The organism is Shimia aestuarii, from assembly GCF_022814865.1.
Lineage (GTDB): Bacteria > Pseudomonadota > Alphaproteobacteria > Rhodobacterales > Rhodobacteraceae > Shimia > Shimia aestuarii_A.
Genome location: NZ_JAKVRD010000002.1, coordinates 1 through 57164 on the forward strand (window position 1 = coordinate 1; position 57164 = coordinate 57164).

Genomic DNA, 57164 nt, shown 5'->3' on the forward strand with positions numbered 1-57164 from the left:
TCGGCCACCAGGCGATCTTCGTCTGGACGACCAATCGGCACTCTGCGCTGCGTGGAGCGGTGCTGTCTCAGAACGCGGCAAGCGCGGCGCTCTGAGATATTCAGCTCAGCACGAACACGATCAATACAGGCGCGACGACGAGCGGGGCTTAGAAGTTTCCCTTGGTAGCCTCAGCCAAGATCAACTTGTCCAGCGTCAGATCAGATACGGCCTTCCTCAGCCGTTCGTTCTCTTTCTGGAGGCGTTTCAGTTCTTTCAGTTGCTCAGTGCCCATTCCGCCGTACTTTTTCTTCCAGCGGTAGTAGGTCTGTTCAGTCACACCGATCTGACGGATCGCGTCCAGACGCGGCATTCCTTGCCCCGTCAGAACCTCAACCTGCCTTAACTTCGTGACAATCTCTTCCGGCTTCGGTCGCTTGTTGGCCATGTGTTTCCTCCGTTTTCCTAAACATAGCGGAGGACCACTTCAGTGGGGGAGGATCACAATCGTACACCCACTTGCTGACCTTGACGGCAAACTCTGGCGAAAGCCATTGCGCTAAGTGAACAGCAACTTGGGGGTGAACCCATGTTCCCTGAATTCGCGGGTCACCGCCCTTCACTGACTTGACTAGTTCCGATGTCGGAATTCCGACATCGGCTTCCAGTGCGTTCAGGAACGCTTGCGTTTGACCGTTCTCGTTATAGTGACCCCATCGCTTTCCAGCGATACGGCACATTGCTGTTGCATTGATGTAGCCATCCGTCGCGCGTTGCTGCACTGGGGAGCCTTGCACTTCATGCTCGATTAGTTTCATTGCATACTGCATCGATTAGCCCTCCTAGGGCCAAATTGACGCTGCGATGCGGCTTGACTACCCTTGATTCTAAGGGATAGACAGAGCTTGTGAGTGGAGGCCGCGTTGCAGCGCGGATTTCAATTGATAGCCGGGAAGCGATCACCACAAAGGCTTCCCGGCCACTCACATGCCACAAAATATTGTATTCAAGCATACAGGTCGAGTCATTTTGTTCGGCCCGATTAGTCGATTATCTATATGCGCGTCCAACATTACGCAGCCCGCTGCCAATACCCTTTCCAGTTACGGCTAACCCGTGCGCCCATGGCATTGCTAACCAGACGGTGAGCGAGTTCGCCATTGTCCGAGCGCAATCTCTTCATCAGTAGCGGCCATAACGGTCTCCAACTCATCGTCGGTCATTTCTGTAAGCGGTTTGTTGGCAATCTTCGTGGCGTAGACACGACGTAGGAACTCTGCCTCGGTTTCGTCGTCGCGGATCTCTAGCAGTCCAGCGTTGATGCCCGGGATTCTCGCAAACTCGATGCGCGGCTCACCATCTGGCTTGCCATCCTTCGCTCCGAACACGCGATGAAGAACAATGGGCAAATCCATATCGTTCGGTTGGCTCCGCTCAAGTTTTGCAACGCGGTTCTTAAGATGCATGTTGTAGCTCCAGAATTGATTTGCACATAGAGCCGACTGGCCCGGACCGTCCGGCAAATTCAGTAATCAGTTCAACCAATCGGTCATTGATCCGACCGTCTAGGAAAAGCGCCAGCACCAGCATAGGCGACGGGTTCACTAGCAAATCATCCAAAGAGGTGCCCCGCACTCGTTCGGCCATACCTGATAAAAGGACATGCAGTTCCTTCTTGGCATCGCCTTGAGATGTTGAGACTTCCAGTGCTTTCTTCTCCAATGTTTCTAAACGGTTCTTCAGTTTCATTTCTGCTCCTCCAGTGCGGCAATCCGCTGTTCCAGTTCTGAGGTTTCAAGAGTGCGTCTGTATTGCTCTACAAGTGCCATGACGGCCGCGCCTTCCATTGGTGTTATCTCGCCATCGGAAACCGCCTGTAGGACCGCCTGAGAGGCCTCTACAGCGTCGTTGGCGCTTTTCATGGGTGGTAGATCAAACTGGACGGGTGAGTCCTTTCTTGGCGGTGCTATTCGCTCCATGCAAAGGCGCAATGCTGCGGTGTCTCCCTCAAGGGCCAGATCAACGGCTTTCTGGGTCAAAGCACCCGTCTGGCTACCAAGAAGATCCTCCACCGCCCTCGTGACCTTGTGGCGGGTGCCTTTGGGTTTGCCGGGATTGCCGGGAGCGAACTTACCCCGTTCGTCGGTGTACGAATTGCCAACGCTTTTTCGTGTCATAACTGCTTACCTTTCTTCACTAGCTGCCGTACTCGCACCGCCAACGAGATACGGAATGAAGTATGGGATGGAGCGTGCCTCAGCCTTGGGCGAAACCCCTGTCTGCAGAAGCGCTCGGAATAGGTCGGGATCGGTTACGGCATCCGCCAACATTTGAGACGCCTTGTCAGTCGCAAGGTGGTTCAGAAGATCCTTGGCGCGGTTGCTGGCCATTGCAGCGGTTTGGATCGAGCCGCCAGAACCTCCCCCAAGCTCGGCACCTTTGTTTGCGGCTCCGATGCGCACAACCATTTCAATCAGGCGATTTGCCTTGCCTGCTGACAGACTCGGGCCGATGTCTGCGGCGTTCGTTGTCTGCGCTTTGGTCAGCTCTTTGGCGATCAGGTGAAGTCGGGAGATTTCCGCCTCACTAAATACCTGCTTCAAGGCTGTCTTCATTCGCCCATCGGATAGCGCCCTATTCAGAGCGTTCGCGTCCAGTGTCGTATTGGCTCCGCTTGTGCGAAGAGATGTGCCAATCAAATGATCTGAAAGAGCAGCTTTAACGCCGTCCAAAGCCTGCCCAGAGGAGTCGCGGCGGGCCGCGTTGGCAATGGTTCGTGCCGCTTTTGCCGGGTTCTTTGCGTCGAGGATCGACTTAACCGCTTTGTCTGTTGGGGCATCAATAAACCTCGCAACTGCGCTACGCCGTGCATCCTCGAGAGCGGCAATCCGGCGGCTGATCCGGCCTGCAATCTGTTCAGCAGTTTCATGTTGCCTGACGGCGGCTTCGATTTCACCCTTCAACTCGGGATAACGGGTCAAAAGTTCCCGGTTCTTCGCCATGAAAGAACGCGCGCCTTTAAGGGATACTTCCCCTGACCCGCTCGAAACCGCACTTCGATTGAACAAGTCAGCAATGTAATCCTGAATGCGCTTGGAAGCCAAATCGCCCGCCGCCTCTTCAATCTGTCGAGACGCGACCGCAGCTTCAACGCCGCCGCGCCCGACCGTTCGCTTGAGCGCTAATTCGGGATCAATGGCCATATCTCCATCAACCGTTCGCTTGAGAATTCGGCCAACAGCGCCCTGATCGAATGTTTCATGTAGCGCGGAAGAAAAGGCGCGGGCTGCATTGATTTTGCGACCTACCTCCGTTGTCGCTGCCTTTGCGCCCAAGTCCTCTAGAACCGCATCCGCGACCTCATTGGCGATCCGGGCCATATTCTTGTTCTGATCTGTGCCCGCCATTGCCGAGCGCGCAACGCGGCGCAGCTCAGAATAGAGGCCATGCATTTCTCTGACCGTCGCCCCATCCCCGTAGACATCGGCGTTGTCCAACAGATCACGAACTGCGCGAGGAATGTCATTGCGCTGAGCATAGGGTGTCTTGTCAACGAGACTTTGGGCCTTGGCCTTTGCGGCAATGGTGCCAATCGGTTCCTCAGAAGGAATCGCATCCCAGAATGCTTTCTCTCGCTTGAGTGCGTCGTCCAGTTTGGTGCGGATACGATTATAAACCGTCAAGCTGTTCTGGCTTTCATCCTGTTGACCAGAGAGGCCCCTCAGACGCTTCTCAGAGCTAGCGACGATGTCGTCGGCTTGCTGCCGCAATTGCGCGGTGAAAGCGCGCCTGCGACCTTCAAACCAAGCCTGCGCCTTCTGGACATCGCCTCCCATGCTGGAGAGTTCCCCCTTGGCAGTCTTTGCGCTCTGCAATGCACGGCCAGCTAGTTCTTCCCGAAGTTTCGGGTCTTGCGAAGCTGCCAGCTTTTCGAGTGCCAGCATGTTCGGATCATCGGTTTGTTGCGCCGGAGTGAGGCCAAGGGGGTTATCCTTGTTGATCCGGGTTGCCAGTTCGTCGGCTCGGTCCCGGCCTCCTGCGAGGTCTTGGACGCGCTTTGCCGCAACAGCCTTGGCACCCTTCTTCGTGTAGGGAGCGGCCTCGGCTGCTATCCGGCGGCTGACTGCGGCAATGGGGCTTGCCTTTACCACCCCCTTTGCGGCCATACCTGCGGCGGGAATGGACATCGGTGCGGCAATGGCTGCTGTGTCCTGCACCCACTCCGGGGCACCCGCTTCCTCCGCCAGAGCTTCGGCACTTCGGCTCATCCCACCCGCCATGACATCGGCAGAGCTTCCCATAAGGGTTGCAAGCGAGCGGTAGGCATCATCAGCAAACTGCCCCAATGCACCGCCGCCCTTGCTCAAGACCTGCAAACCCTTGGTGACGGGGATCAATGCCGCTGCTGCCTCACCCGAGCCACGCATGAAGTTCTCTGCAAGCCCCTCGGGGGTGTCCTCGGCAACCTCGATGCCCCCGGCCTCCATCAGCGATGTGATGCCCGCCTTTGCAGATCCCGTGCCCTCTGGAAATGGGTTGAGTGCATGTGGCTCGTCAAATGGGTTTAGAAGGTCGACCAATCCACCAACGCCGTTCGCAATGCCTGCGTTCATCTGAGATGTCAGGCGATGCTCCGGTGCATTTTCAAGTACAAGAGAGCCTGCGATTTCTTCGACAGTGCGCTCTTGCTCCTCGGGCGAAAGGCTCAGGAAGTCATCCGATACCTTAACCTTGTGCCCTTCGATGTTCAGGGTTGTCATTGCTCGATACTCCATTTGATGCCGGTCGCGGTCTGTTTCCTGCTTTGATCTCCACCAAGCTTGGCAAGCGCCCGGTCGGTGCGACCGAGTGCGGCCTGCAGCCCTTCAATTTGAGCTTCCAGTTCCACCCGTGCATTTGGAGACATCTTGCGACGGGAGCGGCGCTCTAGATCCGCCAATTCCTCCGAGAAGCTTGCGCTGAGGGCTTCAAGCTTGCGCTTGGCGGTGTCGACGCCTTGCAATGTCCCTGCTGATGGGGCGAGTTCATCGATGCGCTTCAATAGCCAGGACGGCGGCTGGCGTTTGTAGCCGTTCGCGATGTCAGACAGAAGTTGCTCGTGCAGAACTGCAAACTCGCTTTGTGCAGTGGCCTCGACATCAAACGGGACATCCAAGCCTGCGGAGTCGGCCACGGCGTTTACACCGCGCTTAATTAAACCCTCTACACCAAAGGCACCGGCGATATCCGGATTCGGCGCGCCTACGTCCTGGAACTGGCTCACCTCAGGTGAAGGCGCAGGTGAAGGATTCGGTTCTTCAATCCCAGCTACACCCTGCCACTGTCCGCCTGTGGTCACATCCAGCAAAGACGTCTCCCCGGTAATTGGGTCGCGATGAACCTTGATAAGGCCATCCGCCATCTTCGTCGCGGTGGGGCGATCCACTTGGAACTCCTGCATGAAGCGCGTGATCTTCGCTTCCGCTGCCGATTGTTTTGGTCCGTCTTGGCGCTTCAAGACTTCAGCAACGCTGAGGAAACGGTTCGCAATGGCGTCTCTATTCTCAAACTGGCCGACAAGATCACTTGCACCACGGCTCGAAACAAGAGCGTCCCATTGCTCCGGGGTTTGGGCTGCAAGACCCATCGCCACGGCTTGCTCAATGCGCTTTGCTTCTTGCACCCTCTTGGCAGCAGACATTTGTGCTGCGTGAGCTTCAACCTGTCTCTGCTCGGCTCGCGAAAGACGGGCCATGTTTTCGGCAGCATGATCCATGGTCTGACGGTTGGCTTGCGCGGTCTGCGCCGCCATCGGATCAAATTGCGCCAAAGCGTTGAGGGAATTCTGATCACCAGAGGCAATCCCCGCACCATGCTCACGGTAGATGTTTGAGAGCGCGTTCTGACGCCCCAAGGTAAAGCCCTTTTGCATCTGGCCCATGATATCGGGTTGATGCCCCATCATCGGAATTTGCGAGTTCATTTTCATTGGAGTTTCTCCGTTGCTCGATGTGTTGGAGTTTTCATTGACTGTGGTTCTTCGGCGCTTGTGGTGGGCAAGACGCCATTCAGAAGTCTGAGGAGTTCAGGCGGTAGCGGTTGAGGGTTGGCGATGATCTCTGCGAACTCTTCTTCCGAGCAGGTGCCGTAGCCCTGCGCTTCCAGCCACGCTATGACCTCAGGATTAGGCTTGCTCATTTCTGCCTCCCTGTATGGTAATTAAGGATGTCATGAATTTGAGGACGGTGAGGTTCTGGAAATGAACCAAAACGTCATGGTTTTGATGATTGCGCGTCCTCATTTTGATGACGCCCTTTCTTGAAACGTCATGATTTCGATGACGCCCCCGTCATGATTTTGATGAAGGGATTTTGTTTTTCCGTTGATGCCCTTCGGGTTGTTTGCACGGGCCTTCAGGACGGGAAAGTCCTTCCCTTCTCCCCACTCTTTGTAGAGTTTGCGGCCATCTCTCTTAGGGCCATGCGGCAACGCGATTTCAGTCAGTTCATAGGCCGGTGACTTAGCTGCGCCAGAACACCCTAGGCGCGCCATCTCAGTCATTACGATGAAGCCTTTGGCCTGAAGGTCGTGGAATGCTCTGGCGACTGTATCAAGGCCGACCCCCATGCGGTCAGCGGCCTGACGAACACTCAATCGGATCTTCCCGTTGTTGTTGTGATCCGGCCCGTGCCATTCGAGACGCAGCCACGGATAGAGCGCCTGCGCCGTGGGGGAGAGCGCCCGCCAAGCGGGCTCCTCCATCATGTTGCGTATGAGCTTGGTCCAGTGCTCTTTGCGGGTCTCCTTGCCGGGTTTAGGCATCACGTGGACCCCCATTCGAGGAGATCACGTCATGCGCTGCTGAAATGGCTCGGAGCAGGTCAGCGACTAGATCAGCCTTTACGGCGATGCCCTGACGACCGGGGCGCATCTCGTCATCTTCTGCGCGATACCAGACGCGAACATTGAGCAATTGGTGCCCCCGGAATTCATCCAAGGATACGCGAATCTCCTCGTTCGAGTTCTTCGGAATGGTGGCGATGTCAGTCATGCGGCAACCTCGCCAAAGTAGAGGCCCGCGATCAGGCTGGCTTGCCGATGGGTCAGCCCGTAGCGGTGGCGGAGATAGGTGATCTGGAGAGTGGTAGTCATGCCGCCACCCCCACAGTGTCCAGCAAGCGCACTTTCGAGTTCAGGAAGTAAACGCCGTAGTCTCCGGCTCCCGTGGCCTTGTCTCCGGGGTAGAAGCGGGTTTCCACCTCCAGACCGATTTCGCGCTTTAAGATGTGAACAACATCCGAGATTCGGACCGGCGATGCGCAATATACCGGACCATTGAGGAGAAGTTCGGTGATCTGTCGCTTTCGGTCCTTCAGTGTAAACACACTGGGTTTCTCGCTACCGTTTTGGATCTCAAAGCGGCGCTCGCTTCGTGCTTGCGGTAGGTCTGCAACGCACATGATGCGCTGTGTGTTTTTCGGTGGCTTTTGCTCGTTTGCCATTTCTTGTCTCCATGTTGCGGAGACGGGCGCGGTGCGCTATTCTCAGGGTGTCCACCAAAGAATTTGCCCCTGCCCGGTCTCCGACTGAGTGGGGGTTTTCTTTAGGCGGCTTCGGGATGTGCGCCAGCGAGGGCTTCGTCTACCTGACTTTCGATCCAATAGAGGCGTCCACCCAACTTGATTGGCTGAGGAAGGCGGCCTTCTTCGACATCGCGATACACCGTAGTGCGACCGCGACCGCCGAGTTTCTGGCGAAGCTCTGAGAAGCTGAGGTATTTCATGGCTTGAACCCTTTCGGTTGTTCCGATGGGTTCATTGGAGTCCCTTTTGGGGTTCCGTTCATGGCTGATATTAATCGGGAATTTCCGTCCCGCTAAATGTACGCCAAAGCGTTGATAGGGTTGGCGGAGTAGCTGTCCATTAGACCATTCACAATGTCGGTTACCTGGCGCTTCTTTCTGTTACTCCAAACCTCTTTTATTGCTCGTGGAGTAGTTTCGTGAACGCCATGTCTCGCGAACTCTTGAGAGATAATGCCTGCCGCACTTTTCGGAGTGGGTGATTTGATACTAGGCTGATTGTTCTGTGTGGCTAGAACGCCGCATTCTTCAACTAGCTGCTCAACGAGGCAGATAATGAAATGATCTCGTTCCCAGTTTCTCGAACGTTTTTTCCCCGGTTTCTTTCTCTGCGTGGCGTTTGCTTTTCCCTGAACACATAACGCGGCAAACATAGCAAGATGGGTTGGTAGGAAGACTTCCGCCAGAAGCCTGCTAGCGACGATTTCTCGTGCAAGCGAATTTGCTGCTTCGTTCTGCATTGCGCTGAGTGCTATGGTCTCATCGCTGCCCAATGGAATTGAATCCAACTCTTGGTTTGGTTTTCGGCCCAGCGCAATTTCCATCCAAACCACAAGGAGTACCATTCGGCATCAACGCCGAGGGGGCGTCTAGAAAAAAACCATTCGACTTCCCTTTTGACGATTTCTTGCGCCCGCTCAAAATCACTCAATTCGCCAACCTCACTACTTCGCCCGTTCCGCCTGTCACATGATCGGACCAACGTTGCATTAAAACGCGCCGCTGTTCGAGGAAATCCGTGCGGCGGTAGGTGCGCTCAACCTTTGACCCCGTGACGTGTGCCATCGCTGTTTCAGCAACCTCCTGAGAGGTGTCTGTCGCCTCTGCAACCCAAGTTCGGAAGCTTGTCCTGAACCCGTGCGGGCGTTCATCCATGCCCCGGCGCTCCATGAGACGTGACATGGTGGCATCCGAGATTACACCCTTGCGCACGCTTGGAAACAGGAAGCCATCGCGGGCGAACGGCTTTGCCTGCTCGATGATGCCCAGCGCCTCGGCTGACAACGGAACCCTGAATTCAGCGGCCTGATCGACACGTGATTTCATATTCTCGGCGGGGATTGTCCAAACGTCTCCCTCAATTTGGTCGAGGCGGAGGAAGCGAATCGGCTTTGATCGCACAGCCGTCAGGATCAAAAGGCGCAAAGCCAAATGGGTGATCGTGCCATCAGAAAGGCTGTCATAGAAGGCGGGAACCTCTTGCCAAGGCAGAGCGGGAACATGCTGCGCTTGGTGTCTCGACTTGCCCAGAAGGGCCTTGGCTTTTTCTGTCGCCTGAATATCAACGTCCAACCCCATAGCGGCAGCATGTCTAAGAACGATACCCAAGCGGTTCATGGCCTTTCGCGCCGTATCAGCCTTGGTGTGCCAGATGGGGGCTAGGGTGTTCTTGATGTCCTGCTGATCCAGCTCTTCGACGGGGACTATTCCAAGCTTTGGCAGAACGTGCAGCTTCAATGGCGTAAACCACCTGCCAGCAGAACCACCTCCCTTTAGTTCAGCTTTGCGCGCTTCGAATGCTTCCTCTGCGATCACCGCTAGCGTGTGATTCTCTTTGGCTGCATTGCGGCGCTGACGTTCCCGCTCTTTGATGGGGTCTTTGCCCTGCCGAGCAAGCGCCTGCCATTTCCTGGCTTCTTCACGTGCAGATTTGAGAGAAACACCGAAATTGCCTGCCGGATCGTATCCACCCAAACCCATCTCTCGCCTACGGCCATGCACTGACACTCGGAGAATCCATTGCGCGCCGCCATCTTCACGCTTGTGAAACCACAGACCGCCGCCATCCGCATACTTGCCGGGTGCGGCACTCTTGATCTTGGCTTGCGTTAGTTTGTGAAGCGCACGCAATTTCTATCCCCCTTAATATCCACCCTCTACATATGGTATAGGGTAATACTATTTGAAACAGAATGAAACGCGAACAGTGCAATTTTTCAGGAAGTTATAGAATTCACGAGACACACTGAAACCCCATGATATAGGCATTCAATGCCCTTCAGCGGCACCATTTTCCGAGACACTTCGGAAGCACCTTCTTTCATATGACGTTTTGATCGTGATGTGCCCCAGACGCGGGGCGCTATTTAATTCCTGCGCGCATGAAGCTTTGGACGAATTGGCGCTGGAACAGGAGGAAGGCGATCAACAGTGGCGCGGAGGTCATTAGGGTGGCGGCGTTGATGACAGACCATTCGATGCCAGAGTCTGAGGTTGAGAAGATGCTCAACCCGACAGTGACGGGCCGGGTTTCCTCAGAGTTCGTGACGATCAGCGGCCAGAGGAAATTATTCCAGTGGTGGCTTACCGAGACGAGACCGTAGGCGAGGTAGATCGGCTTGGCGAGGGGCACGTAGACACGCCAGAGGATCGAGAGCGCCCCGGCTCCTTCGATGCGCGCGGCATCGTCAAGTTCGCGGGGCACGGTCATGAAGCTTTGGCGGATCAGGAAGACACCAAAGCCTGAGGCGATATAAGGCAAGGCGATGGCGGAGATCGTATCAACGAGGCCGAGGGACCGGATCATCCTGTAGTTCTCGACGATCAGGATATCGGGCATCACCAGCAATTGCAGCAGGACCAGCGTAAAGAGGATGTTGCGGCCCGGAAAGCGATAGCGGGCAAAGGCGTAGGCCGCGAGGGTGCAGAGGATGAACTGACCTATGAGGATCGTCGTGACGAGGATGAAAGTATTGAGGAAGTAGCGCGCGAAGGGCGCGGCATCCCAAGCTTTCACAAAGTTCTCAAGGCTCAGGGGCGCGGTCAGAACGAAGCGCGCCTCGTAGGCGGCGGGGTGGATCGCGGTCCAGATCGCATAGATCAGGGGAAGCACCCAAAGCAGAGCAAGTAGGATGGCGGCGGCATTGCTTAGCCACCGATCGAGGGAGGTCATTTGTAGTGCACCTTTCGATCGAAGAAAAAGAATTGCCCAATGGCGAGGAGGCAGAGCAGGGCGAGCATGACCACGGTCAGCGTCGCGCCGTAGGCGGTATCCCAGAAACGGAACGAGGTTTCGTAGATGTAGAACAGGAGGAGGGATGAGGCGTTATCCGGTCCGCCGCCTGTCAGGATGAAGATGTGATCGACGAGGCGGAAGGAGTTGATGACCGCGTTGACCGAAACAAAGAGCGTTGTCGGCATCAAGAGCGGGAAAGTGATGCGGCGGAAGATGGTCCAGCCATTTGCGCCCTCGATCCGGGCAGCTTCGGTGAGTTGCGGCGGGATGGTTTGTAGTGCGGCGAGGTAGAAGATCATGAAGAAGCCCGCCTCTTTCCAGATTGTCACAACCATGATCGCGGCAAGGGCGGTGTCCGGTTCGCCAAGGAGATTGGTCTGACCATAGCCGAAGAGGCCGATGACCTGATCTATGAGCCCAAAGCCGGGCGTGTAGAAGAAGAGCCAGATATTGGCGACCGCGATGAGCGGAAGGACGGTCGGCGTGAAATACGCCATGCGGACGAATCCTCGGCCCATGAATCGACGATTGACGAAGAGCGCCATGGCAATGGCGAGGGCGATTGAGGTTGGGATGGTGCCGAGCGCGAACCAGAGGTTGTTGGTCAGAACCTTCCAGAAGATCGGGTCATTCAGGAGGCGTTCGTAATTGTCGAGGCCGACGAACATGGCTGGGCGACGACCCCGTGGGGTCGAGAAGAAGCTGTTCCAGATCGTGGTTATGGCAGGCAAGTGCGTGAAAAGCACAAGAAACGCCATTGCTGGCAGGACGAGAAGCCAGCCATGTATCCAGTCGCGTCGCGTCATCGAGGCCTCCGGGAGGGGTGGCGGGCCCGCGAACAGGCCCGCCCATGGGGTTATTGGCCCACGCGGTAGGGTTTCAGGATGGCGTCGGCCTGCGCCTGGGCTTCCTGAAGGGCGGTGGCGGGGTCTTTCTGACCGGTGATCGCAGCGGCAAGAGCATCGTTGAAGATGCGGGTGATGCGCTGGTTCTGGTAGGTCGACAGTTCAGCCACAGCGAACTCGAGCTGGTCACGGGCGACGAGGACCGGCGGGAAGTCCTTGGCATAGGCCTTCATGGTGTCGGTGTCCCAAGTCGCCGGACGCGGAGCGACATAGCCGGTTGCCATGGTCCATTTGGCGGATTGTTCCGGCTCGGTAATCCATTTGATGAAGTCGACCGATGCGGAAAGCTGTTCGTCCGACGTGCCTTTGAAGAGGTAGAAGTTGCCGCCGCCGGTCGGGGCGCCACGGCGCTTGTTGGCGGGCAGCATGGCGACGCCGAAATCGAACGGAGCGTTCTTGCGCACGTTGGTAAGGTTGCCAGTGGTGGTCCACATCATCGCGGTTTGACCTTCGAAGAAGGCTTTGGGTGTTGCGCCCCATTCAACGATGCCGGGCTCCATGACGCCGTGCTCTTCGCTCAGGGAGACGAGATACTCGAGCGCCTCAACGACTTTGGGGTCGTCGAAGTTGGTCTGGTTGCCGTCCGAATTGGCAAGGATCACGTCATTCTGTGTCGTGAGACCTTGGAAGAGCCAGTAAGGGAAACCGGAGGTCGGGATGCGCACGCCCCATTGCAAGACGTTGCCGTTCGCGTCGCGCTTGGTCAGGGCTTTGCCCATCTCGACCATCTCGGTCCAGTTGGCGGGGGGCGTGTTCGGATCGAGGCCTGCCGCGGCGAAGGCTTCTTTGTTCCAGTAGAGAACCGGAGTCGAACGCTGGAACGGGATACCGTAGGTCTTGCCGCCCGTCTGACTGTTTTCCATGAAGGCAGGATAGAAGCTATCGAGCCAGGCTTGGTCTTCTTCGGTCTTGATGAAGTCGTCAAAGGGCAGGATCAGGTCTTCGTCGATCAGCGTGAACATATCGACCGACAGAGCCACGGAAAGCTGCGGGGCGTTGCCGCCGCGCGAGGCGGTGATCACTTTGGTGATGGTGTCCTGATAAGAGCCTGCATAGACGGCGTCGATGTTCACGCCGGGGTTCAGTTCCATGTATTCCTTGGTCAGGCTTTCGATGGTTTCGGCGGCACCGCCGCCTACGGCGACAGGGAAGTAGAATTGCAGGTCGGTGGCTTTGGCGGGGAGAGTCCCGGCAATGGCCATGGCCGCAGTCATTGCGGCGCCTTGGAAGAACTTCGCAAACATGATTAGTGATCCTCGGTCTGAAGGGAAGGCGCCGGGGCGCCGGTTGACCCGGCCGGAAGCCCGACGCGGGAGAGCGAAGACGCCACATCAGGCAGCGCCACGCGCTTGCCTGTCGAGGCGTCAAACAGGTGCAGATCCTGTGCGGCAAAGGCGAGAGGGATCTTGCTACCGACTGTGGGTGGATGCTGGCCGGGGACGCGCAGGATCAGCGGTGCAAGGCCAAGCCGCCCATGGACGAGCGCATCGGCACCGAGATATTCGATCCCCGTGACAGCGAGATGCAGGGGGCTATCTTCGGCGATGTGCAGCGCTTCGGGGCGTAGACCAGCGGTCAGTTCTCGACCCGCACTGCGTTCAAGCGCAACGCCCGCCTCGCGGAGTTCTTCGGCAGGGAAGAGGTTCATCGGCGGTGTGCCGATAAAGCGCGCGGCAAAGGTTGTAGCGGGCTTTTCATAAAGATCATGCGGGGTCGCGACCTGTTCGACACGGCCCTCGTTCATCAGCACGACCTGATCGGCCATCGTGATTGCCTCGACCTGATCGTGGGTCACGTAGAGCATGGTGAACCCAAGTTCTTTCTGTAGGGCGCGCAGTTCGGTGCGCATGGTTTGGCGAAGCTTGGCGTCGAGATTGGAAAGCGGTTCGTCCATGAGGCAGACAGAGCGTTCCGCAATCACAGCGCGGCCAAGGGCGACGCGCTGTTGTTGGCCACCTGACAGCTGGGCAGGTTTGCGGCTCAGGTAGTCTTCGAGGCCAAGAAGCGCGGTCACGCGGGCCAGCCGATCTTGTCGTTCCTTGCGGGGGACGCGGCGGGTCTTGAGGCCGAAGATGATATTCTCGGCCACGTCCAGATGCGGAAAAAGCGCGTAGGATTGGAACACCATCGAGAGATCGCGCTGGTCGGCGGGGGCGATGGTGACGTCTTTGCCACCGATGAGAACCTGTCCGCTGCTCGCGGTCTCAAGCCCGGCGACGATACGCAGCAGGGTCGATTTCCCACAGCCGGACGGCCCGAGAAGGGCGGTGAAACTCCCGGCGGGGATGGTGATGTTGATGTCCGAGAGCGCCGTCGTCTTGTCCCAGTGCTTGGAGACCTTGGCGAGATGGATATCGCGTCCGGTTTCTGTTCCATGATGTGTCATTGCGTGGCCTCCGCGATCAGCACGTCGCGCCCCTTGGCGGTTAGGGCGTCAAGGATCGGGGCGGGCGGAGGCGCGTCGCAGATGACCGTATCCACGTCCGCGATATGGCCGCCGCGCACGTGGGCGGGGCGCCCAAATTTGCTCTGGTCGAGAAGGAGAACGGAGCGGCGGGCATTGCGTTTGATGGCAAGGCGGCTGGCGACTTCGCTCTCTGTGAAATCGAGGAGCGTTCCGTCCTCGGCAACGCCGGCGACGCCGAACAGGCCAAAATCAACCTGATACCGGTCGAAGAAAGATTCGGCCTCGGGGCCAAGGATATCGTGATCGCCAGGCCGCACTTGGCCGCTTGGGACCGAGACAGACCAGCCTTCGCGGTCGCAGACGCTCGTCGCGGTGTGCAGGTTGTTGGTCAGGAGCGTGATGTCGGAAAGGTCGGCCAACTCGCGCACCGTGATCTCTGGCGTCGTGCCGATGGAGACGGCGAGGCTCTGTCCGCTTGAGATCAGGGTCCCAAAGCGGCGCGCGATGAGGAGTTTGGCGTTCAGGTTGAGAACCCGCCGAGACGTATAGACGAGATTGCCGCCGCGGAGCGGTTCGACGCCGCCATGCACGCGGCGGAGTTTGCCTAGCTCGCATAGGAGATTGACGTCCCGCCGGATGGTCTGGGCTGAGACGTTGAAGTGTTTCGACAGGGTTTCAATCGAGCGATGTCCACGCGCTTGGACCTGCGCGAGGATGTCGCCTTGTCGTTCAGTCAGGAGAATGGCCGCTTCGTTCATACCGGTCGCCTCTGGAGTCTTGGCGAAGCTGTGCCGGGTATGTTGCGTTCATTTGAACCTTTGATGGCGTTCAGATGAAACCCGCAGGAGTCCTGACCTTGTTCAGGTGAAATCGAAAGGTGACGTCGGGGCGGCGCGATGCTGTGCTGTCGGGTTTCGTGTTTCTGTCATGAATCTTTTGCCAATCAGTCAAAAAGCACACCTAGAGCGGAGAGAGGTGTTCATTTGAAAGGCTCGTCGGACAATCCGCGATCCTTGGTTTCAAACGCACCAACCTTATTGGGGCAACGACCCCGTCCATCACCCGGCTTTGCGCGACGATTGCAGGGCCATGATCCTTTTCCCCGACAGGGGCCAACGTGAGCGGAGATCACGATGAAACGCGTAACACTTGCGGCGGCTGCCGCATCGCTGCTGTCCGGCGCAGCCTATGCCGAAACCGAAATCACCCTTTGGCACGCCATGGGCGGCGCGCTTGGGGACACCGTCAATGCGATTGCAGAGGATTTCAACGCATCGCAAGACGCCTATACCATCACCCCGGTCTTTAAGGGCACCTACGAAGAGACCCTGACCGCCGGCATCGCAGCCTTCCGCGCTGGCGAACAGCCGAACATTCTTCAGGTGTTCGACGCGGGCGCAGCGACCGTGATCGGCGCCAAGGGCGCGACCGTCCCGGTTCAGGATCTGCTTAGCGACAATGGCGCGGGCTTCGACATCGAGGACTACATCTCGGGCGTGCGTTATTTCTATGCCGACACTGAAGGCAAGATGATCGGTATGCCGTTCAATTCGTCCTCGCCGGTCATGTATTACAACGTCGACGCGCTTGAAGCGGCTGGCGTCACGCCGCCGAAGACCTGGGAAGAGTTCCAGTCGGTCACCGCTCCGGCGCTGAAAGAGGCGGGTTATGTGGGCTTGTCGCAGTCGCACCTCCCGTGGATCTTCACCGAGAATTTCATGTCGCGTCACAACCTGCCGTTCGCCACGAACGACAATGGGTATGCAGGTGTCGAAGGCACCAAGATCCTCGTCAACAACAACGCGATCAAGGCGCATTGGACCGCTGTCACCGAATGGCAAGACCAAGGTTATTTTGAGTGGTTTGGCACCGGCTGGGGCGACAACCAGACTCCGTTCGAAGAAGGCAAAGTCGCAATCTGGCTCGGGTCTTCGGGCTCGTTTGGCGGGCTGTCCAAGAAAGACCTGCCGTTCGAGTTCTCCGCGACTTACCTCCCCTACTGGGAAGCCGTGACCAAAGAGCCGAAGCAGACCTTCATCGGCGGGGCATCGCTTTTCGCCATGGCGGGTAAATCGGCCGAGGAAAACAAGGCGACCGCCGCCTTCTTCGAATTCCTGACCAAGCCGGAGACTCAGTTCTTCTGGCACAAGGAAACCGGCTATGTCCCGATCACCGAAGCTGCTTATGAGCTTGCCAAGAAAGAAGGCCACTACGAAGCGATGCCTGCGGCCGAGATTGGCATCAAACAGCTTTCGCTTCCGGCTGGTGAGAACACCAAGGGCTACCGCATGGGCTTTTACGTGCAGATCCGCGACGTGATGAACCGTGAATACGGCCGCATCCTGACCGGTGAGACGGATGTCGAGACAGCATTCGCCAATATCGAGAAAGAGGCCAACGGTCTTCTCGAGCGCTTCGCCAAGACCCAGAAATAAAGATTAACTCCAAGAGCATTGGGGCGGCTGCGGGCAACCGTGGCCGTTCCTGACTTCAAGACAGGGGACGACATGAAACGCGCAGGTTTTGCTACGAGATGGCTGCCGATACTGCTTTTGCTGCCGCAGCTTATCATTATTGCGGTGTTTTTCTATTGGCCTGCGGCGCATGCGGTGCAGTCGTCATTCTACCTTCAGGATCCGTTTGGGTTCGGGTCGAGCTTTGTCGGGTTCGACAACTACACAGACCTTCTCGACAATAGCGAATACCGGCGGATTGCGTGGTTTACTGTCGTGTTCACCGTCTTGGTGACGTTCTTCTCGCTCGCCCTTGCGCTGCTTCTTGCGGTGAAGGCGGACAAGGTGATCCGTGGAGCGAAGACCTATCGCACGCTGCTCATGTGGGTCTATGCCGTGGCGCCGCCGGTGGCGGGGTTCATTGGTCTCATCATGTTCAACCAGAGTTGGGGGCCGCTTACGCGCCTGTTCGAGCAGGTTGGTCACGATTTCACCCTTGGTGTGAACTATAACGACACGGCCTTTGCGATGGTGCTTGTCTCTGTCTGGAAACAGGTGCCGGTCAATTTCATCTTTTTCCTGTCGGGCCTGCAATCTATCCCGAAATCCGTGCGCGAAGCCGCGTTGATCGACAATCGGTCGGCATCGGGGCGGTTCTGGGACGTGACCTTTCCGCTCCTCGCGCCGACGGGGTTCTTTCTTCTTATCATCAATATCACCTACGCCCTTTTCGAAACCTTCGGCGTTATCGACACGCTTGTGAAAGGCGAGCCGGGGAACAATCCGATGACCCTTGTCTACAAGGTCTATGTCGATGGGTTCCGGGGCAATGACCTTGGCGGGTCGTCGGCCCAGTCAGTGATCCTGATGATCCTTGTCCTTGCCTTGACCGTGTTCCAGTTCCGCATGGTCGAGCGGCGCATCCACTATACCTGAGGTCTGACATGTCCGACGCAAATACAGCGGCGATGGCAGCCGCGACACTCACCCAACCGGCCAAGCGGCGCCGGATCAAGGCCGCGACGCTTTTCGATCACGCGGTGCTCATCCTTGGGGCGCTCTTCATGATCGTACCGCTTGTCATGGTGTTCCAGATGACGACGGTTCCGGATGTCGAAATCATCAAGACGGGGCCGAGTTTCGTCATCGGGGATCAGCTTGACGAGAACTTTCGCAAGGCGATGTTCGAGGCGTCCGGGTTCTCGGGAGAGAACAGCGGTACGAATATGCTCGTCAATTCGTTCATCCTCGGGATTGGGTTTGCCGTTGGCAAGATCGTCATCGGCATGATGGCCGCCTATGCCATCGTCTATTTCCGCCTACGTTTTGCGACCTTGGCGTTTTGGATGATCTTCACCACGCTGCTCCTGCCGCTCGAGGTGCGTATCCTACCCTCCTATGAGGTCGTCCAGAGGCTCGGGATGCTCAACACCTACCAAGGGCTCATCATTCCGCTCATCGCGTCGGCAACGGCGACGTTCTTTTTCCGGCAATATTTCCGGTCAGTGCCGGAAGAGCTTGTCGAGGCGGCGCGGATCGACGGGGCGGGGCCGGTCAAGTTTTTCGTAGATATCCTCGTGCCACTTTCCAAAACCATGATCGCGGCGATGTTCATCATCATGTTTGTGTATGGCTGGAACCAATATCTCTGGCCCACAATGATCACGACCGAGGAAGACATGTTCACCCTCGTGCGCGGGATCAAGCAGATCACGCAGGTCATGGAGGGCAACCGTATCCCCGAGTATGGCCGCGCCAATCTTCTGGCGATCATCGCGATCATCCCGCCGGTCTTTGTCGTCATTTTCTTCCAGAGTTGGTTCGTCAAGGGCCTGACGGAATCCGATAAGTAAGGAGAGTCTCATGGCTCAAGTGCATCTCAATGGCCTGAACAAGGTCTATCCCAACGGGTTCGAGGCGCTCAAACCCTCGAGCTTTCACATCGAGGACGGAGAGTTCGTTGTCCTCGTGGGGCCATCTGGCTGTGGCAAGTCGACGTTGCTTCGGATGGTGGCCGGCCTTGAGGAGATCACGGCGGGCGAATTGAAGATCGACGACCGCCTTGTGAACGATACGGACCCGGCGGATCGCGATATCGCCATGGTTTTTCAGAACTACGCGCTCTATCCGCATATGAGCGTGCGCAAGAACATCGCCTATGGGTTACAGAACCGAAAGGTGGGCAAGGCCGAGATCGCGCAGAAAGTCGCGGAGGCGGCAGCGATGCTCAACCTCGGGGATTACCTCGACCGCAAACCGTCGCAGCTCTCGGGCGGTCAGCGTCAGCGTGTTGCGATGGGGCGGGCGATCGTGCGTGATCCGGCGCTGTTCCTGTTCGATGAACCACTCTCGAACCTTGATGCCAAGCTGCGCAACCAGATGCGGATCGAGATCAAGGCATTGCAGCGCCGCCTTGGTGTCACGTCGATCTATGTCACCCACGACCAGGTTGAGGCGATGACCATGGCGGATCGGATCATCGTCATGAACGCCGGCCGGATCGAACAGATTGGCACCCCGGAAGACGTCTATCATCGTCCGGCCTCGACCTTTGTTGCGTCGTTCATGGGAGCGCCGCCGATGAACCTTTTGCCGGCCATGGCCAATAAGGGCGTTGTGGAGTTTGCCGGCACGGAGGTGCATCGCCATGAGGCCGTTGAGGGGCCTCTTGTATTCGGTGTTCGACCCGAAGACATCATACCCGATGCGCTGGGCGAGATGCTTTTGCATGTCGATATTGTCGAGGAACTTGGTGCGCACCGCCTCTTGCATGGCAAGATCGGGGCGGAACAGGTGACGATGCATGTCGGCAAGGACACGGAGATCGCCAGCGGCCCCCTTCCCGTTTCCCTAAAGCCGGACGCAGTTTCGCTTTTTGACAGGGCGACCGGCGCGAGACTTTAGTCCGTAGATTGGGTGTGGTCCCTTTACCCGCTGCGCCGCATTGCCCATAGTGCGCGGACCAAGGGACTGAAAAGGTGATAGGGTGATGCCTTCGGATGCGTCTTCTGACCTCGTGAGCGAGCAAGGCGCGGGAGGCGTTGTCCTAGGGCGATGGATCCTTGGCATCGCGATGCTATGCAATGCAGCGGCGATTGCCATCGTGAATTTCTGGATTTACCGGGCGCTCGCCGTCTATGCCCGGAATTTCCCGGAACGTATGGCGGTGCATCCGATCACCGTAAGCCGCGCGATCACGGATCCCGAAGTCTCAGACCCCTTTGCCGCCTGGATCACCTTCTCTGCGCTTATTCTTCCAATTGGCGTCGCGGTTGTCGCCTTGCTTCAGGCGCGCGTCAGCCAAACAGCAATTGGGCGCGGGCTTGCGTGGTCCATGGTGGTGTTTCAGTTCGGTTCTTCGGTTGGCATGGTGCTCTTGTCGCACTACCGGTTTCCCGATCACGACGAAATCCACATGGCGGGCAGCTTTCTCTTCTTCATCAGCCAGACAGCGATGATCTTGGCCTGCGGGCTAAGTGCGCGCCATGTTCTGCGTCACGGCGCAGGACTTTCCGAGAGCCTTTTGCGTGGAAATCGGCTGCGCGTTCTTGGGGCGATCTGGGTCGCGTGCCTTGCGGCGGCCTATCTCTGTTTGTTCGTTGGGAAGGGTTATGTGTCAGGAAAGGTCTATACTGTGGTCTACAAGGTCTATACCTTGACCGAGCCGGCTCTGATCTCGTCCTTCCTTGCGGTGTTTGCGTTCTATTTCTTCGACCTGATCTATTACTTCCGGCGTGTGAATTCGAACGTCTGAAGGAATAGGAATGGACGATAGCGTCGATGTGGTCCTCACTTGGGTGGATGACAGCTGGCCGGGGTATATGGATGAGCTGATCCGGTTCCATGACGATCCCCGCGACCTCAATCCGAACCGCACCCGCGACAATCTTGGTCTTCTGCGCTATGGGCTGCGGTCGCTCGATATGTACCTCCCGAACCTGCGTCGGGTGTATCTACTTACGAAAAGACCGCAGGTGCCGTCTTGGCTCGATACGGATCGTGACGATGTCCGGGTCGTGCATCACGATGAGATCATCGCTCCAGAGTTCCTGCCCACGTTCAACTCATTCACGATTGTGAGCCATTTGCACTTGTTGCCGGGGCTTGGCGAGCGCGTCATCTATCTTGAAGACGACATGATGCTCGCATCGCCATTGGCCGGTGGATCCTGCTTTGATGCAGCGGGGCAACCATATTCATTTGTCGAGGCAGGCATGCTTCCGCGGCAGGCGGATGTCGACCCGGCGAAGGAAAGCCCGTGGAACCTTGCGCTCGCGCATACGGCAGAGGTTCTTGATCAACGGCATGGCGTGCAAGCATGGCAAAGACTGCACCATGGACCGTTGCCGTTCTTTCGGGAGCAGTATGGTGAGGTGATGGAGCGCTATGCCGAGGAAATCGCGGCAACGCGCGCGGAAAGGTTCCGGTCGGGGGCCTGTGTCGCGCCGGAGGTTCTATTCACTCTCGACATGATGGCGCGCGGTCTGCAAGCCCCTGCCCCAGAGATGACGCCGCGCATGAAGGGCTATGCGTCACTTGAGAATATCTGGCTCGTGACGGCGGCGCAGTTGGCGTGGCTTCGGTGGCGCGGATCGCAGACACTTTGCCTCAACGACAGCTTTGGAGATGCGCCAAACCCGCGGGTAGAGCGGCTCGTGCTTGGATGGCTAGAGCGGTGTTTTCCAAAGAAATCCCGGTTTGAGCTTGTTTAGAGACTGATTTCTTTTTGGGTTCGACGCGGCGCACGGTGCGTTAGGAGGGTGTTTTTCTCGCTCGGGCATGGTCCACGGAACTTGACCATTTGCCGGAGGAAGCCCGCCGATGTCCGAAACGTCCCCGATCCTCGGATTGCCCTATCTGCAGCCGTCTCAGGCGCAAAAGCATGTGACCCACAATGAAGCACTGCAGCTGCTTGACGTGGTGACGCAGCTTGTCGTGGAGGCCTTTCAGGCCGAAGTGCCGCCGAGTGTTGCGGAGCAAGGCGCGGTTTATGCGCTGGGTGGATTGCCGACCGGCGCATGGGCCGGTCATCCCGGAACGCTAGCCATTTGGCGCGCTTCGGCATGGAGTTTCGTGACACCTGCCCCCGGCTGGCGCGCGTGGGGGAAGGCCGAGAGCGATCTGCGGGTCTGGGATGGCTCAGATTGGGCTGTTGTGGAGGCGGCGACGCAGGGTCTCGCCGGACTTGGGGTTAACACCCAGTCAGATGCGCAGAACCGTCTTGCGGTGCGCGCGGACGCAACGCTTTTGACCCATGAAGGGGCCGGGCATCAGATCAAAGTCAACAAGGCGAGCGCGGGCGATACCGCGTCGCTCTTGTTTCAATCAAACTGGACCGGCTTTGCGGAGATGGGGCTGGCGGGGTCAGAGGCGTTCTCGGTCAAGGTTTCACCAGATGGCCAGAGTTGGACCGAGGCGCTTACCTTTGACGGGGCGACGGGACACGTAGGCGGCACGGCAGTGCAAGCGGATTTGATGGATGAGACGGACGGGCGCTTGATGCCTGTCGGGGCCTTTGGTTTGGGGGCTCAGACACCACCCGAGGCCGCCGATGTTGACGATCCCTCATTGCCGACGGGCCTCTATCGCACCGGTGTCGGAACCGCGCAAATGGGCGCCCTCCCGTCCGCGGAAGGCGTGCTGCTAGTGCAATCCTGGGATGCCACGGCGGTTCACCAGACCTGGACAAGCAATGCCTCAGGCGAGGTCTATAAGCGCGCACATGATGGAAGCGCCTGGACGGGATGGGATCGTCTCTTGGCGGGCGCGGATATTCTCGGGACTGTGGCGTATGCCGGGGGTGTTCCGACAGGGGCAATCCTCGAGCGCGGCTCGAACGGCAATGGAGAGTATGTGCGATTTGCCGACGGATCGCAGATTTGCCATGCGACTGCGGCGGTTGATGTGACGAGCACGGCGGTGCAGGTGTTTGGCTTTGCAGCCGATTTCGTAGCAACGCCGTCGGTCTCGTTTGGACATAAGGCGGCTGACCCGAATGCGGCGCTTTTCTTTGCAAACATACAGGCCCTCAGCGGTCAGGCAGGTACGGATCAGCACTGGACCGTGCGACTTGCGGCGGCGGGGGTGTCCACCGATCCATCGGACGATGCCGAGAAGCTTTGTCTGACGGCGATTGGGCGTTGGTTCTAGGGGTGGTTTAGCCCTTGGCGCCCTGCCCCCGTTTGTAAAGATCTTCGTAGCGAATGATGTCGTCTTCGCCGAGATATGTCCCTGTTTGCACTTCGATCAGGACCATCGGAACCTTGCCGGGGTTCTCCATGCGATGCACGGCGCCGAGCGGGATATAGACAGATTCGTTCTCGCTCACGAGTTGGGTGGTGTCGTCGATGGTGACGCGGGCAGTGCCTTCGACGACGATCCAATGCTCAGAGCGATGCATGTGGCTTTGTAGAGAAAGAGCAGCGCCCGGTTTGACGACGATACGTTTGACCTGAAAACGATCAGAGAGCGCGAGTGTCTCGAAATGTCCCCACGGGCGATGATCGCGAGCAAAGCTCTCTGCTTGTTTTGCGCCTTTGGCCTTGAGTGCGGCCACGGCCTTTTTGACGTCTTGCGCGCGCGACATGTCCGCGACGAGAACGGCGTCAGGCATTGCGACAACTAGTGTGTTCTCAAGGCCAATTCCCACGAGTTCGAGACTGTTGTCTTCTGATCGCAAGAGAGAGTCGTGACAATCGATTGCCGTGGCGGGGCCGGATGTGACCATCCCCTGCCCGTCTGGCTCAGTCTCTCGCATGACGGCTTCCCAGCTGCCAAGATCGGACCATCCACCCGCGAAAGGCACAACGGAAAGCGCGTCGGTCTTCTCCATAACCGCATAGTCGATAGAGATGTCTTTGACCCCGGACCAGCCTTCTGGATCGAGCCGCAAGAAGCCGAGGTCTGCTTCGGCGGCGTCCACCGCGGCCTTGACCGGCGCGATCAAGTCTGGCGCGTGGGCTTCAAAGGCACGCAAGATGTCGGTGACCGCGAACAGGAAAATCCCGGCGTTCCAAAGGTAGTTCCCCTTGGCGAGCATGTCTTGCGCAGTGCTTGCGTCTGGTTTCTCGACAAAGCGTGTCAGGGGAATGGCCACGCCGGATCCATCCGGCGTTTCGGAAAGGTCGAGATAGCCATACCCGGTTTCCGGGCGATCCGGCGTGATGCCGAAGGTGACGAGATGCCCCTTGTCGGCAACGACACGCAGGCCTTCGCGCACGGCCTCGTGGAAGCCAGCGACATCCGGAACCACGTGGTCGGAGGGTGCGACCAGCATGATTGCGTCAGGGTCGTGGCGCTGCAGGTAGAGCGCCGCAGCAAGGATCGCCGGAGCCGTGTTGCGCCCCTCGGGTTCTATAAGCACGGGGCCGGGATCAATTCCGACCTTGAGAAGCTGCTCGGTGACCACGAAACGAAAATCGGGGTTCGTCAGGACCAATGGCGCGGCAAAGAGCTCGCCACTCAGCCGTTCTGCACAGGATTGGAACAGGCTATGTTCACCGGTCAGCTTAGAGAACTGTTTGGGGAAACTCTTGCGGGAAAGCGGCCAGAGGCGGGTGCCAGAGCCCCCGCAGAGAATGACGGGTGTGATGCGGCGGTTCTGATCTGTCGACATGTATTAGTCCTGCCTCAAATACTACAGGCGTTCCTGCACGAAAGCGGGCATGGTTTCGCCCTTTCGCGTAGTTTCAAGGAAAGTCTCTGCTGTGTCCATGGCTTCGCGGATCGTGACGTCCATATCGAGATAGCGGTAGGTCCCAAGACGCCCGACAAATGTCACGCCTTCGCAGGCTTTCGCACGCTCGACATAGGTCTTGAGCGTGGTTTCCTTATCGACGAAGCGGATTGGGTAGTAGGGAATGTCGTCTGGCATGCAGGCACGGGAGAACTCGCGGTAGCAGACCGTTTTTTCGTGTTGCTCCCATGGGGCAAAATGTTTGTGCTCTGTGATCCGGGTATAGGGAACGGAGCGATCGCCGTAGTTCATCACTGCGCATCCCTGATAGTCATCTTCTGCGGTGAACCTCTCGAAGTCGAGGGTTCTGTAGCCAAGGCGACCATGTGCATAGCCGAAGTATCCATCAAGCGGCCCGGACCAGAAGACATGGTCATAGGATTCGGCCATATCGGGAAAGAACCATGTCTCGAGGGTCACTTCGATCTTCTCGTGATCGAGAATGCGTTCAATCATCGCGGTGTAGCCCTCTTCCGGGATGCCTTGGAAGGCGTGGAAGAAGTAGTTGTCGTCGTAGTTAAAGCGAACAGGCAAGCGCTTCAGGATCGACGCGGGAAGTTCAGTCGGCGAGCAGCCCCACTGTTTCTCGGTGTAGCCCTTGAGAAACGCCTCGTAGAGATCTGGCCCGACGAACTTTAGGGCTTGCTCCTCAAAGGAGTGCGGCTCGTCGATGGAGTCATCGCCAAGAGACGCGATAAATGCGCGTGCCTCATCAGGGCGCATGGTCTTGCCATAGAATTGGTTGATGGTGTGGAGATTGATCGGAAGCGAAAAGACCTGACCCTGAGAGGTTGTCTTGACCCGGTTTTTGTAGGGCATGAACTTGGCGAAGCGGTTGACGTAGTCCCAAACACCTTTGTCATCGGTGTGAAAGATGTGAGGGCCGTACACATGCACCATGACCCCCGTTTCGTCGTCCCGTTCGGTATGGCAGTTGCCGCCGATATGGTCGCGTCCATCGATGATGGTGATGTCGTGCCCGGCCTCTGCGAGGTGGCGGCCAATCACCGCCCCAGACAGGCCAGCGCCCACAAGCAATATTCTCACCGTGAACAACCCCCGAGTATAGAATTCGCGGTGTTGTAGCTATAGGTGGCCCATCTCACAACCAACAATCCTTTGCGCCGTGCCAATGACCGGTCGCAGAGGCGCCTATGTTGGTCGCCCTACCCGAGATCGAAGAGGACATCGGATAGGGCGAAATCGTCCTCGCTCAACCCGGTCAGGGTTACGCGTCCACCGGTCCAGCTCAGCAGAAGCCCCTCCGGAGTTACGCTGAGGACGAAATCACTCATGGGGCGGTCGGAAATCTCGATCCGCAGCAGGTCTTCGGATGGATCGAAGTCCGTGATCTCCCGGCGGCCGGACTCTCCGAGAAATACGAACTCGTCCGCGCCGCTTCCGCCGCTAAGGACATCTCCACCGCCGCGGGATTCGATGGTGTCGTTGCCATCTCCGCCATCGACGGTATCACTGCCCTTGAAACCGGTTTGGATGTCATCAATCCAAAGATCGTCACCGTCCCCGAGTTTGGCGGTGTCACGACCGATCCCTCCCTCGACAGTATCGTTGCCGGATGCGCCGAAGAGACGATCCTTGCCTTGATCTCCGTGCAGCATGTCGTCTCCGTTTCCGCCAAAGATCTTGTCGCCGCCCTTGTTGCCAAACAGAAGATCGTTGTCGTCTCCGCCGTAGAGATGGTCTCGTCCCTTGGCGCCCCTCAGGACGTCCATGCCGGATCCGCCGTAGATTGTATCGCCGCCACCGCCACCCTTGAGTAGGTCGTTTCCGGCATCTCCGAAAAAAGTGTCCTTGCCGCCGCCACCTTCAATCGTGTCGTCTCCGGCTCCTGCTTCAACATAGTCCTGACCGTGAATCTTCGCTTGGGTGGAGTCTATGTAAAGGTCGTCACCGTCGCCCATGAACGCTCTGTCCTGCCCGTTGCCGCCGATCAACGTATCATTGCCTGCGCCGCCAATCAGTGTATCCGCGCCTGCGCCGCCAGAGAGGTGATCGTTGCCGACATCGCCCATCAGATGGTCGCGTCCGTCCAGCCCGTCGAGCGTATCATTGCCCCAAAGGCCGCTCAGGATATCGTTGGCACCCGTGCCGATCCATTCGCGATCGACAACCATCGGGGGACGATCAGGGCCGGTGATGATCGTCTGGATGATTTCGGACCGCGATAGGCTACCACTTCCTTTGCGTATGATCTCTGTGATCTCGCCGCGCCAATGGATCAGGGCGCCCGTTGCTGTGCTCTCGATATCGAGCGCATAGGGATCGTAGAGCATGGAGAAGGCGGAAAGGTCGATCCGGTCTTTGGATTTGTCGAAATCTACGATGACATCGACCGCGCCATCCTCGTCCAGAACGAAGATGTCATAGCCGCCGCCGCCGTTTAGCGTGTCTTGTCCTGCGCCATCCACAAGCGTGTCGTGCCCGTCGTAGCCAAAGATAGCGTCATTGCCACTGCCTCCGCTGATGAGGTCATCATCCCCGCTTCCCGCAAGTTCGGCATCGAGCGTTCCTCCTTGCAGAGTCAGGCCCTGATCCACCACGGAAAAGGAAAATTGGGTCAAGCCGGGCGTCGTGGAGGTCGCGGCGAGCACTTGCACCTCGTCGCCGACCTGAGTCGCCACAAGCGCAGATAGGTTTTCAAGCGGTGCATCTTCGCTATGGGCAAAGCTATCGAGATGTAGAAGCCGTCCGTTCGGTAGAAGCATGAAAAGCGTCAGACCATCATCTCCGCCGCCAGCAAGGATATAGGTTCGATCCCCTGCGTTGACCGTTGTCAGGGACTGAACCTGGCCAAAGCGCGTCGAAAGCGTATCCAGTAGGTGGTCCGTTGCGATCAGTGAGCCATCCGCACCAATACGCATAACGCTAATGGCGCCTGCGCCGAACTCGGGCGCGGAAGACGCCGTGATGGCGAATGTGCTTCCATAGGCCGACAGTGTCTCAAGCCCGACGATTTCAGGGAGGAGCCCAAGCCCATCCTCGACACCGAGGCTATCGAGAAGTTTGACTTCCCCCGTTTCGGTGTCGAGGCAATAGCTCGTGATACCGCCTTCGCCACGGCTTGCGGCGAGAACAATACGCCCGGCCGCCGTGGTTTCTCCGGCAAGGCACACCACATCGGTCAGGTGGCTGTCATCTGTGTCTTGTAGCGTAGCCGTCTTGGCAAACTGTCCGGGTCCCGTCTGGCTATAGACGCCGATTCCGTCGCTGCCGTGCTCTGCCATAAAGACAAAACCCGTGGTGCTGTCGTGGAGGGCAGACACCTCGCCATTGGACCCAAGGCCCGGGATCTCGATCAGATCCCCGAAAGTCCCGTCCGAGTTCATGACGTAGCCAAAGGAACCCTCCGCGTTGCTACCGATGACGAGGATGTCCTGACCATCCTGCGAGAGGATTGAGATCTCTCCAGTAAGATTGAGCGCGCCGTCTGGGAGAAAAGCCGTTGTCTCGAGCGTCTGGGCCCCCTGCCCGGTCTCGAGAGAATAGCTCACAAGGCCACCATTGATGCCGGTGGTCGAGATGACCATGGGCCCGTTCTCGGTCTGCACCACATGCAGATCACGAATATCCGCCGACAGCGATTCATCCGGCGTATCGACGCCTTGTACGATTTGGAGTTTCGTCATCACCTACACCCTCACTACCCCCGAAAGGATGCGTCGTGCACCGGTAGGTTTTGCGGGTCAGGATTGCGGCGAAATCGGGGAGGTTCCCTCGGATAAGAGCAGAATTTTCAGAAAATGAACCGTGTTAGCGCGCCATGTGTTCTTCGTGCACGGCGATGGCGCGTTCCAGATCATGAAAGAACTCAATCTTACCATTCTCAAGCACGATCCCAGCATCACAGAACTGGCGCACTTGGCTCATGTCATGCGAGACCATGATGGCACTGCTGGTCTTCATGCGTTCGCGAAAGACGGCGCGGCTCTTGCGTTTGAATTGTGCGTCGCCAACGGCAGTGACCTCATCGACAAGATAGGTATCAAAATGGATCCCCATCGAAGCACCGAAGGCAAGTCGCGAGCGCATTCCGGACGAATAGCTGCGGACAGGCATATGGAAATGCTGACCAAGGTCGGCAAAGTCCTCGACGAAAGCAATCAGGCTATCGGTATCAACGCCATAGATGCGCGCGATGAACCGCACATTCTGGGCGCCGGTGAGTTCGCGGTGAAACGATCCACCAAAGCCGACGGGCCAAGAGAGTGTGCCGGCGCTGATCACCCGTCCGGAATCCGGCGGCATCAATCCCCCGATCATTTGCAAGAGCGTCGATTTCCCCGCGCCATTGCGCCCGAGAAGCGCCAGCGACATGCCACTCGGAAGCTCGGCGGAAAGATCGTCAATCACGACCTTTCGAGTTCCGTCGACCCAGTAGCTCTTGCTGAGGTTCTCGAAGCGGATCATTCCGACGGTCCCCGTGCCTATCTGCGGTCGCGCAGACTGTAGTAGACAAGCGCGCCCATGCCCCAGAGCATTGTGAGCAGAACGGCGGCGAGACCAGAGATGACAAAGCGGCGCGGATACTCCGATGATTGCGACCGCGTCGGTGTGACGTATGTCGCGAGATAGCGGCTTTGGCGGAGGGCGTTCGATTTAGCCACGTCGAAAGCAGTTAGCGCAGCGCGATAGGCTTGTTCGGCGAACTCGAGGTCAACCGTCAGGCTTTCATACTCGGCGATGAGCGTCGGATAGTCTTCTCCAAGCGAGCCGATCTCGTTCTCAGCGGTGGCAAAGGTCTTGCGTTCATGGGCAATCCGCGACCGGATCACTTCTATCTTCTGACGGGTTTGGACGAGACGGGGATCGTTCTCTGTCGTCGTCTGTTGCAGGATATCGGCCTCGACAAGGGCCTCGGCGAGCTGCTGTTGCAGGTTCTGTAGAACACCAAGGCGCGTTTCGATATCCGTCTGCGGGTCAACGATCTGAGTTCGGGTGCGATACCGGGTGAGCGTCTCGCGTGCGTCCTTGATCCGCTGCACTGCCTGTTTGAGATCGGTCTCGGCATAGCGCATCGCGTCTTCGCGGGCCGTCTCATTCAGGGTGTTGATCATCGCCTGGCTCTCGTTGACGATCTCTTGCGCAACACTCTGAGCTTCGATCGGATCAAACCCGAGGACTTCAAGATTGATCAGCCCGCTCGACCCGTCATAGGAGATGCGCACAACGCGTTCCCAATAAGCATGCAGGTCTTCGATGGTGGCATTCGGTCCCAGCGCGAAGATAGGATCGCTTCCCCAATGAGCGGCATACATAGTGCGTAGGTCGAGCTTGTCGTCAATCCTTTGAACAATGTCCTGGCTTTGGATGTATTCGTATAGAATGTCGGCATCTGTCTGCGTCGAGACCTTTGCAAAGCTTGCCAGCCCGCCAAGCAAGTCGGTTGCGCCGCTTGTTTCCTCGGAGCGCACGGTGAAGCCGGTATGAGAACTATATTGATCGTCGGCGATGACCCAAAGGTAGAACATCGTCACCAAGACCGGGAACACGACGCAGGCGGCAAAGCTTGCAGCGATCCCCCAATGGCGTTTGCGCATGGAGGCCACCACGGCGATCGGGCGCACTTCGACCTTCACAGCCTGACGTAGCCGCTTGCGTGCACCGCCTTTTCGTTTCTTGGCGGGGCTGGGCGCGCTGACACTGGTCCTGACTCTGCCAGATTTGAAGGCGGCAGTCTGGTCTGGGCCCCGCGAGGCTCTCTCGCGGCCATCGCGCGGTGCGTTGGAGCGGGTGCCGTTTGTGTTCTTGTCTGGCAAGGGGGTGTCCCGTTGTGAACTGGTTTGCCTCGGTCTGAGACTTTCTACATACTCTGGCACAGAAACACTAGCACGGGATAAATGCGCCCGAATGATCTCTCCTGCGTTGCAACCGAAGAAACCGACGCAAAAGCGCTTCACGGCCGTCAGGGTGATTGCGGCCTTGATCCTGCGCGAAATGGCGACACGCTATGGGCGATCTCCCGGAGGATATGTCTGGGCCTTCCTCGAGCCGCTCGGCGGGATCATCATCCTTAGCTATGCCTTCTCGCTGCTGCTTCGCACGCCTTCGCTCGGGACGAGTTTTCTCTTGTTCTTTGCAGCGGCTTATCTCCCGCTTCAGGCCTATTCGAATGTCGCGGGGGCAACTCAGCACGCCCTGTCCTACTCCAAGGCGCTCCTCCGGTATCCTGTTGTCTCATGGATCGACGCCATTCTCGCGCGGTTCTTGCTCAACGGTTTGACAAGTTCCCTTGTGACTTATGTCCTTCTGACGGGGATCCTCGCGTTCTCAGAGACACGGAGCGTTCTTGATTTTGTGCCGCTGTTTCAGGCGGTGGGGCTCGCTCTGTTGGTTGGGCTTGGGGTCGGTACGTTCAATAGTGTGATTGAGGGGTTTTTTCCGATCTACCAAAGGATTTGGCAGATCATCAGTCGACCGTTGTTCCTCGCCTCAGGCCTGTTCTACATCTACGAAGAGCTGCCGAAGCTCGCACAGGATATCCTCTGGTTCAATCCGCTCATGCATATCAGTGGACTGATGCGGACTGGCGTGTTCACGACTTACCACCCCGAGTATATAAGCAAGACCTATGTCCTTGTATTTGGACTATTTTTTGCGTTCTTTGGGTTCTTGCTTTTGCGCCGTTTCCACAGGGATATACTTACGCGGTAAAGCGGCCCTCGGATCGGGCGACCACTTCCGAATGCGGCCGGTTTAGATCGGATGCAAGGCCGTCGCGGATCGCACAGCGCAACAATCCGAGGAATTCGCGCCGGTTGCCCGGATAGTGGAGGGTCTTCGCGATCCAGCGAGGCAGTATGATCATCAGCACAGGCCAGAACCAAACTCCGGCAGCGGCGCGATAGACCACGAGAAGATTGCGGTGATAGTAGTATGTTTTCCACAAGGGGCGCAGTCGTTTCTCGCCGACGCCCTTGGTGCGGTGATCGTGCTCGAACCGGAGCGCAGGATCAAAAAGGATCGTCCCACCCGCCATGCGAAGGGTCAATGTATAGAGGATATCGTCTCCGTAGATGAAGAGATCTCCGCGAGGGTATCCCGCCATCTCAACGGCGCGCCGGGAGACAAAAAGGCCGACGAATGAGGCGCCATCGACCTCTTGCGGAGAGCGGGATTGATAGTCCGACGCATTCAGGTGAAACCCTTCGCGCCCACCACCCAACAGAGTCCTGAAGAAATTCCCCATGTGCCAGAACGGGTTACGCGAGGGGCGATTGATGTCGCAGATGGTGCCGTCAGGGAAATAGACGGCGGTGGCGACGGATTGGTGTGGGGGGGGGGATTGGTGGAAGGCTCCGAGCGTGTCGGGATAGGGGCGGCCATCGTCGTCGGTCAGCAGGAGCCAATCGGGGCTGAACGTCTCCATGGCGTAGCGCATTCCGGTCTCAAAACCGCCCGCGCCACCAATGTTATTCGCGATACGCAGATTGCACAGACGCGGATCGGCGTGATCTGAAAGCCAGGCTTGGGTGCCATCCTCGCTCGCGTTGTCGACGACCAGAACCTTATAAATAAGGTGTTCCGGGCTTTCCAGGAGGCGTTCGACACATGCTTTGAGATGGGAGAGGCGGTTGTGGGTTACGACGACGGCAACCAGACGGCCTGCGTTCTTCTTTTGCTCCAAGCGGTCCTCTTGCCTGTGTCGTAGGTTTCGCCTGACTGCGCATAAAACGGTGTGCAAGTCAAATGTGGAACCCGGTTTGTGCGTCCCGAAAGGGTCGAAAACCAACGTCGGTATCACGTCGGTATTGCGTCTGTATTGCGGTGGTGTGGAATTTGGGAGTCGCGTTTCGCGGTATTACGGCGAAATGTCTCAGGCGTGCGCGGACACATATGCTAAGACAGGGCGCGCGCATCCGTTGACAGGCGCGAATGTGCGGCGCATTGACGAGCGAAGAGCAGACTGAGCAGGAGTGGGTTCAGATGAAGATTGCGATGATCGGGACGGGCTATGTAGGTCTTGTCTCGGGTGTGTGTTTCTCGGATTTCGGTCACGAGGTTGTCTGTGTCGACAAGAACCCGGCCAAGATCGAGTCCTTGAACCGCGGCGAGGTGCCGATCTACGAACCCGGCCTTGATACGCTCATGGAGAAGAACGTCAGCGCGGGGCGTCTCAGCTTTACGCTTGATCTCAAGGAGGCGCTTGACGGGGCCGAGGCCGTTTTCATCGCAGTCGGCACTCCGACGCGGCGTGGCGATGGCCATGCAGACCTCAGCTATGTGATGGCGGCAGCGGCAGAGATCGCGGAACACGCCGAAGACTATGTTGTCATCGTCACCAAATCGACCGTGCCGGTCGGGACCAACCGGCAGGTCAAGCAGGCGGTGAAGAAGGCCAATCCCAAGCTAGATTTCGACGTGGCCTCGAACCCAGAGTTCCTTCGGGAAGGCGCGGCCATTGAGGATTTCATGAAGCCGGATCGCGTTGTCGTCGGCGTCCAGAACGAGCGTGCGGCCGACGTCATGGCCGAGATCTATCGCCCGCTCTTCCTCCGGGAGTTCCCGATCGTCACCACCGACCTCGAGAGCGCGGAGATGATCAAATACGCGGCCAACGCGTTTCTGGCGACCAAGATCACCTTCATCAACGAGATTGCGGCGCTTTGTGAACGAGTCGGTGGGGATATCAAGGAAGTGTCCAAGGGGATCGGCCTTGATAACCGCATCGGCAACAAGTTCCTGCATGCCGGGCCGGGCTATGGCGGTTCTTGCTTTCCCAAGGACACCAAGGCGCTTGCCCGGATCGGGCAGGAACATGCGGTGCCCATGCAGATCACCGAGACGGTGATCAAGGTCAACGAAGAGACCAAGCGTCGGATGATCGACAAGCTCATGGATCTTTGCGGCGGGAGCGTGAACGACAAGACCATTGCCGTTCTCGGTGTGACCTTCAAACCGAACACGGACGATATGCGGGATGCGCCGTCGCTGACCATTGTGCCGGCGCTTGTTGGCGGGGGCGCGAAGGTGCGCGTCTGTGATCCGCAAGGGGAACACGAAGGTGCCGCGCTCTTGCATGGGGTGCATTGGATCGAAGACCCCTACAAGGCGGCGCATAATGCTGATCTTGTCGTGATCCTTACAGAATGGAACGAGTTCCGTGCGTTGGATCTCAAGCGGATCGCCAAGAAAATGGCGGTGCCGCACATGGCGGACCTGCGCAATATCTATTCGCCGAAAGACGCGAAGCGGGCCGGTTTCACGGCTTATGCCTCGATCGGGAGAGGGCAGTATTTCGAAGACTGAGCGAAATATCACATGAGCCGTAGTGTGGAATTCCTCCTCGCTGGCCTGATGGCGATCATCCTCGTACCGGTGATGGCAATCCTGTCGGTGGTCGTCTTGCTTGTCGACGGGCGCCCTGTGTTCTTTACGCAATCGCGGATGAAATCCCCGACGGAGTCCTTTACGCTCGTCAAGTTCCGCACACTGACCGTTGTCGAGGATGAAGACGGCGTTCTTGGTGGGGACAAGCTCGCCCGGATCACACCGCTTGGGCGTATCCTGCGCAAGAGCCGAATGGACGAGTTGCCGCAGCTCTGGAACATCCTTCGGGGCGATATTGGGTTCGTCGGCCCGAGACCGCCCCTGCGCCGCTATGTTGAACGGTTCCCCGAGATTTATGGCGAGGTTCTGAAAGGGCGGCCCGGTGTGACCGGGCTGGCGACCCTTCTCTATCACGGCAAGGAAGAAGTTCTTATGGCGCAATGCCGGACAGGAGAAGAGGCGGAAGCGGTCTATGAACGGGTCTGTATCCCGGCCAAGGCGCGGCTCGATCTGCTCTATGCAAAGCACAAGTCCCCCTGTCTTGATCTGCGGATGATTGTCGCCACGCTCTGGCGCCGCCTGCCGCCCGTGCCGCGCCCGCAGCGCAAGTTGTGAATTATTTGTATACAATGGCATACTTTTTGCGAATGTTGCCGATCTGTTCCGTTTGGCGCGATTGAATTCTCTGTGCAGCTGTTCTAAAGCAGCGCCATACGACCCAACGTCATGGGGATGCTAAAGATGATCCCCAAGATGTGACATCGCAAAGGAATGGCGCACTATTCGGTGCCGCCAATTTGGCTTCCAGTCATGCTGAAAGGTACAGAAACCATGGCCGATACCTCGAACCCCGATATCATTTACACGATTGTTGACGAAGCACCGGAACTCGCGAGCGCATCGTTCCTCCCGATTATCCGCAAGTTCGCGGATGCCGCCGATATTACCGTTGGCACCAAGGACATTTCGCTTGCCGGACGTATCCTTGCGACCTTCCCGGAAAACCTCACCGATGCACAGCGTCAAAGCGACGACCTTGCCGCGCTTGGCGAGCTTGTGAAAACGGCGGACGCCAATGTCATCAAGCTTCCGAACATCTCGGCCTCGGTGCCGCAGCTTGTCGCAGCGGTCGAAGAGCTTCAGGCGCAGGGCTATGACATTCCGACCTACCCGGAAGAGCCGAAGACCGACGAAGAGAAAGCTGTGCGCGCGCGCTATGACTCGATCAAAGGGTCGGCTGTGAACCCGGTTCTGCGGGAAGGCAACTCGGACCGTCGTTCGGCCAAGGCCGTGAAGAACTACGCCCAGAACAATCCGCATTCGATGGGCAAGTGGGAAAAGGACAGCAAGACCAAGGTCTCGTCCATGCCGGGCAATGATTTCTACGCCAATGAGAAGGCCGCGACCATCACCGCCGATCAGGCCGGTGCCGCGAAGATCGAATTCGTCGGCAAGGATGGGTCGGTGACGGTTCTCAAGGACGGCTGGCAGCTTGATGAGGGCACCGTGGCAGACGCGACCTTCATGAGCGCCAAGGCGCTTGGTGCGTTCCTCGCCGATGCGATTGAGGACACCAAGAAGGACGGCACCATGTTCTCGCTTCACATGAAAGCGACGATGATGAAAGTGTCGGACCCGATCATCTTTGGCCACGCGGTCAAGGCATGGCTCGCGCCGGTGTTTGATAAGTACGGCGACAAGCTCGAGGCGCTTGGCGTGAACCCGAACTCGGGCATGGGCGATCTTCTTGAGCGCGTGAAGGACGATGCAGAGATCGTTGCCGCGATCGAAGCCGTGCGCGCAGAGCGCCCCGAGATGTACATGGTCGATAGCGACAAGGGCATCACCAACCTGCACGTGCCGTCGGACGTCATCATCGACGCGTCCATGCCGGCGGTGATCCGCGCGGGCGGCAAGGGCTGGGACTCGCAGGGCAACAAGGGCGACACGAATTGTGTCATCCCGGACAACTGCTATGCGACGGTCTATGATGAGACGATCAACTTCTTCAAAGAGAACGGCGCGCTTGACGTGACCACCGCCGGTTCGGTCGCCAACGTCGGTCTGATGGCGCAGAAGGCCGAGGAATACGGCTCGCACCCGACCACGTTCGAAGCGCCCGCAGATGGCACGATCCGCGTTGTGCTTGCCAATGGCGAGACGCTGCACAGCCATGACGTTGAGGGCGGCGATATCTGGCGCGCCTGTACGGCGAAGAAAGCGCCGATCGAGAACTGGATCGAGCTTGCCATGGACCGTCAGCGCCTGACCGGTTCGGAAGCGATCTTCTGGCTCGACGCGAACCGCGCGCATGATGCGGAGCTTATCAAATACGTCACGCCGGTGCTTGAAGCGGCGGGTGTGGCCGACAAGTTCAAGATCATGGCACCGCGTGAGGCGACCCGCGCCTCGCTCGAGACGATCACCAAGGGCGAGGACAGCATCGCGATCACCGGCAACGTGCTGCGCGACTACCTGACCGACCTGTTCCCGATCCTCGAGCTTGGCACCTCGGCCAAGATGCTTTCGATTGTGAAGCTCATGAACGGTGGCGGCCTCTTTGAGACGGGCGCGGGCGGTTCGGCCCCGAAACACGTGCAGCAGCTCGTGGAGCAGAACCACCTGCGTTGGGACTCGATGGGCGAGTTCTGTGCGCTGGGCGAAAGCCTCAAGTTCCTGGCCGACACCAAAGGCAACGCCAAGGCGGGTGTGCTTGGCGAGGCGGCAGAGGTCGCGACGCAAGGCATCCTCGACAACAACCGCAGCCCGAGCCGCAAGGTCGGTGAGCCGGACAACCGCGACAGCCACTACTGGTTCGCGCGCTACTGGGCCGAGGCGCTTGCCGCGCAGAGCGACGATGCGGAGCTTGCCGCAGAGTTCGCCCCGGTTGCCAAGGCGCTTGCCGAAGGCGAAGCGGCCATCGTGGCAGAGATTGCCGCGGCACAGGGCGATGCGGCGGATATCGGCGGCTACTATCACCCGTCGGTCGAAAAGAAAGCCGCAGTGATGCGCCCCTCGGCCACGCTCAACGCGATTATCGGCTGATTTCGCCTAGATAGAGACTGAAAAGGGCGTCCTTCGGGGCGCCCTTTTGCGTTGGTGGCGCAGGCAAAGGATATTTGGACTCGGAGCGGGCCTTGGTGGAATTTGTAGTTAAGGGCGGGTTTGAGGCCCAATTGACCTTTGTTGCTCAATGGGATTTCCTCGACCTATGGCAACACTGTCGTCTTGGAGCGGAACGCATTGAATTTAATCAGATTGGGAGAATGGGAACTGTGGATTGAGGACGGAAACCTGCCATCAATCTTCGCTGCCTATCTCGAGAATGCGGTGTTTGCAGACCAGATTGACCTAGCGAACGCCGAAGGTCGATTTCACTTTTTTGGCGTCACAAAAAGCGAAACTAGGAACGGCTGGCCATCAGTCGTAGTTGCCCAACGATATCGAGATGCGCAACAGAGCTTCAGCCCGGGCATTCTATTGGTTCCAGATACCTCGCTGGTGTTTATCGGGGCCGGAGAGCGCCTTCTTTGTTACAACATCGAAGAGAAAACACGGCTTTGGGAGGATGAAACCCACCTTGGGTTTTGGAGGTGGAGCCAATCGGGATCATATGTCTTGATGTCTGCCGAAACTGAATTCGGGGTTTGGCGGCAATCTGGTGAAAAACTGTGGTCGACGTTTGTGGAGCCACCTTGGACTTTTGAGATCAAGGGACAGAATGTCCAGTTGGATGTAATGGGAAGCATCCGAAATCATCAGCTGTCGGATGGCAAGCAGGTAGATTGACCAAAGTTCGCTATGTCCCGCATTGCGGACTTTGGTCAATCTTGCAGATCTTCCGAAGAGATCTTCGCGAAGTCTCGCTCTATCTGTTCCCAAGCTTTCTAAGGCTTCTGTTGCAAGCGACGCCACGAACCGCGCTTTTCTATCGTCAGTAGTCTTTCTGGAAGAACAGGCCGAGGCCGCTATTGGCCTCTGAGTCGGCGGTGCCCTTGACGGTCAGGTTGGGGGAGACATCGAGGTTGAGGCTGATCGCGCTTTCGCCGGTGTCGCCGACTTCGACCTCGGTATAGACGTTGTCGGAGATGTATTTCCCGGCTGTGACGCTTGTATTGCCCTCGGCATCGGTGCGGAGGTCGAGATCGTCGATCCCGGCACCTTCACGGAGAGAGCCGAGGGGATTGAAGGTCGAGCGCCCGGACAGCGTTGCCACGGCACCTGCGAGGCGGGCGGCCTGAAGCGGGGAGATATCGGCCATGGATTCGCCAAAGAGGAGCTGGGCCAGAGCCTCGTCCTCGGGCATGTCGGGCGATGAATTGATCGAGAAGGCGGGCGCGTCTGCGGACCCTTCGAGGGTCAGGTCAAAGCGTGCGGCGCTTGTTTCGGTTGTCGCGACGAGGCGCAAATCAGGCACGAAATCCCCGCGCAACCGAATGGCCCCCTCGGAGAGATCAAAACGTTTGGTGAGGAACTCCATGCGCCCGCGCACAAGATCGAACCCGCCCGCGGTAACGATATTCGTCGTGTCGCCGCGCAACCGCAGTGCGCCGTTGAATTCGGCATCAAGGCCACGCCCGCGCACGAAAACGCGGTTCGGCGCGGAAATCCCGAGATTGAGACGGTAGGCAGGGCCGGATTGCCCATTGCCTGTTTTGACGGCGCCGGCATTGACGCGCGTTCGGGTCACATTGGAAGGTGCGTTCAGATGCGTGATTTCGGGAAGCGGGGCCGAGGAAGAGGCGACGGAATCGACACGAATTTCAGTTTCATCGAGCAACACGTCGCCGCTGATCGTTGCGCCGCCGGTCAGCGGGCCATTGATGCGGATATCGCCCTGAAGGACTGTCTCGACAAGGCGCTCATAGCGCAGGCGCGCGCTTTTGAGGCGGGTGGTCAGGTCGGCGGAATAGGGCGCGGATAGGGACATGCGCCCCTCGAGATCGAAATCGCCGCCAAGGACAAAGCCCCCATTGCCCGAGATCGCGGCCGAGCCGCTGGAAATACGAACATTCGCGCCAATGTTGTTCAAGGCGACCTGCGGATCAGCAACGGAAAGGCGCGCACCAGAGATATCCACGGTGCCGTTCAGAGAGGACAGTGCAAGCGGGCCGCGAAGGCCAAGGTTGAAGCGGGTTTGGCCCGTCAGGCGGGCCGCATCGGTCAGGCCGTTGACGAGGGCGAGCGGTGCGCTGCCTTCTGTGCTTAGGTCGGCTCTGGAAAAGTCCTTGGCGACCGTGCCTTGGGCGGACAAGACCGCGCCCGAGAGCCCCGCAGCGTCGAGATCAATCTGCCAGGTCTCGCCTGCGCGCTCTGCGGTCGCGTCGAGGCGCAGGGGGCCGGTCAGGCTCGAGATCCAAGGGGATATCTGGGCAATGTTGAGGTTAATCTCGGCGTTGAGCGGGTCAATGCCTTGGCTCTGTGCGCTCAAGGAGAGCCGCGCATTGCCAGGGCCGGTGCCGTCGAGGGTAAACTCCCAGAGGTCGTTGACCCCTTTGGCGACGGCGGTGAGGGTCGCCGGGCCAGAGACCGATGGCAGGTAGCGTGACAGCGTATCAAGCGATGCATCAAGAGAGATCGTGCCACCGCCCGTGCGTAACGCGCCTGCGGTTGTCGCAGAGAGGGCCGGTGTTTCAAGCAGACCGTCGCGCCATGTCAGGCCCTCTCCATCGCGTTTGACCTTGATGGCAACCTGCGACAGGCCTGTCTCGGTCAGGGTATCGACCTCGTCCATTCCGGTGCGGAGCCCATCGCTTTCACCCGTCATGGAGAGGTCAAAGGCCCCTGCAAGCGGTTGAATCGTGCCTTGGATCGAGGCGTCGAGCGTGCCGCGCAGGGGGCGCCCGGCCAAAGGGGCGAGTGCGGCGAGATCGCCAAGGTTTGCCGTGGCGCGGGTTGTCACCGTGGGATCGAGCGGCGGGCCGCCGATCTGCGCCGTGGCGTCGAGTGTGCCAGAGGCCGTTGTCAGGGTCAGGCGGTTGATCTGCACGGGGCTCTGGTCCTGCCATGCGAGGCCAAGGTCGAGGTTGGCCTTCTCGCCGAGCGCGCGGGCCACCTCGGGGCGGGCGGCGTCGGTCGGGCGCAGGCCGTTTGCCACAAGGCGCATCTCCGCCGTCAGAAGGCGCGGCGCCTCAGGGCGGATGCGTCCGCCACCACTCAGGGCGATGGTTGCGGTGGTGACGTCCGGGTGGATGAAATCGCGGATTGTGCCCGAGAGGGTCCAGGCGTCGCTCTGCGTCGCGTCATAGCGCGCCTTGAGCGTCGCGGATCGCAGGCTCAGGTCCAGGGAGGCAGGCAAGAGGAGCGCATCTGCGCCTTGCTTGGAGAGGTCGATATCAAGGGCAAAACTCTCGGGAAGGTTGCTTGGCGCGATGACGGCCTCGCCCGCGATCCGCATGGCGGCGGTGGAGAGCAGGAGATGGTCGAGGGTCACGCGCCCATCGTCGGATTGGCGGGCCTTGGCGGTCAGGTTGGCCTCGGTGCCGAAGAAGGGGCGAAACCGTGCTTCGACAAGCGGGGAAATATCGCCGTTGATGTCGAGGAAAAAACTCTTTTGTGCCGGAACAGTCTCTGTTTTTGCTTGGTTTGCGGTTTCAAGAGAGCCGCTTACACGCTGTACGCCATCGGTGGCCAAGGAGAGCTCGGCGCGGAACTCGGAGAGCGGAGCATCGCCTTTGAGGGTGAGGGCGAGGGCAGGGCGGTCCGGAACGTTGAGCAGCGTTGCGACCGCGCCTGCACGGGCTTCCTCGGCGGCGAGGTCAATCAGGAGCCGTCGGGTGGTGTTGTCGAAGGCGGCCTTGAGCGCGAAGGCCCCCTTGATGTCGTCCGTGCGGGTCAGGGTCAGATCGGCATCGCCCGCGCCACCGATGAGAGAGAGCTTGCCGGCGAGTTTCGCGGTGAGAGCCTGGCCAAGGACCGGCGCACCGAGCGCGATCTTATCGGCTTTGATTTCGCCGATCTGAACGCTGACGGGCAGGTCGGGAAGGGAGAACGGTGTGGCTTCGGGTGTCGGCGCCGCAGGATCGCTTTCGGGGAGGCGCGAAAGCGTGATCGTCTTGGCGGCAAGGCTGTTGACCGAGAGCGCACCGCTAAAGAGCGCGCTACGGTTCCAGTCGAGCGTGACATTCTCGAGGCGGAGCCAGATACCCTTGGCGTCGGCAATCGTGAGCGTTTCGACGCTGGCTTTGCTGCTAAGTGCACCGGTGAAGCCGTCCACCGTCACCGTGCGGCCGGCGCCGGAGAGCGAATCTTCGAGGAACCGCGTCAGGCGCCCCTTGTCCTCTTCGGTGTCCGCAAGGGCAGACAAGGGGACGCAGAGGCAAAGCAAGAGAAGCAGGTGTCGCATCAGAAGGCCTGTCCAATCCCGATATAGAGCTGCACGCCGTCGGAATTGCTTCCGGAAACCGGACCGGCGAGATCGACCCGGATCGGGCCGATGCCGGTATGATAGCGCAGACCGATCCCGGCCCCGGAATGCCAAGAGCCATTGCCGCCAAAGCTACTTGTTTCGCCAATATAGCCTGCGTCGTAGAACACAACGGTCGAGATACTCTCCCATGCGCGCAGGCGGAGTTCGCCAGAAATGCCAAGGAAAGAGAGGCCGCCGCTTTGCGCGCCGCCGGTGGTGATGAAGTTCGACTGGAACGGTTGGCCCCGCACTGTGCCGCCGCCGCCGGAGAGGAAGAGCATGTCGGGAGGTGTGGTTGCCAGAGAGGGGCCTAGGACGGTCCCGACCTGAAGCCGTGCCGCGGCGGTCAGGCTTTCGCCGAGGGGACGATAGAGGCGCGCGTCGGCGGTCAGGGACATGCCCGTTTCCGCAGTGCCACCGCCAAGATAGGGCATCACGGTTGCGTCGATGTAGTACCCGTCGCGGGCATCAAGCGGATCATCCCGGCGGTCGATCGTGTATCCGAACGGCAGGCCGAGAATGTGGAAATCTCGCGTGCCAAAGGAATCACGCACGAAATTGGTTTGGTAATGCAGGCCGAAAGACGCCTTGCGGGTCTGTGACAGGAAGCGGGTAAAGCCTATGTCGAAGGACAGTTTTTCCTGAAAGAACAGCGGATCGTTCTGTCGTTCAGCGGTCAGCGCAAGCCGTAAGTCGGTATCCGCGCCAAGCGTTGCCGGGCGGGTGAACTCGGTCGAGAAGCGATAGTCGGTGCCGCCTGATTGGGCCTGAATGCCGGAGACCTCGCCCTCGATCCGAAGCCGTTCTGCGCCACCAAGAAGGTTGCGATGCATCCAGAAAGCTGACGCGGAGATCCCGTCGCGGGACTGCAATTCGGCACCAAAGCCGATGCGGCGGGGTTTGGCGTCTTTCACGTCGACCGCGATATCAAGGCTTTGATCCGGATTGATCGCCTCGGCCTCTCGGATGTTGACCGAGCGAAACACGCCTGTGCGCCGCAAGCGGATCGCGATGGTCTCGAGCGCCTCGGGATCAAAACGTTCACCGGTTGGCAGTGCGATGATCTTGCGCAGGCGGCGCTCTGTAACGGCGCTTTCTCCCGGAAGAGTCAGGGCACCAAAGCGCAACTCGGGGCCGGGGGCGATCTTGAGGTCGGCATCAAGCGTTGCATTGGTATGGTTGGCGACCAGAGATTGATCCGCGATGCGGGCCTTGGCGTGCCCGATGGCGCGCCAGCCCGTGATCCCTTCGCGGGCGGCAGCGCGGATGGTTTCCGCCTCTGCCGGTTGGCCCGGTGCAAAGCCCGCGGGCACTTCGGTTTGCGGTGCAAGCGGGGCAATGCGCGCCTTGGCGAATTGAAAGCGCGGCCCGGTCACGACTTCGATCTGTGCTGAGGTGACCGTGTCGATGCGCGCAAAGGGCGGCAGCGATGCGGCCTCGCGTCCGTTGACACGAATACGAATTTCGGGGCCGTAGTAGCCCGCGTTGTAGAGCAGACCGAGCAGGCGCCGATAGTCAGCACGCGCCGCCGCGACGATATCGAGCGGGTTGCGCACGCCGTCTTCGGCGGCATCGATCAAGAGCGAACTTGATTGCAGGGTCTCGATCAAGTCCTCAGAAGCGCCCGGCGCACTCAGGCGCGCGTCGAAGGCTTGCCCGGCATTGGCCCAAAGCAGACCAGCGCAGACTGCTGTGCCTGCGAGCCATCTGCTGAATTGTCGGGTCGAAACTGGCATGGTGCCTGTCTCCTGATGCGCGCTGTTCTTCCTAGTGACTTAGCTCACGGGGTAGGCATTGAACATAGCCCGGCCTTGGATTCACCCTTGGAACGACTGTGATCGGTGGACCTTTGCCGAGACATCCGGTTTTTCGGGCTTTACGGTATGCGCAAACGGCTATCCCATTGGCAGAAACGGGATCAGGAGGCGATATGGGCGCAACGACACGAAATATGCTTGGGATCCGGCTACGCAGTGCGTTGTTCTATGTTCTGTCTGGTCTAGCGTTCGTGCCTTTCCTTCTATTCTGGCCGGTTTTCTTTCTGCCCGAACGGTATCTTCTGGGCGTCGGAGCGGCTTATCTCAGGGTTCAGCTCGTCCTTCTGCGGCTTATCTGTGGCATTCGTTATCGCGTCGAGGGGGCGGAGCATCTGCCCGAGGGGCCATGCCTCATTGCGTCCTGGCATGAATCGTCCTGGGAGACGCTTTTCTTTCATCTCTTCCTTGATCAGCCTGTCATGTTCGCAAAGCAGGAGGTGTTCTCGTATCCGGTCGTCGGGCTTGTTGCGCAGAAGGCAGGGCATGTACCGATCGACCGCAAGGGCACGCCGGATCAGATGCGCGACGGGTTCCGGGCCGGTGTTGCAGCGATCAAGCGGGGGCGCAAGCTATTGATCTTTCCGAGCGGAACACGGCAACGCGGCGCGCCGAAACGTATTCAGCGCGGTGTTGGGGTGCTCTACGACCTTGCCAAGGTCGACGCGGTGCCCGTGCAGGTAAAGTCCGGCCATTGCTGGCCTGCGGGGAGTCTCTTGAAATACCCCGGCACGATCACCGTGCGTATCCTGCCGCCGATCCCGGCAGGCCTTGAGCGGCGTGCCTTCCTTCAGCAGCTTGCACTTGCGTTCGGCGAAAATCAGGACGATTTGAAACGTTAAGGTGGCGGTAACGCACGGCCTGTTACACCCGGGATTGGGTGAGTAATAGGTGGTGAGATGAGCGCGCAGAAAAATGCGTCTCCGGTCATCATCAAGAGAAAGAAAGTCGTTGCTGGCGACGGGCATCACGGTGGTGCCTGGAAGGTTGCCATGGCATTTTCCTTGTATGCATAGGCGCTTTGCGCCCGTTGGATGTAACCGCGAAGGCGGTCTTGAATGTCGTTCTGACAGGTGCCGAACCGTTCGTCGGCCGGCGCCATCCGGTTGGATGCGGTGTGACTGTGTGGTGGAAAACGCTAATGGAGTGCTAATCCGGCCAATCCAGATACGAGGCTTTTGATGCAAATCTGGCTGTTGTACTGCGGGCAGGTCAGGCGCGTTTCTCAAGACGCCCGGGGCTTGCGAGATAGACGTCGGATTTCTGACCTTTCGCATCGTAGGTCTGTAGGGAATCGCGCACCTGGCGCAGCAAGGACATGCGCTCAGCAACATCCTGAATCCCAGCGAGCGCGCTCTCCATCAAGACCTGATTGCGCCCTGCGGCCACCTGCAGCGCCTGAAGCGGTGCACGATCCTCGGGAGCCAGATGTTCGAGAGCATCGAGCAAACGCGCTTTCTCTGCCCCGATTTCCGCGAGAGCGCCAATATCTCCCTCCAGCAATGCGCGCTTCTCTGCGCTAAGCAAGGCATCGAGAGATGCAAAAAGTGCACTGTGGTTCTGTTTAGGCATCGGCCTTGTCCTTCAAGCTTTGGAAGATCGACTCGGCAAGGCCGATCCCGCCCGCATCGACAATCGCGTGTGCTTGGGTTTCGATCAGAAGGGATGCGAATTGGTCCTCGCCAGCCCCTCCGCCAAAGCTCTCTCGTGGTTTTCCGAGGCCGGCGTGTTTGAGCATTTCTGCAAGAAAGCTCGCCTCAAGATCCTGCGCGACCTCCTTAAGGCGCGATGTGGTTTGCGTTTGGGAGGTTGGCGGTGGCGTGATCGGCAAGACCGGGTCCGTCATATCAATATCTCCAAGTTGAAGCGGTTTTCTTGATTTTGACGATCAGCGGTAAAGAAGTGGTAACCCTGTTGGCGTTCTTATCGGCGTACTGCACCTGTCGCCGGAGGCCCCATGCTGCCTGAACTCTCTCAAGAAACCATACTCCACCATTCCATCGTGCTGCCGCCCAGGACAGGGGCGATGAGGCATGAGGGGAGGATAGATTTCGTCTCTATTCTTGCGGAACTCGACTTGAAAGTGAGTGATGTGGCAGAGGATGGCACGCAGGAGAATACAATTGCCGCCGTGCCGAAAGAGGAGCCAACCAGCGCGGTCGAAGACGTCGAAGGCGAAGAATGGCTTCTCGATGACCTCGAAGCGATGACCAAGGCCGACGAGGCAGAGGAGTCTCATTCTAAGTCACCAGAGGTCGTCCGATCGCTTCAAGATAAGGACGCTCCTAGTTGGACGGAGGCGGCGAAAGAGGGCTTGGATCCACCCCAAACCGCGGCAGAGCCTGAGTTCGTTCCGTTGCAAAGGGGTTCAGATGCGCAAGCAGAAGTACGTGTCGATCGGCCAGAGACATCTACGTCGAGTCTGCCAGAGCAGCGCGCGTTGGGATCGAGCCAGATCTCTGTCCCGCTGAGTGTCGATACGTCGAAGAGCGCGGCTGTGTCGAAAGAGAGTCTCGTCGCAGCCCAAAGCGCGGATCACTCCAACCGATCCGTAGCAGTCAGACCCGCCTCAATCGAAGGGGGTCTCCTTCAAGCGGCACCAGCTGCGTCAGGAGACCCTTCGAATCCGACCGCAAGGGATTTTCAAACGAACACCACCCCTCTCCGCGATCCACCTGCGCCAGAGAGGCTGGCGGAGAGCCAAGCCCGAGAGGGGCATCCGACCCGAAAGATCCCCATTGCGCCCGAGACAAGAGAAGGCACGCCGCAGGAGTCGCGCCGTTCGCCCCACGCCGAACCAAATCGTGTCGACCCACCCCTGTTTCTTAGTGCGCGACGTGAGGTGGCCCCAACAACCACCTCTCAGGGGACCACGCCCATGCAATCGACGCCTGCTGCGATCGCGCCCGGACCTCTGGCAAAGGCAGAATCGCGCCTGACCTTGCGAGATGGAGGATCTGAATTCTTCGTAGAGGAAGCGGCGCCTATCGCGGACCGGTCTGCAGTGACAGGAAGAGATATGTTTCAGTCCGTTCGGGGCGCCGTTCTCGGGCCCCATGCAGAACACCCACAGGCTCTGAGCGTGGTTCGGCAGGTTTCGGAAGCAATTCGGCTCACACCCGGAAACGGCATTGATATCGCACTTCGTCCTGAAGAGCTTGGTTCTGTTCGGCTAAGCCTTTCTGGGCAGGAGGGTCAGATGAGTGTCGTTGTTCAGGCGGAACGGCCAGAGACGCTTGACCTCATGCGGCGCCATATCGACAGCCTGTCTCAGGAATTTCGTGCGATTGGCTACGGGGATGTCTCGTTCTCGTTCCAGTCTGGCGGAGACTCGGCGCGTGATGAGCAAGATGGAGAGCCCGGGACAGTCGCGGTGATCGAAGAAATGCCGTCTGACGACACACGGCGAGAGGCGTCGGGCAGCATTGCGAAGCGCTCGGGCCTCGATATGCGCATCTAGGAGGGATCATGGAAGCAGTTACGACACAGGCTCAGGCGGCATTGGGCACGCGCGGCGAGCGAACCTCGTCCGCAATGGCCGAGGGCTCTTCGGATTATGAGACCTTTCTCAAGATGTTGACGGTCCAGATGCAGAACCAAGACCCTCTAAACCCGGTCGAAGCCTCGGACTTCGCGGCGCAGCTCGCGGCGTTCTCGAGCGTAGAGCAACAGGTCTTGACCAATGATCTATTGGCTTCGATCAAAACCCGCTTGGCGACGTCGGACTTTGCGGCGCTGGCGGATTGGGTCGGCATGGATGTGCGCAGCTTGGGCGCTGCGTATTTCGACGGAAACTCAATCGAGACAAGTGGGCAGATAGACACGACGGCGGAGAAAACCGATCTGGTGGTGCGCGATGTAAATGGTCTCGAGATCTATCGCGCGCCCGTTGCGGATTCGGATGGCGGTATCACATGGATGGGCGAGACGACGGCGGGCCAACGCGCGCCCAATGGCCTTTATTCTCTCTCGCTTGAAGGGTTTTCCTCCGGCGAGAGCCTTGGAGAAATCCCGCTTGAGACCTATGGGCGGGTACGCGAGGCGCGGATGGGGAGCGATGGGCTGAACCTTGTCCTTGAAGGCGGGCAAACTGTTGCCGCCGACGATGTGACGGCGCTGCGAGCGCCTGTCTGAACTTTGGTTGTGACTACAGGTCGCTCAAACCATAGGCGAGATAGGCCGGCCAGAGTGCGAGCCGTCGAAAGCGCCCGCCGGGAAACCGGCCTGGCGGGGCCGTAAGAGCCTTTGGACGGCGCAATTGTCTCTGTTCGAGTATCTGTTCGGCCAGAAGCGCGCCGCAATAGCTTGCCATTGCGACACCGTTGCCATGATAGGCGAAGCTGGCAAACAACCCCTCATGCCCGGGCACGGGGCCGGCGAAGGGCGTCAGATTGCGCGCGAAACACACGAACCCGGACCAGTAGTATGGCGTTTCAACGTGACTCCAAGCCGGAAACATCTGCTCAAAATCACGTCTGATCAAACGTCGCACGGCCTGATCCGCGCGATGCGTCGTTCGCAAACCGCCTCGCATGCCGAAAAGGAAACGTCCATCTGGCATAAGACGGAAATAGTGCAGGAGGGCGCGGGTGTCATAGGCCATCTGCACCGAGGTCCATCCCTGAGCTTCTTGCTCTTCTGAGGAAAGCGGCCGGGTCACAATCACGCTCGACTGCGCGGGCATGTAGCGATTGGCAAGCCAATTTGGAACGGTTTCGCGGCCATACCCGTTGGTGGCGATGATAACCTGCTTTGCGGAGACCGTTGCCTGCGCGGTCTTGAGCCGGAATGCCCCTGATTGACCTGAGATTCGTGTCACCGAAGTCTGGCCATGGATCCTCGCGCCTGCTCTTTGTGCCGCACGTGCGAGGCCAAGCGCGTATTTCTTTGGGTTGAGGGCAAACCCAATCGGGATCGTGAGACCACCGTGAAAATCGCCGTTCATGCCTTGGCGCACAAGGTCGTCGCGTGAGAGAAGTTCGGGCATGACCCCATAAAGATCAGAGGTCCCCTTGGCCTTCTTCTCAAGCGAAAGCAGGTCGCGCTTGCGGTGGGCAAGAAGGGTTTCACCCCTAGAGTGGGTATCAGCGTCGATCTCGTGCGTTCCCAAGATATTTTCGACACACGAAACCGCATCACGTTCGGCGAGGAAATAGTCCTGTGCCGCTTTCTGACCTATCCGCTTTGCAAGGGTGGCGGGTTCTATATGGCTCCCACCAAGACAGCAGAACCCTCCATTGCGCCCCGATGCGCCCCAGCTTGGCTGTTGTTCGTCCAGAAGAACGACATCGCGCCCGGCCTCGGCAAGGTGCAGGGCTGCAGACAAACCCGTATAGCCGCCGCCGATGATCGCCACATCCGCCGATACATCGCTGGTCAGCATAGGATAGGACACGGCATCGACCGTTTCATTCCAGAAACATGTCTCAACCGGTCCATCACCATAGACAAAGGGGTCGCAGATCCGTGTCATCCGGCCGAAAGTCGCTCTGCCGCGCGTTCCTCACGTTGTTGCCGCGCAACCTTGCTCTTTGAGATGAGCGAGGCCGAGATGACGCCGATGGTCACAATACCGATCATGATCGTGGACAGGGCGTTGATCTCGGGGCTGACACCAAGGCGGACAGAAGACCAGATCTTCATTGGCAATGTCGTGGCCGATGGCCCGGATGTGAACGATGCGATGACGAGATCGTCGAGCGACAGTGTAAAGGCAAGCAGCCAACCGGAGATCACAGCGGGTGCGATGATCGGCAGTGTGACGAGATGAAAGGCCTGAAACGGCGAACAACCAAGGTCGAGCGCCGCTTCTTCGAGGGAATTGTCAAAGCTCACGAGGCGCGACGATACAACGACCGAGACATAGCACATCGAGAACGTCGTATGCGCGAGAACGATGGTCAGAACCCCTCGATCAAGGCCGATCCCGATGAAAAGCAGGAGCAGAGAGAGGCCTGTGATGACTTCGGGCATGACGAGCGGTGCATAGACCATCCCCGAAAACAGGGTGCGCCCAAAGAACCGTCCGGCGCGGACCATGACAATCGCCGCCATCGTGCCGAGCACCGTGGCGATGGTTGAGCTCAGGACCGCGACCTTGATAGTGACCCAAGCGGCATCAAGGAACGCTTCGTTCTGAAGCAGTTCACCATACCATTTGGTCGAGAACCCAGCCCAGACCGTCACAAGTTTCGACGCGTTGAAGCTATAGATGATGAGTATCACCATCGGCAGGTAGAGGAAGGCAAAGCCAAGCGTAAGCGAGGTTGCGTTGAACCAGCTGAAACGTCTCATCCTTCGGCCTCCCTCTGTTTCTGTTCGTTGCGTTGGAACAAGATGATCGGGATCACGAGGATCAAAAGCAGGATCACCGCCACCGCCGAGGCCACTGGCCAATCGCGATTAGAGAAGAACTCTTCCCAGAGCACCTTGCCGATCATCAGGGTTTGCGACCCGCCGAGAAGCGAGGGGATGACGAATTCGCCGATCGTCGGGATGAAGACGAGGAAACAGCCCGCAATTATCCCTTGTTTCGAAAGTGGTATCGTCACCAACCAGAAGGCGGAAAAGCGCGAACAACCAAGGTCTTCGGCGGCCTCGAGAAGGCTCGCGTCGAGCTTTTCAAGGGCCGAGTAGATCGGCAGGATCATGAACGGCAGATAGGTATAGACGATGCCGATATAGACCGCTGCGTTGGTGTTCAGGATGATGAGCGGCTCGGAAATGAGACCAAGGGACATCAGAAGCTGATTGAGATAGCCCTCCTGGCTGAGGATGCCCATCCATGAATAGACGCGGATCAGGAACGAGGTCCAGAACGGCAGGATCACGAGCATGAGCAGCGTCGGACGCCATTCATCCGGCGCTTTCGCCATGCCATAGGCAATCGGGTAGCCGACGAGCAATGTCAGAAAGGTAGAGATAGCCGCGATCTTGAGGCTCGAGAGGTAGGCTTTCCAGTAGAGATCGTCTTCGGTCAGGAAGATGAAGTTCTCAAAATCAAGCCCGGAGAGGAACTCCTTGAACCCTGCCCAGCCTGCCGAGACATCAAGGGTTGGCACATAGGGGGGGATCGCAAGCCACGCATCCGAAAGCGCGATCTTCAGCACAATAATGAAGGGCACGAGGAAAAGCGCCAGCAACCAGAGATAAGGCACCGCGATCAGGAAGAGACGGCGCATATCAGTTCTCCAACAAGACACCGGCGGTGTCCGTCCAGCTTACCCAGACCTTGTCTTCCCAAGTAAAGCCCCGGCGCGAGATGCGTCGGTTGTTGGCGGTTTGGGCCTTGATGATTTGTCCATTGGGAAGCTCGACATGGTAGGTCGAGAGGTTCCCGAGATAGGCGATATCAAGCACCTTGCCCCGGAACGCGGTCGGATTCGTGGGCTTATCATGCGTGATTGCCACCTTCTCAGGACGAATGGCGAAATGCACGGTTTGGCCCTTGTCGAAGCTCGTCTGCGGCGTGCCGATGATATCCGGCAGACCTTCGCCCCATGTGATGGCAAGCTTGTCACCGTCCTTCGCGCCAGCCTTGCCCTCGATCAGGTTCACATCGCCGATGAAGTCCGCGACGTAGGTCGAATTCGGGGTTTCATAAATCTCAGCGGGTGTGGCTACCTGTACGATCTTACCATGATCCATGACTGCGACACGGCTCGCGACGGTCATCGCTTCTTCCTGATCGTGGGTCACGATGACAAAGGTCGTGCCGGTCTTTTCCTGAATATCCATCAACTCGAACTGCGTTTCCTGACGCAGTTTCTTGTCGAGAGCGCCAAGCGGTTCATCAAGCAGCAGGAGCTTGGGTGCTTTGGCGAGCGAGCGGGCGAGGGCGACGCGCTGACGCTGACCCCCGGAAATCTGGTGCGGTTTGCGCCGTGCGAATTTCTCGAGCCGCGTCAGGCGGAGCATTTCGCTCACGCGGGCGCCCAGTTCGTCCTTGGGCATCCCATCACGACGCAGGCCAAAGGCGATATTGTCCCAAACGGAAAGATGCGGGAAAAGCGCGTAGGATTGGAACATCATGTTCACGGCGCGTTTGTTGGGCGGTACGGGGGCCATGTCCTGACCCGAGAGGAGAATATGACCCTCGGTCGGTGTTTCGAACCCGGCGAGCATCCGCATCATCGTCGTCTTGCCGCAGCCCGAGGGACCGAGAAGAGCAAAGAACTCGCGTTCGTATATATCAATCGTGAGATCGTCGATGGCTATGAAATCGCCAAAGCGTTTGGTGACGTTCTTAAACTGGATGATTGGTTTCTCATCCGGATCAAGCCAAGGGGCGAAGACGTCCTGAGGCATATGGCCCACTCCCGTAAGAAATGGCCCGCGCGTCAAGCGAACGCGCGGGCCTGGTTGTTGAGAAAGATCAGGTGCCGGACTTGATCTTGGTCCACATACGGGTCGCTTTACGCTGAACCTTCGGCGGGTAGCCGTCCTTGGTGTAGAGGTTCTCGACGGTTTCCTCGCTCGGATAAATCGACGGATCGCCGATCACGTCTTCCTCGAGGAACTCCTGAGAAGCGAGGTTGCCGTTCGCGTAATAAACATAGTTTGACGCGGCGGCCATGTTCTCGGCATCCATGATGAAGTTCAGGAACTTGTGCGCGCCTTCCGGGTTCGGAGCGTCAACCGGGATCGCCATTTGGTCAAACCACATCAGAGCGCCTTCCTTCGGCGCATAGTATGCGATCTCGACGCCGTTATCCGCCTCGTCTGCGCGGTCACGCGCCTGAAGGATATCGCCGGACCACCCAAAGGCCACACAGATATCACCGTTTGCCAGAGCGTTGATGTATTCCGAGCTGTGGAACTTCTGCACGTAAGGGCGCACACCCATCAGGACCGGTTCGGCCTTGGCGACCACATCCGCGTCCATCGTGTTCGGGTTCTCACCGATATATTTGAGCGCGGCGGGGATCATCTCGTCCGGAGCGTCGAGGAAATGCACGCCGCATTCGCCAAGCTTCTCCATGTTGGCCGGATCGAAGATCAGTGCGAGCGAGTCCATCGGAGCGTCTTCGCCAAGGATCTCTTTGACCTTGCCGACGTTCACGCCAATGCCTGTCGTGCCCCACATGTAGTTGATGGAGTACTCGTTGTCGGGATCGTAGTTCGCGGTGCGGGCTTTGATTTTGTCCCACATGTTCGCTTCGTTGGGCAGCATCGAGAAGTCGAGCTTCTGGAAAGCTCCCGCAGAGATCTGGCGCGCAAGGAACGAACCGGTCGGCACCACGACGTCATAACCGGACCCGCCGGCGAGCATCTTGGTTTCGAGAACTTCGTTAGAGTCGAACACGTCATAGATCAGGTCGATGCCGGTCTCTTCTTCGAACTTGGTCAGAAGTTCTTCGTCGATGTAATCGGACCAGTTGTAGACGCGCACTTCCTCGGCGTTGGCAGCCATCGCGCCGAGAGCTACGGTGGCAGTCAATGTCAGAAGGGTGTGTTTCATTTTTGTCTCCCGTTGGATTGTCGGACATGTGCCCGACCGAAAATCACGAGAAAATTTTTGATCAAGTTTGGGGCATATGGCAACATCGGATTATTCGAGAGCCGCGGAAATCTGCAAGAAACGACGGCGTGATAAGGGAGATTTGCACAAATGGCAGGCGTTGGCACCCCAAGGCAGTTGGATGCCTATCCTGATGAAATTCCACAACGTATTCCCGTTCATCAGCAGGTGTATGAAGATCTGCGGACCCGCATTCTTTTTGGAGAACTCGCACCGGGACAACCGGTCACAATCCAAGGGCTTGTTGAGATTCTCGGCGCTGGAATGACCCCAGTCCGCGAGGCGATTCGCCGTCTCACGTCAGAAGGAGCCTTGGAATTTCAAGGGAATCGGCGTGTTACTGTGCCGACGCCAGACACCGCCTGCATTGAAGAATTGATCTTTGCGCGCAAAGCGCTTGAGCCGGAACTCGCGAGAAGAGCGACGAAAAAAGCCACCCCCGCCGAGATCAATGCACTCGAAGAGATCGATACGGCGCTCGACGTCGCGATCTCTCTGGGCGATGTCGGAGCATATCTGCACCTGAATTTTGAATTCCATTCAAAGCTCTACCGGATCGCCGATGCGCCAATCCTGACTTCTATCGTCGAGAGCCTCTGGCTTCGCTTCGGCCCGTCGCTGCGTGTTGTCTGTGGTCGCATGGGAACTCAGAACCTACCGGACAAGCACAAGGAAACGCTCGCAGCGTTGCGGGCAAACGATGGCGAGGCCGCGGCGATCGCCATTCGAGATGACGTTGTGCAGGGCATGGAGCAAGTCCGGGAGGTGCTCATGGAGAACGCTCAGTCGGGCGAGATGATTGACACGTAAAAATTTGATCATATTCTGCGTGTAGCTTTGCCGATGCCGCTGATCGGCTCCTTCCTATCTCAAGAGGCACGCTTATGAGTATGATCACCAATCACATGCCGACGACCGAGCTGCAGGCTCTGGATGCGGCACATCACGTTCATCCCTTCACTGCGCAAGGAGAGCTTGCCGAGAAAGGCGCCCGTGTCATCACCCGCGCCAAGGGCGTGACGCTTGTCGATTCCGAAGGCGAAGAAATCCTGGATGCGATGGCAGGCCTCTGGTGCGTAAATATTGGCTATGGCCGCGAGGAGTTGGCCGAGGTTGCCGCGCGCCAGATGCGTGAACTGCCCTACTACAACACGTTTTTCCAGACGACCCATGTGCCCGTGATCGCCCTATCGGCCAAGCTAGCCGAGCTGGCGCCGGGGGATCTCAACCATGTCTTCTATGGCGGCTCTGGCTCCGAGGCGAACGACACCAATCTGCGTCTCGTGCGGACCTATTGGGCAGAGAAGGGCAAGCCTGAGAAGAAAGTCGTCATCAGCCGCAAGAACGCCTACCACGGGTCGACCGTCGCAGCGGCAAGCCTTGGCGGCATGAGCGGCATGCATGCCCAAGGTGGTCTCCCGATCCCGGATATCCATCACCTAAACCAACCTGACTGGTATGCCGAAGGTGGCGACATGTCCCCGGAAGAGTTCGGCCTCGCGCGCGCGCGCGAATTGGAAGAAGCTATTATCGAGCTTGGCGAGGATCGGGTCGCGGCCTTTATCGCAGAACCGGTGCAGGGAGCGGGCGGTGTGATCGTGGCACCCGACAGCTATTGGCCCGAGATACAGCGTATCTGCGACAAGTATGAAATCCTTCTGATCGCGGATGAGGTCATTTGTGGCTTTGGTCGAACCGGGCAGTGGTTTGGCTCGCAAACTCTCGGTATCCGTCCCGATATTATGACCATCGCCAAGGGGTTGAGTTCGGGCTACGTGCCGATTGCGGCCTCGATCCTGTCCGACGAGGTGGCGAAAGTCATCGGTGGAACCGAGTTCAATCACGGCTACACTTACTCCGGGCACCCGGTCGCCGCCGCAGTCGCGCTCGAGAACCTGCGGATTCTCGAAGAAGAGCATATTATCGACACGGTGCGTGAAGAGACTGCGCCGTATCTGAAGGAAAAATGGGAAGCTCTCGCGGATCACCCGCTTGTCGGCGAGGCGAAGATTGTTGGCATGATGGGCTCGATTGCCCTGACCCCGAACAAAGCGACCCGCGCAGCTTTCAAGGCGCCTGCCGGCACCGTGGGGTTCAAATGCCGCGAGCATTGCTTTGCCAACAATCTGATCATGCGTCACGTGGGCGATCGGATGGTCATTTCGCCGCCGCTCATCATCTCGAAAGCAGAGATCGACACCCTGATTGAGCGGGCGACTCGGGCACTAGACCTGACCTATTCCCAGCTTCAGAAAGAAGATCTGCTCGCCTAAGTCAGGCCGAAGATGAAATGATTGCGCCCGACATTCAGGTGTCGGGCGCTCAATTTTTCCCCACAATCCCTTTTGGATGCTCGCTGTCTGTGCAGGGTCTTGGATAGTCTCAAGATGGGGCCGCAACCATTGGTTGATGGCCCCTGCTGTAAAGGCGTTTAGCCACGATTTTTTCGAGCACGGTTCCCAGCCTCCGACGGCCCAAACAGGAGGCATATGTCGGAAAAATTGTATGAACCGTCGCAAAACATGCACTGAAACGGGTGACCTCGGCCCTACGGTCGTGTTTTGTATCTGGTGTTGCACTTACCCGATTGGGTGTGCTTACATTTCAAGCAATAGGGCAGAAACAATCTGCCAGATAAACAACACAGGGAGCCAGTTTTGGCCGATTCTGCATCGAACGACGCTTTCGTTGAATTCGAACGCGTCCAGAAAAGCTATGATGGCGAAACGCTCGTCGTAAAAGATCTCAACCTCCAAATGCCGAAAGGCGAGTTTCTCACGATGCTCGGGCCGTCCGGTTCCGGCAAAACAACTTGCCTCATGATGCTTGCCGGTTTTGAAACCGCAACGCATGGTGACATCCGCCTCGACGGCGTCTCCATCAACAACATCCCGCCGCACAAGCGCGGCATCGGCATGGTCTTTCAGAACTACGCGCTTTTCCCCCACATGACGATTGCCGAGAACCTGAGCTTCCCGCTCGAGGTACGCAAGCTTGGCAAATCGGAGCGCGAGGAAAAGATCAAGCGTGCCCTCGACATGGTCGAGATGGGCAGCTTTGGCGGCCGTCGCCCGGCGCAGCTTTCGGGCGGCCAGCAGCAGCGTGTCGCTCTGGCGCGTGCTCTGGTGTTCGAACCTGAGCTTGTTCTGATGGACGAACCGCTCGGCGCGCTGGACAAGCAGCTGCGTGAGAAGATGCAGTTCGAGATCACGCACCTCGCCCACAGCCTCGGTATTACGACGGTCTACGTGACGCACGACCAGACCGAAGCGCTGACCATGTCGGACCGTGTTGCCGTGTTTGACGATGGTCGCATTCAGCAGCTCGCGCCGCCCGATCAGCTTTATGAAGCACCGATCAACAGCTTCGTGGCGCAGTTTATTGGCGAGAACAACACGCTTGAGGGCACCGTCAAAGAGATCAAGAACGGCCGCGCGCTGGTTCAGCTCGATGACGGCGAACTGATCGACTGCAACCCCGTGCACGACTCGGTGCAGCCGGGTGCACGCACACGGGTTTCGATCCGCCCCGAGCGCGTCGAATACAATAAAGAGCGCCTCCAAGAAGGGGCGCACACGCTCAAGGCCGAAGTGCTTGAGTTTATCTATATGGGGGACATCTTCCGGACCCGTCTCCGGGTCGCCGGGAATGATGAGTTCATTATCAAGACCCGGAATGCTCCGGACCAGGTTCGCCTGAAGCCGGGCGAGCAGATCGAGATCGGCTGGTTGCCGGAGGATTGCCGCGCACTGGACGCCTAAGTCCAATGCGCCATCGCGTCTCCCGGGCGACCGGGGGAGCAAAACAAAACATTAAAGTTCAACAAGGAGAGAAAACTATGAAGTTTACGAAACTGACCGCACTGGCACTTTCGACCGCTATTTGCGCGCCGATGGCCTTCGCGGCTGACATGGCCGACGAAATGACCATCGTGTCCTGGGGCGGCGCATATTCCAACTCGCAGCAAAAGGCTTATCACGAGCCCTACATGGAAAAGACCGGCGTCTCGATCATCAACGACGAGAGCTCGGCTGAAGCCGTGGCCAAACTGCGCGCGATGAACGAAGCGGGCAACGTGACCTGGGACGTTGTGGACGTTGTGGCAGCTGACGCAATGCGTCTCTGCGACGAAGGTCTTGCAATGGAAATCGACCCGGACACCATGCTTGCTCCGGCACCCGATGGCACCTCGGCAGCGGATGACTTCGGTGACCTGCTCGTCTCCGAGTGCTTCATCCCGCAGATCGTTTACTCGACCACCTTCGGTTACCGCACCGACCTCGTGGGCGACACCCCGCCGACCAGCGTCTGCGACGTGTTCGATCTCGAAGCCTACCCGGGCAAGCGCGCGCTCGAGAAGCGCCCGATCAACAACATGGAATGGGCTCTGCTCTGTGACGGCGTTCCGAAGGCAGAAGTGTATGACGTTCTCGAGACCGCAGAAGGTCAAGAGCGAGCCCTCGCCAAGCTCGACACCATCAAAGACAGCGTTGTCTGGTGGTCGGCCGGTGCTGACACCCCGCAGCTTCTCGCCGATGGCGAAGTCGTGATGGGTTCGACCTATAACGGTCGTCTGTTCTCGGTCATCGAAGAGCAGGATCAGCCGGTTGCAATGCTCTGGGACGCACAGGTGTTCGACCTTGACGGTTGGATCATCCCGGCAGGCCTGAGCGAAGAGCGCAAGGCACGTGCACTGGACTACATCTACTTCGCGACCGACACTCAGCGTCTCGCGGACCAGGCCAAATACATCTCGTACGGCCCGGCACGTCAGTCCTCGGCACCGCTCGTTGGTAAGCACGAAGAACTCGGCATCGACATGGCGCCGCACATGCCGACCGACCCGGAAAACGCCAAGA

General features: G+C 58.4%; 52 protein-coding genes and 3 pseudogenes (1 of these 55 running past the window's edge). 20 read left to right on the forward strand and 35 right to left on the reverse strand.

What is annotated here, in order from left to right; all coding sequences use genetic code 11:
• The 20 genes and pseudogenes from MK745_RS02125 to MK745_RS02220 form a co-directional block, all read right to left on the reverse strand.
• Window positions 1-427 (reverse strand): annotated as a pseudogene (locus tag MK745_RS02125) (transposase); the annotation flags it as partial.
• Window positions 372-809 carry a KilA-N domain-containing protein gene (locus tag MK745_RS02130; protein ID WP_347813638.1) on the reverse strand — a complete coding sequence of 146 codons (438 nt, stop codon included), beginning with the start codon at window positions 807-809 and terminating at the stop codon, window positions 372-374. The pseudogene MK745_RS02125 and the gene MK745_RS02130, both read right to left, overlap by 56 nt.
• A 242-nt stretch (window positions 810-1051) precedes the next feature.
• Window positions 1052-1150, reverse strand: a pseudogene (locus MK745_RS02135) (IS1595 family transposase); the annotation flags it as partial.
• A complete protein-coding gene (locus MK745_RS02140) occupies window positions 1113-1445 on the reverse strand; it encodes a hypothetical protein (RefSeq protein WP_243611959.1) in 333 nt (110 codons plus the stop codon). The gene MK745_RS02140 and the pseudogene MK745_RS02135, both read right to left, overlap by 38 nt.
• On the reverse strand, window positions 1435-1728 hold the full coding sequence (locus MK745_RS02145) for a hypothetical protein (RefSeq protein ID WP_243611635.1): 294 nt from the start codon (window positions 1726-1728) through the stop codon (window positions 1435-1437). Before MK745_RS02145 ends, MK745_RS02140 begins: the two co-directional genes overlap by 11 nt.
• Window positions 1725-2156 (reverse strand): DUF5681 domain-containing protein, encoded by a 432-nt coding sequence (locus MK745_RS02150; RefSeq protein ID WP_243611636.1) that lies wholly within the window; start codon window positions 2154-2156, stop codon window positions 1725-1727. The genes MK745_RS02145 and MK745_RS02150 overlap by 4 nt, the downstream gene beginning before the upstream one ends.
• 6 nt (window positions 2157-2162) lie before the next feature.
• Window positions 2163-4739, reverse strand: a complete 2577-nt coding sequence (locus MK745_RS02155) for a hypothetical protein (protein WP_243611637.1) — start codon at window positions 4737-4739, stop codon at window positions 2163-2165.
• On the reverse strand, window positions 4736-5947 hold the full coding sequence (locus MK745_RS02160; RefSeq protein ID WP_243611638.1) for a hypothetical protein: 1212 nt from the start codon (window positions 5945-5947) through the stop codon (window positions 4736-4738). Before MK745_RS02160 ends, MK745_RS02155 begins: the two co-directional genes overlap by 4 nt.
• Complete coding sequence (locus MK745_RS02165) at window positions 5944-6156, reverse strand: hypothetical protein (protein ID WP_243611639.1); 213 nt, start codon at window positions 6154-6156, stop codon at window positions 5944-5946. The genes MK745_RS02160 and MK745_RS02165 overlap by 4 nt, the downstream gene beginning before the upstream one ends.
• Before the next feature lie 99 nt (window positions 6157-6255).
• Window positions 6256-6780: a helix-turn-helix domain-containing protein gene (locus tag MK745_RS02170; RefSeq protein WP_243611640.1), complete on the reverse strand. Its 525-nt coding sequence runs from the start codon at window positions 6778-6780 to the stop codon at window positions 6256-6258.
• Window positions 6773-7009: a transcriptional coactivator p15/PC4 family protein gene (locus tag MK745_RS02175; protein WP_243611641.1), complete on the reverse strand. Its 237-nt coding sequence runs from the start codon at window positions 7007-7009 to the stop codon at window positions 6773-6775. The genes MK745_RS02170 and MK745_RS02175 overlap by 8 nt, the downstream gene beginning before the upstream one ends.
• 97 nt (window positions 7010-7106) lie before the next feature.
• A complete protein-coding gene (locus MK745_RS02180) occupies window positions 7107-7460 on the reverse strand; it encodes a hypothetical protein (protein WP_243611642.1) in 354 nt (117 codons plus the stop codon).
• A gap of 101 nt (window positions 7461-7561) precedes the next feature.
• Complete coding sequence (locus MK745_RS02185) at window positions 7562-7741, reverse strand: helix-turn-helix transcriptional regulator (RefSeq protein WP_243611643.1); 180 nt, start codon at window positions 7739-7741, stop codon at window positions 7562-7564.
• A gap of 92 nt (window positions 7742-7833) precedes the next feature.
• Window positions 7834-8385 carry a hypothetical protein gene (locus tag MK745_RS02190; RefSeq protein ID WP_243611644.1) on the reverse strand — a complete coding sequence of 184 codons (552 nt, stop codon included), beginning with the start codon at window positions 8383-8385 and terminating at the stop codon, window positions 7834-7836.
• Between the two features lie 82 nt (window positions 8386-8467).
• Complete coding sequence (locus MK745_RS02195) at window positions 8468-9670, reverse strand: tyrosine-type recombinase/integrase (RefSeq protein ID WP_243611645.1); 1203 nt, start codon at window positions 9668-9670, stop codon at window positions 8468-8470.
• A gap of 232 nt (window positions 9671-9902) precedes the next feature.
• Window positions 9903-10712: a carbohydrate ABC transporter permease gene (locus MK745_RS02200; RefSeq protein ID WP_243611646.1), complete on the reverse strand. Its 810-nt coding sequence runs from the start codon at window positions 10710-10712 to the stop codon at window positions 9903-9905.
• Window positions 10709-11581, reverse strand: a complete 873-nt coding sequence (locus MK745_RS02205; RefSeq protein ID WP_243611647.1) for a carbohydrate ABC transporter permease — start codon at window positions 11579-11581, stop codon at window positions 10709-10711. The genes MK745_RS02200 and MK745_RS02205 overlap by 4 nt, the downstream gene beginning before the upstream one ends.
• Before the next feature lie 50 nt (window positions 11582-11631).
• Entirely contained in the window at window positions 11632-12924 is a 1293-nt protein-coding gene (locus MK745_RS02210; protein WP_431978960.1) for an ABC transporter substrate-binding protein, read from the reverse strand.
• A gap of 2 nt (window positions 12925-12926) precedes the next feature.
• The gene (locus MK745_RS02215) at window positions 12927-14066 is read right to left on the reverse strand and encodes an ABC transporter ATP-binding protein (RefSeq protein ID WP_243611648.1); all 1140 of its coding nucleotides are present in this window, start codon (window positions 14064-14066) and stop codon (window positions 12927-12929) included.
• Complete coding sequence (locus MK745_RS02220; protein WP_243611649.1) at window positions 14063-14845, reverse strand: DeoR/GlpR family DNA-binding transcription regulator; 783 nt, start codon at window positions 14843-14845, stop codon at window positions 14063-14065. Before MK745_RS02220 ends, MK745_RS02215 begins: the two co-directional genes overlap by 4 nt.
• A gap of 375 nt (window positions 14846-15220) precedes the next feature.
• On the opposite strand from MK745_RS02220, the gene MK745_RS02225 reads away from it, so the two are divergent.
• The 7 genes from MK745_RS02225 (at window position 15221) to MK745_RS02255 (ending at window position 22690) form a co-directional block, all read left to right on the forward strand.
• Window positions 15221-16522: an extracellular solute-binding protein gene (locus MK745_RS02225; RefSeq protein ID WP_243611650.1), complete on the forward strand. Its 1302-nt coding sequence runs from the start codon at window positions 15221-15223 to the stop codon at window positions 16520-16522.
• 72 nt (window positions 16523-16594) lie between these two features.
• On the forward strand, window positions 16595-17476 hold the full coding sequence (locus MK745_RS02230; protein WP_243611651.1) for an ABC transporter permease subunit: 882 nt from the start codon (window positions 16595-16597) through the stop codon (window positions 17474-17476).
• A gap of 8 nt (window positions 17477-17484) precedes the next feature.
• Window positions 17485-18393, forward strand: a complete 909-nt coding sequence (gene ugpE / locus MK745_RS02235) for a sn-glycerol-3-phosphate ABC transporter permease UgpE (RefSeq protein WP_431978961.1) — start codon at window positions 17485-17487, stop codon at window positions 18391-18393.
• Window positions 18394-18403: 10 nt separating this feature from the next.
• Window positions 18404-19444 (forward strand): ABC transporter ATP-binding protein, encoded by a 1041-nt coding sequence (locus MK745_RS02240; RefSeq protein WP_243611652.1) that lies wholly within the window; start codon window positions 18404-18406, stop codon window positions 19442-19444.
• Between the two features lie 85 nt (window positions 19445-19529).
• Window positions 19530-20294 carry a hypothetical protein gene (locus tag MK745_RS02245; protein ID WP_243611653.1) on the forward strand — a complete coding sequence of 255 codons (765 nt, stop codon included), beginning with the start codon at window positions 19530-19532 and terminating at the stop codon, window positions 20292-20294.
• 10 nt (window positions 20295-20304) lie between these two features.
• On the forward strand, window positions 20305-21252 hold the full coding sequence (locus MK745_RS02250; RefSeq protein WP_243611654.1) for a hypothetical protein: 948 nt from the start codon (window positions 20305-20307) through the stop codon (window positions 21250-21252).
• Between the two features lie 109 nt (window positions 21253-21361).
• Window positions 21362-22690: a DUF2793 domain-containing protein gene (locus MK745_RS02255; protein ID WP_243611655.1), complete on the forward strand. Its 1329-nt coding sequence runs from the start codon at window positions 21362-21364 to the stop codon at window positions 22688-22690.
• A gap of 7 nt (window positions 22691-22697) precedes the next feature.
• On the opposite strand, the gene MK745_RS02260 is transcribed toward MK745_RS02255, so the two are convergent.
• The 5 genes from MK745_RS02260 to MK745_RS02280 all read right to left on the reverse strand — a co-directional run bounded on the left by MK745_RS02260 (window position 22698) and on the right by MK745_RS02280 (window position 30052).
• Window positions 22698-24155, reverse strand: coding sequence for a mannose-1-phosphate guanylyltransferase/mannose-6-phosphate isomerase (locus tag MK745_RS02260; protein ID WP_243611656.1), 1458 nt, complete (start codon window positions 24153-24155; stop codon window positions 22698-22700).
• Window positions 24156-24176: 21 nt separating this feature from the next.
• The gene (gene glf, locus MK745_RS02265; protein ID WP_347813639.1) at window positions 24177-25322 is read right to left on the reverse strand and encodes a UDP-galactopyranose mutase; all 1146 of its coding nucleotides are present in this window, start codon (window positions 25320-25322) and stop codon (window positions 24177-24179) included.
• Window positions 25323-25441: 119 nt separating this feature from the next.
• Window positions 25442-27922, reverse strand: a complete 2481-nt coding sequence (locus MK745_RS02270; protein WP_243611658.1) for a calcium-binding protein — start codon at window positions 27920-27922, stop codon at window positions 25442-25444.
• A 124-nt stretch (window positions 27923-28046) separates the two neighbouring features.
• Window positions 28047-28703 carry an ABC transporter ATP-binding protein gene (locus tag MK745_RS02275; RefSeq protein WP_243611659.1) on the reverse strand — a complete coding sequence of 219 codons (657 nt, stop codon included), beginning with the start codon at window positions 28701-28703 and terminating at the stop codon, window positions 28047-28049.
• Window positions 28704-28720: 17 nt separating this feature from the next.
• Window positions 28721-30052, reverse strand: coding sequence for a sugar transporter (locus MK745_RS02280; RefSeq protein WP_243611660.1), 1332 nt, complete (start codon window positions 30050-30052; stop codon window positions 28721-28723).
• 91 nt (window positions 30053-30143) lie between these two features.
• Here MK745_RS02280 and MK745_RS02285 point away from each other — a divergent pair, with 91 nt between their 5' ends.
• A complete protein-coding gene (locus MK745_RS02285; protein WP_243611661.1) occupies window positions 30144-30947 on the forward strand; it encodes an ABC transporter permease in 804 nt (267 codons plus the stop codon).
• On the opposite strand, the gene MK745_RS02290 is transcribed toward MK745_RS02285, so the two are convergent.
• Window positions 30937-31920, reverse strand: coding sequence for a glycosyltransferase (locus tag MK745_RS02290; protein ID WP_243611662.1), 984 nt, complete (start codon window positions 31918-31920; stop codon window positions 30937-30939). The genes MK745_RS02285 and MK745_RS02290 overlap by 11 nt on opposite strands.
• A 299-nt stretch (window positions 31921-32219) precedes the next feature.
• On the opposite strand from MK745_RS02290, the gene MK745_RS02295 reads away from it, so the two are divergent.
• The 4 genes from MK745_RS02295 to MK745_RS02310 all read left to right on the forward strand — a co-directional run bounded on the left by MK745_RS02295 (window position 32220) and on the right by MK745_RS02310 (window position 37352).
• Window positions 32220-33542 (forward strand): UDP-glucose dehydrogenase family protein, encoded by a 1323-nt coding sequence (locus tag MK745_RS02295; protein ID WP_243611663.1) that lies wholly within the window; start codon window positions 32220-32222, stop codon window positions 33540-33542.
• A 12-nt stretch (window positions 33543-33554) separates the two neighbouring features.
• Complete coding sequence (locus tag MK745_RS02300; protein WP_243611664.1) at window positions 33555-34178, forward strand: sugar transferase; 624 nt, start codon at window positions 33555-33557, stop codon at window positions 34176-34178.
• Between the two features lie 216 nt (window positions 34179-34394).
• Window positions 34395-36608 carry an NADP-dependent isocitrate dehydrogenase gene (locus MK745_RS02305; protein ID WP_243611955.1) on the forward strand — a complete coding sequence of 738 codons (2214 nt, stop codon included), beginning with the start codon at window positions 34395-34397 and terminating at the stop codon, window positions 36606-36608.
• 198 nt (window positions 36609-36806) lie between these two features.
• Window positions 36807-37352: a hypothetical protein gene (locus MK745_RS02310; RefSeq protein ID WP_243611665.1), complete on the forward strand. Its 546-nt coding sequence runs from the start codon at window positions 36807-36809 to the stop codon at window positions 37350-37352.
• A 145-nt stretch (window positions 37353-37497) separates the two neighbouring features.
• On the opposite strand, the gene MK745_RS02315 is transcribed toward MK745_RS02310, so the two are convergent.
• The gene (locus MK745_RS02315) at window positions 37498-40908 is read right to left on the reverse strand and encodes a translocation/assembly module TamB domain-containing protein (RefSeq protein WP_243611666.1); all 3411 of its coding nucleotides are present in this window, start codon (window positions 40906-40908) and stop codon (window positions 37498-37500) included.
• Entirely contained in the window at window positions 40908-42707 is a 1800-nt protein-coding gene (locus MK745_RS02320; RefSeq protein WP_243611667.1) for an autotransporter assembly complex protein TamA, read from the reverse strand. Before MK745_RS02320 ends, MK745_RS02315 begins: the two co-directional genes overlap by 1 nt.
• Before the next feature lie 194 nt (window positions 42708-42901).
• Here MK745_RS02320 and MK745_RS02325 point away from each other — a divergent pair, with 194 nt between their 5' ends.
• Both MK745_RS02325 and MK745_RS02330 read left to right on the forward strand, forming a co-directional pair.
• On the forward strand, window positions 42902-43627 hold the full coding sequence (locus tag MK745_RS02325; RefSeq protein WP_243611668.1) for a lysophospholipid acyltransferase family protein: 726 nt from the start codon (window positions 42902-42904) through the stop codon (window positions 43625-43627).
• Window positions 43628-43684: 57 nt separating this feature from the next.
• Window positions 43685-43783 (forward strand): annotated as a pseudogene (locus MK745_RS02330) (chemotaxis protein MotB); the annotation flags it as partial.
• Window positions 43784-43997: 214 nt separating this feature from the next.
• On the opposite strand, the gene MK745_RS02335 reads toward MK745_RS02330, so the two are convergent.
• Both MK745_RS02335 and MK745_RS02340 read right to left on the reverse strand, forming a co-directional pair.
• The gene (locus tag MK745_RS02335) at window positions 43998-44357 is read right to left on the reverse strand and encodes a hypothetical protein (RefSeq protein WP_243611669.1); all 360 of its coding nucleotides are present in this window, start codon (window positions 44355-44357) and stop codon (window positions 43998-44000) included.
• Entirely contained in the window at window positions 44350-44631 is a 282-nt protein-coding gene (locus MK745_RS02340; RefSeq protein WP_243611670.1) for a rod-binding protein, read from the reverse strand. Before MK745_RS02340 ends, MK745_RS02335 begins: the two co-directional genes overlap by 8 nt.
• Window positions 44632-45804: 1173 nt before the next feature.
• Here MK745_RS02340 and MK745_RS02345 point away from each other — a divergent pair.
• Window positions 45805-46245: a flagellar hook-length control protein FliK gene (locus tag MK745_RS02345; RefSeq protein WP_243611671.1), complete on the forward strand. Its 441-nt coding sequence runs from the start codon at window positions 45805-45807 to the stop codon at window positions 46243-46245.
• Window positions 46246-46253: 8 nt separating this feature from the next.
• On the forward strand, window positions 46254-46919 hold the full coding sequence (locus MK745_RS02350) for a flagellar hook capping FlgD N-terminal domain-containing protein (RefSeq protein WP_243611672.1): 666 nt from the start codon (window positions 46254-46256) through the stop codon (window positions 46917-46919).
• Window positions 46920-46932: 13 nt separating this feature from the next.
• On the opposite strand, the gene MK745_RS02355 is transcribed toward MK745_RS02350, so the two are convergent.
• From MK745_RS02355 to MK745_RS02375, 5 genes are all read right to left on the reverse strand, one after another.
• A complete protein-coding gene (locus MK745_RS02355; protein ID WP_243611673.1) occupies window positions 46933-48258 on the reverse strand; it encodes an NAD(P)/FAD-dependent oxidoreductase in 1326 nt (441 codons plus the stop codon).
• Complete coding sequence (locus tag MK745_RS02360; protein ID WP_243611674.1) at window positions 48255-49079, reverse strand: ABC transporter permease; 825 nt, start codon at window positions 49077-49079, stop codon at window positions 48255-48257. The genes MK745_RS02355 and MK745_RS02360 overlap by 4 nt, the downstream gene beginning before the upstream one ends.
• Entirely contained in the window at window positions 49076-49966 is an 891-nt protein-coding gene (locus MK745_RS02365) for an ABC transporter permease subunit (RefSeq protein WP_243611675.1), read from the reverse strand. The genes MK745_RS02360 and MK745_RS02365 overlap by 4 nt, the downstream gene beginning before the upstream one ends.
• A 1-nt stretch (window position 49967) precedes the next feature.
• Window positions 49968-51092, reverse strand: a complete 1125-nt coding sequence (locus MK745_RS02370; protein ID WP_243611676.1) for an ABC transporter ATP-binding protein — start codon at window positions 51090-51092, stop codon at window positions 49968-49970.
• 67 nt (window positions 51093-51159) lie between these two features.
• Window positions 51160-52245 (reverse strand): polyamine ABC transporter substrate-binding protein, encoded by a 1086-nt coding sequence (locus MK745_RS02375; RefSeq protein WP_243611677.1) that lies wholly within the window; start codon window positions 52243-52245, stop codon window positions 51160-51162.
• Between the two features lie 150 nt (window positions 52246-52395).
• Here MK745_RS02375 and MK745_RS02380 point away from each other — a divergent pair, with 150 nt between their 5' ends.
• The 4 genes from MK745_RS02380 to MK745_RS02395 all read left to right on the forward strand — a co-directional run.
• Window positions 52396-53115 (forward strand): GntR family transcriptional regulator, encoded by a 720-nt coding sequence (locus tag MK745_RS02380; protein ID WP_243611678.1) that lies wholly within the window; start codon window positions 52396-52398, stop codon window positions 53113-53115.
• Window positions 53116-53189: 74 nt separating this feature from the next.
• Window positions 53190-54578 carry an aspartate aminotransferase family protein gene (locus tag MK745_RS02385; RefSeq protein WP_243611679.1) on the forward strand — a complete coding sequence of 463 codons (1389 nt, stop codon included), beginning with the start codon at window positions 53190-53192 and terminating at the stop codon, window positions 54576-54578.
• Between the two features lie 384 nt (window positions 54579-54962).
• Window positions 54963-56066: an ABC transporter ATP-binding protein gene (locus MK745_RS02390; RefSeq protein WP_243611680.1), complete on the forward strand. Its 1104-nt coding sequence runs from the start codon at window positions 54963-54965 to the stop codon at window positions 56064-56066.
• Between the two features lie 77 nt (window positions 56067-56143).
• Window positions 56144-57164, forward strand: the 5' portion of a protein-coding gene (locus MK745_RS02395) for an extracellular solute-binding protein (protein ID WP_243611681.1). The gene runs 83 nt beyond the window's last position; 1021 of the gene's 1104 nt are visible here — the first part of the coding sequence; the start codon lies at window positions 56144-56146; the stop codon falls past the right edge of the window.

Excerpts from the sequence above, each read along its gene's own strand:
- MK745_RS02130 (WP_347813638.1), bottom strand. The coding sequence starts at position 809 with ATGCAGTATGCAATGAAACTAATCGAGCATGAAGTGCAAGGCTCCCCA.
- MK745_RS02140 (WP_243611959.1), bottom strand. The coding sequence starts at position 1,445 with ATGCATCTTAAGAACCGCGTTGCAAAACTTGAGCGGAGCCAACCGAAC.
- MK745_RS02145 (WP_243611635.1), bottom strand. The coding sequence starts at position 1,728 with ATGAAACTGAAGAACCGTTTAGAAACATTGGAGAAGAAAGCACTGGAA.
- MK745_RS02150 (WP_243611636.1), bottom strand. The coding sequence starts at position 2,156 with ATGACACGAAAAAGCGTTGGCAATTCGTACACCGACGAACGGGGTAAG.
- MK745_RS02155 (WP_243611637.1), bottom strand. The coding sequence starts at position 4,739 with ATGACAACCCTGAACATCGAAGGGCACAAGGTTAAGGTATCGGATGAC.
- MK745_RS02160 (WP_243611638.1), bottom strand. The coding sequence starts at position 5,947 with ATGAAAATGAACTCGCAAATTCCGATGATGGGGCATCAACCCGATATC.
- MK745_RS02165 (WP_243611639.1), bottom strand. The coding sequence starts at position 6,156 with ATGAGCAAGCCTAATCCTGAGGTCATAGCGTGGCTGGAAGCGCAGGGC.
- MK745_RS02170 (WP_243611640.1), bottom strand. The coding sequence starts at position 6,780 with ATGCCTAAACCCGGCAAGGAGACCCGCAAAGAGCACTGGACCAAGCTC.
- MK745_RS02175 (WP_243611641.1), bottom strand. The coding sequence starts at position 7,009 with ATGACTGACATCGCCACCATTCCGAAGAACTCGAACGAGGAGATTCGC.
- MK745_RS02180 (WP_243611642.1), bottom strand. The coding sequence starts at position 7,460 with ATGGCAAACGAGCAAAAGCCACCGAAAAACACACAGCGCATCATGTGC.
- MK745_RS02185 (WP_243611643.1), bottom strand. The coding sequence starts at position 7,741 with ATGAAATACCTCAGCTTCTCAGAGCTTCGCCAGAAACTCGGCGGTCGC.
- MK745_RS02190 (WP_243611644.1), bottom strand. The coding sequence starts at position 8,385 with ATGGTACTCCTTGTGGTTTGGATGGAAATTGCGCTGGGCCGAAAACCA.
- MK745_RS02200 (WP_243611646.1), bottom strand. The coding sequence starts at position 10,712 with ATGACCTCCCTCGATCGGTGGCTAAGCAATGCCGCCGCCATCCTACTT.
- MK745_RS02205 (WP_243611647.1), bottom strand. The coding sequence starts at position 11,581 with ATGACGCGACGCGACTGGATACATGGCTGGCTTCTCGTCCTGCCAGCA.
- MK745_RS02210 (WP_431978960.1), bottom strand. The coding sequence starts at position 12,924 with ATGTTTGCGAAGTTCTTCCAAGGCGCCGCAATGACTGCGGCCATGGCC.
- MK745_RS02215 (WP_243611648.1), bottom strand. The coding sequence starts at position 14,066 with ATGACACATCATGGAACAGAAACCGGACGCGATATCCATCTCGCCAAG.
- MK745_RS02220 (WP_243611649.1), bottom strand. The coding sequence starts at position 14,845 with ATGAACGAAGCGGCCATTCTCCTGACTGAACGACAAGGCGACATCCTC.
- MK745_RS02225 (WP_243611650.1), top strand. The coding sequence starts at position 15,221 with ATGAAACGCGTAACACTTGCGGCGGCTGCCGCATCGCTGCTGTCCGGC.
- MK745_RS02230 (WP_243611651.1), top strand. The coding sequence starts at position 16,595 with ATGAAACGCGCAGGTTTTGCTACGAGATGGCTGCCGATACTGCTTTTG.
- ugpE (WP_431978961.1), top strand. The coding sequence starts at position 17,485 with ATGTCCGACGCAAATACAGCGGCGATGGCAGCCGCGACACTCACCCAA.
- MK745_RS02240 (WP_243611652.1), top strand. The coding sequence starts at position 18,404 with ATGGCTCAAGTGCATCTCAATGGCCTGAACAAGGTCTATCCCAACGGG.
- MK745_RS02245 (WP_243611653.1), top strand. The coding sequence starts at position 19,530 with ATGCCTTCGGATGCGTCTTCTGACCTCGTGAGCGAGCAAGGCGCGGGA.
- MK745_RS02250 (WP_243611654.1), top strand. The coding sequence starts at position 20,305 with ATGGACGATAGCGTCGATGTGGTCCTCACTTGGGTGGATGACAGCTGG.
- MK745_RS02255 (WP_243611655.1), top strand. The coding sequence starts at position 21,362 with ATGTCCGAAACGTCCCCGATCCTCGGATTGCCCTATCTGCAGCCGTCT.
- MK745_RS02260 (WP_243611656.1), bottom strand. The coding sequence starts at position 24,155 with ATGTCGACAGATCAGAACCGCCGCATCACACCCGTCATTCTCTGCGGG.
- MK745_RS02270 (WP_243611658.1), bottom strand. The coding sequence starts at position 27,922 with ATGACGAAACTCCAAATCGTACAAGGCGTCGATACGCCGGATGAATCG.
- MK745_RS02275 (WP_243611659.1), bottom strand. The coding sequence starts at position 28,703 with ATGATCCGCTTCGAGAACCTCAGCAAGAGCTACTGGGTCGACGGAACT.
- MK745_RS02285 (WP_243611661.1), top strand. The coding sequence starts at position 30,144 with ATGATCTCTCCTGCGTTGCAACCGAAGAAACCGACGCAAAAGCGCTTC.
- MK745_RS02295 (WP_243611663.1), top strand. The coding sequence starts at position 32,220 with ATGAAGATTGCGATGATCGGGACGGGCTATGTAGGTCTTGTCTCGGGT.
- MK745_RS02300 (WP_243611664.1), top strand. The coding sequence starts at position 33,555 with ATGAGCCGTAGTGTGGAATTCCTCCTCGCTGGCCTGATGGCGATCATC.
- MK745_RS02305 (WP_243611955.1), top strand. The coding sequence starts at position 34,395 with ATGGCCGATACCTCGAACCCCGATATCATTTACACGATTGTTGACGAA.
- MK745_RS02315 (WP_243611666.1), bottom strand. The coding sequence starts at position 40,908 with ATGCGACACCTGCTTCTCTTGCTTTGCCTCTGCGTCCCCTTGTCTGCC.
- MK745_RS02320 (WP_243611667.1), bottom strand. The coding sequence starts at position 42,707 with ATGCCAGTTTCGACCCGACAATTCAGCAGATGGCTCGCAGGCACAGCA.
- MK745_RS02325 (WP_243611668.1), top strand. The coding sequence starts at position 42,902 with ATGGGCGCAACGACACGAAATATGCTTGGGATCCGGCTACGCAGTGCG.
- MK745_RS02335 (WP_243611669.1), bottom strand. The coding sequence starts at position 44,357 with ATGCCTAAACAGAACCACAGTGCACTTTTTGCATCTCTCGATGCCTTG.
- MK745_RS02340 (WP_243611670.1), bottom strand. The coding sequence starts at position 44,631 with ATGACGGACCCGGTCTTGCCGATCACGCCACCGCCAACCTCCCAAACG.
- MK745_RS02345 (WP_243611671.1), top strand. The coding sequence starts at position 45,805 with ATGTTTCAGTCCGTTCGGGGCGCCGTTCTCGGGCCCCATGCAGAACAC.
- MK745_RS02350 (WP_243611672.1), top strand. The coding sequence starts at position 46,254 with ATGGAAGCAGTTACGACACAGGCTCAGGCGGCATTGGGCACGCGCGGC.
- MK745_RS02355 (WP_243611673.1), bottom strand. The coding sequence starts at position 48,258 with ATGACACGGATCTGCGACCCCTTTGTCTATGGTGATGGACCGGTTGAG.
- MK745_RS02360 (WP_243611674.1), bottom strand. The coding sequence starts at position 49,079 with ATGAGACGTTTCAGCTGGTTCAACGCAACCTCGCTTACGCTTGGCTTT.
- MK745_RS02365 (WP_243611675.1), bottom strand. The coding sequence starts at position 49,966 with ATGCGCCGTCTCTTCCTGATCGCGGTGCCTTATCTCTGGTTGCTGGCG.
- MK745_RS02370 (WP_243611676.1), bottom strand. The coding sequence starts at position 51,092 with ATGCCTCAGGACGTCTTCGCCCCTTGGCTTGATCCGGATGAGAAACCA.
- MK745_RS02375 (WP_243611677.1), bottom strand. The coding sequence starts at position 52,245 with ATGAAACACACCCTTCTGACATTGACTGCCACCGTAGCTCTCGGCGCG.
- MK745_RS02380 (WP_243611678.1), top strand. The coding sequence starts at position 52,396 with ATGGCAGGCGTTGGCACCCCAAGGCAGTTGGATGCCTATCCTGATGAA.
- MK745_RS02385 (WP_243611679.1), top strand. The coding sequence starts at position 53,190 with ATGAGTATGATCACCAATCACATGCCGACGACCGAGCTGCAGGCTCTG.